Below are 57,671 nucleotides of genomic sequence, written 5' to 3' on the forward strand. Positions count from 1 at the left end.
CCGAATTACTACCACCAAGAACAAAAGCCTCATAAGGAGGTAAATCGCCTAATACCGTCCCTGCTTGAAGATTCAAAGCTAAAGCTTGAGGGCCTTCACTAAAACTAATAAAATCGATCGGAATATAATAACTGTAACTACCTCTAATTCGATTAAACAAAATACTACCTGAACCAATCGGAATAGTTTGGTCTACTCCTAATCGCAACAAAGAACCTTGAGTAGGTTGTAAATTATTATTACGGCGATCGCGTGTAGCTCCAAAACGCAGAGTAAAAAGATCGTCTTCTCCACTGTCACTGAAAGCTAAATTCTGACTTCCATCTTGTGGCCTAGACAGAGGTGCAATCTCACCATCGGCATTTTCAATCTGAACCCGTTGATATTGAAACCCAGTTGATAAAGTCCAATCTGCCTTTTTAAAAGGATCTCTCGAAAGAGGACGAGAAAAATTAATTCCTCCGCCAGTACGTACAACTCTAGGACTATCATCTTCGTTAGCAGTCCTAATATCATTCTCATCACCATCAAATACCAGAGAAATAGAACGACGACGAAAAGCATTTACTGTATAAGAAGTACGGAAAGGATCTCCTCCAATCCAAGGATCACTAAAACTAACATCAAATAATAATTCTCTTTGCCCTAGTTGTACCTCTGCACCAAGGGTTTGATTATTTCCGCCTAGATTTTTTTGTTGATAACTAACAGTACCAAATAAACCACTAGAAGAACTAAAACCCGCCCCTGCTGCTACTGAACCCGTATTACTTTCAACTACATCAACATTAACTACTACTTTACGGGGGTCTTCTCCTGGACTAAAAGAAAAACGAGCATCTTCAAAAATACCCAAGCCAAACACTCGTTGTAAATCTCTTTGCGCCGTATCCCGTTTGAAGACATCTCCAGGTTCTAATTCAATTTCGCGAGTAATAATAAAATCACGAGTTTTCCCATCGATTGGTTCGTCTTCTTCATCAAAATATCTTACTTGAATATCTTCGATAACCCCTTCAGCTACCACCAAAGTGACTGTACCATCAGGAGAAACTTGCGGTGCGCCAACCACCTGAGCTAGTTCATAACCATTTTGGGTATACCATTGATTTAATTGCTTAATTCCGTTTTGCAAATCTCTGAGATTCAGAATTCTACCGTAGTTATTAGCGAAAATTTTATCTACTTGTTCTGCTGGTAAAACTCGATTTCCTTCTGGGGGAACAGTTTCGATTACGACTTGGTTGAGAATGGGATTGGGTTGAACTGCAAAAGTAATTCTGACTCCCAAAGGTGTATCTTCTGGTGTGACTTGTACGTCTTGGAAGAATCCTGTTGCATAAACTGCATTAACATCTTCTTGTAGTTGAGAACGAGTAGTAGTTCTTCCTGGTTGAGTGTTAATCGTTTCGTAAACAATATCTTCTAGTTCATCATCAGCACCTACCACAGAAACTTCAGCTACTAACACACGAGGTTCTGGTGCTTGTGCTGGTGTTTGTTCGGTATCATTTGGTTGAGTTTGATTTGGAGGCGTTGGTTGATTTTCAGTCGGTGGTGTTTGATTCTCTATTTGGGGAGGTTGTTGTTCGGAATCAGGTACATTTGGAGGTTGACCATTATCAAGCGGAATTTCGAGTTGAGGAGATTGATTATCAGGAAAATCAGTCTGGGCAAGATAATTAGTCTTGTTTGTGGAGATGATAACTTGTGGCTTAAGTGGTTTGTTGAGAATAGGAATTTTTGCTTGATTTTCCCTTTGACTAATAACGGAATTTGGCACGACTTCCCCTCTAGCAGCTAAAGGCAAACTTAGGGAATAAGAGGTTGCCATGAGAATTGCTAAAGCAGGGGACAAACTAAAGTTTCTTGGTTTTTCTATCACTTCCACACACCCAATTGAGCGATCAATAATGTAGCAGTTTTTATCCTGAGTTAACTCAAGATCTTGGCTTGGTTTGGTTGTATCTGTAGCTAAACATTGAAAAATATTTTTGTTTGAGTGTGGTCTTCAACATAAACATATAGGTTTAGCATCATACTTAGTCCAAGATGTGAGATAACCAATTTTACCCAAATGACTCCACAGGAAATAATTAGTTTCCTTTTTGTTACCAGACTACATTTTTAGGTCATAAAAGAAAAAAAACAGTAAAAGATAAAAATCTCTACTAAAAGATCAGCTAAGATTAACTGCTTGTTTACTGCTGAGGGGTTGAGTTTCGGATTTGTTCGATCTGAGCTAAAACTCTTGCTTGTACTTGTTGATAAGCAGATTCTATTTGTCCCAAATCTTTCCGAAAACGATCTTTATCCATTACTCTGGCTTGGGGATCGCTTTCTTTTTGATCCCAAAGACGACAAGTATCAGGACTAATTTCGTCAGCTAAGAGAATTTTTTGTTCCGCATCGTGACCAAATTCTAATTTAAAATCAACCAAAGTAATTTCGCAACGATTAAAAAAATCTTGGAGATATTGATTAATTTTTAATGCTATCTCCTCAATTTCTTGTAGTTGTTCCTGAGTAACAATCTCTAATAAGAAAATGCGATCGCGTGTTAATAAAGGATCTCCTAATTGATCGTTTTTTAGATAATACTCTACTAAAGGAACAGGTAACACTTGACCTTCTGGTAATCCTGTTTGACGACAAAGGCTACCCGCAGCAATATTTCTCACTACTACCTCAAGGGGTATTATTTTGACCGCCTTGACTCGCATTTGATTGGGTGCTGGCGTGTCGATGTAATGAGTTGGAATCCCGAACGACTCTAACCACTCAAACAAGGCTGCTGCTATGTTACAGTTAATTGCTCCTTTACCGTAAATTTGTCCTTTTTTCTGTGCATTAAACGCAGTAGCATCATCTTTATAAACACTCAGTAGTATGAAAGGGTCTTTTGTCTGATAAAGAATTTTAGCTTTGCCTTCGTAAAGTTTTTCTGTCTGCAACATAGTTATCTAGTTTATTTGTCTGACTTTGTTTTAATCTTTGCTTAACCACAGGTTAAGAAAAAGTTAACATGACATTAGCTGGAGCAAATAATATACTCATTAAGGAAACTGATTTTTTCCCGATGCATTTTATGTCAGTAAGCATTATAAGTAAATGTAGAACGCTACAGTTTCGGTAGCCAACACTCATCTATCTAAATTAGGTAATCGTCATAATTAAAAAGTTAGCGTAGTACAAGTTAATAAAAACAAATTTACTTAATATAGGAAATTAACAATGGCAGATAATCACGATAAATATAATTTTCTTTATCCTCGCAACTCATATCACGGTCAAGTTCAACCCGAAAATCTTGTTTTTAACGCTAATTTGCAAGAGTTTGCTCATAAAGTCAGTTATATTTGTAATTTGGAAACTGGAGGTAAGCTACCTTCTGAAGAAGCTTACAAACAAATTAAATCTTTGTGGAAACAACTCAAACGCAGCAAAAAAGAATTAGGCATTGGCAAAAAACCGTTTGATCATGACCAAGAATTGGAGTAAAACTTAATTGTCATTAATTGATTGTTAATGGTTAATGGTGGATTGATAACTGGTAAATAGTCATTAATTATTGGTAATAAACACACCACCAATGACAAACGACAAAGGCATATAGTGAGTCTTTCGCCTTAAGCGATCGCTAGTGGTGCTGCGAAGTGACGAATAACCAACAACTAATCACAAAGGACAAAATTAATGTCTCGCTCGAAAGCTTTGCAATATTACATTATTGCTCGTTTGTTGTTAGCTCCTTTAATGCTGTGGACAATTACTACAGTAGTATTTTTACTTCTAAGGGCAACTCCAGGAGATCCTGCCGATGCTATTTTAGGCACTCGCGCTCCTGAAGCAGCTAAAGCAGCCTTAAGAGAACAATTAGGGTTAACTGCTCCTCTCCCAATTCAATACGTTCATTATTTAGGCGATTTATTTCAGTTTAATTTGGGAACTTCTCTTACCAGTCGAGGTTTGTTTGTCTGGGATGTGATTAAAGAGTATTTTCCTGCAACGGTAGAGCTTGCTTGTTTTAGTATGGCAGTAGCCTTAATTGTCGGAGTTGGTGTAGGAATAATCTCCGCTTCTTTTCCACGTACTGGTTGGGATGTGGGCGGAAGATTATTTGGCATTATTACTTATTCCCTTCCTTTGTTTTGGGTAGGGATGATTTTACAGTTGATTTTTTCGGTGCAATTAAATTGGTTTCCTTTAGGAACTCGTTTTCCCGTTAACGCGGTTACTCCACCTACTCTAACTGGTTTGTACACCATTGATAGTATTTTGACAGGTAATGTTGGGATGCTATTAACTGCTTTACATTATCTAGCATTACCCTGTGTTACATTAGGTATTCTTCTTAGTGGTATTTTTGAGCGAATTGTCAGAGTTAATTTGAAGCAAACTTTACAAGCAGATTATGTTGAAGCTGCCAGAGCGCGGGGAATTCCAGAAAAAACAATTTTATTCTCTCATGCCTTTAAAAATGCTTTGATTCCTGTTATTACCGTGTTGGGTTTAACTTTTGCAGCTTTATTAGGTGGTGCAGTTTTGACGGAGGTAACTTTTTCTTGGCCTGGACTTGGTAATCGCCTTTATGAAGCAATTTCTCTGAGAGATTATCCAACTGTTCAAGGAATTATGGTATTTTTCGGTGTAATTGTCACAATTGCTAGTATTTGCATTGATTTGATTAATGCTTATATCGATCCTCGCATTCGCTATTAAAATCAAGCAGGTTTTTTGTTAACAAATTTTTATAAAAAAAAGCACAATAGAGGATAATGATGTTTTACAGGTACATTGCCGACGAATTTAAAGTATACTATGCCCAAAACTGAGCGCAGAATATTTTTATTAGATTTTGAAAAGCCTCTTTGTGAATTAGAATCAAGAATCGATCAGATTCGCGAACTAGCAGCAGAAAACCAAGTTGATGTCTCAGAAGAAATTGCTCAACTAGAAGCTAGAGCAGAGCAACTGCGCAAAGAAATTTTTAGCACTCTCACCCCAGCACAGAGATTGCAATTAGCCCGTCATCCACGTCGTCCCAGTACTTTAGATTATATTCAGGCAATTACTGACGAATGGCTAGAGTTACATGGCGATCGCTCTGGTTCAGACGATCCAGCTTTAATCGGTGGTGTGGCTCGCCTCAATGGTAGACCAGTCGTGATGTTAGGTCATCAAAAAGGTAGAGATACTAAAGATAATATTGTCCGTAATTTTGGGATGGCTTCCCCTGGTGGTTATCGCAAAGCGATCCGTTTAATGGAACACGCCAATAAATTTAAAATGCCGGTCTTGACTTTTATTGATACTCCTGGTGCTAACCCTGGTGTCGAAGGAGAAAGACTAGGTCAAGGAGAAGCGATCGCCTATAATCTGAGAGAAATGTTTAGTTTCGATGTGCCAATTATTTGTACGGTAATTGGGGAAGGTGGTTCAGGAGGTGCTTTGGGTATTGGGGTCGCTGACCGCTTGTTGATGTTTGAACACTCAGTGTACACTGTAGCTAGTCCCGAAGCTTGTGCTGCCATTTTGTGGAAAGACGCCAAAAAAGCCGATCAAGCTGCCTCTGCTTTAAAAATTACTTCTTGGGATTTACAAGAATTGGGTTTAATCGATCAAATTTTGCCCGAACCTACTAGTGGGGCGCACGCCGAACCCTTAGAAGCAGCAGCAACCCTCAAACAAGCACTGTGGGTAAATTTGGAACAGTTATCAGAAATGACCACAGAACAAAGAAAACAATTGCGATATCAAAAATTTCGTCAAATGGGAAAATTTGAAGAACTTCATCATTAAAAGTTTGGCTGAGAGCGAAATTATAAAAACAGTATTAATTTAAAAATCTGAGAGTGTTATAATAACTGAGGCAACAATTTGTAACAATTCCTTTAAAAAAACTGGTTGCTCTAATTGGTTTTTACCAATTATCATTCAGCCTATTTTAATCAAAATAGCAGTCTTGGTGGAAGACAAAGTCAACCAATTTGAACACAGGTTTATATTGTCAACACGGCGATTTTGTATGCCGAGGTTGTTTCGGCACATTTCGTTGTCAAGTATTTCTCAGCGATGGCACTTCATTAGATGTCATCAAAAAATTAGTGATAGTCAAGGGAGAAACAGATCAGTTTCAATCTCTATGACAGTTTTTTTCTGAGAAACTATCCACCAAAAGTAACATTTATTAACCAAGATGAGTATCTCTGATGAATCCACCCCCAAATCAACTGCGAGCAATTTTAACAGGAGCTAGTAGTGGTATTGGTAAGGCAACTGCTCTTGCCTTTGCTAAAGCAGGAATTAATCTTGCTTTAGTTAGTCGTTCTCTAGATAAGCTGGAAGCAGTAGCTGAAGCTGTTAGAGCGGTGGGGGTAGAAGCTCAAGTTTATCCATTAGATCTCGCTCAAGTTGAGATTGTCCAAGCCAAGCTTAAAGCGATCGCAGAAGAATTTGGACCAATCGATTTTCTGGTTAACAATGCAGGAATTGGATATACCAATTTACTAAGCCAAACTTCTCTAGCTGATTGGCAACAAGTGATCAATTTAAATTTGACCAGTGTGTTCCAATGTATTCAAGGAGTTTTGCCTCAGATGCGCCAACGTCATCAAGGCACAATTATTAATGTTGCTTCCATTGCTGCTCATCAGGCTTTTCCCGAATGGGGAGTTTATAGTGTTAGCAAAGCAAGCATCATCGCCTTGAGCAAAACTTTAGCTGTAGAAGAAAGAACTAACGGCATTCGAGTTATGACAATTTCTCCTGGTGCTGTGAATACTCCAATCTGGGACACAGACACAGTACAAGCAGATTTTAATCGAGAAGCAATGTTAACACCAGAGCTTGTCGCTCGGTCTATTCTTCATGCTGCTTTACTACCACAACAGGCAACCATTGAGGAAATAACAATCATGCCCAGTGGTGGAGCTTTGTAAGCTTGGCAAAGTTATCGATCTATACCTATCAAGAGATACGAGTTTTACTTACATTTATTTAACTATGACAACAGTTTCTTCTAACGGTTCTAATCGCTCAAAATCTATCAATATTAATAGTTCTAATAATCTTCATTCCAGTTTGATAGAACAAGTTTCTAGTAGACCAGATCGTAACACTCACAATGGTCAACAAGCCCAAATTCATGCAGCATCCGAACAAGCTCAAGAAAAAATGATGGCTGCTGTCCGAGTTATGTTAGAGTCTGTGGGTGAAGATCCAGAGCGTGAAGGACTGCTGAAAACGCCTAAAAGAGTAGCAGAAGCCATGCAGTTTCTGACTCAAGGTTATAATCAATCCTTAGAAAAGATTGTTAACGATGCGATCTTTGATGAAGGTCATAATGAAATGGTTTTGGTTAGAGATATTAGTTTCTTTAGCCTTTGTGAACACCATATGTTGCCTTTTATGGGAAGAGCGCACGTTGCTTATATTCCCAATCAAAAAGTAGTTGGTTTAAGTAAACTAGCTCGGATTGTTGAAATGTATGCTCGTCGTTTGCAAGTTCAAGAACGTCTTACCCGTCAAATTGCTGAAGCAATTCAAGAGGTATTAGAACCTCAAGGAGTTGCTGTTGTCATGGAAGCAACCCATATGTGTATGGTAATGCGTGGTGTAGAAAAGCCTGGTTCTTGGACGGTTACCAGCGCGATGTTAGGTGCATTTCAAGACGAGCAAAAAACTCGCGATGAATTTTTGAATCTAATTCGTCATCAACCTAGTTTCATGTAATTTTAAATAAATAAAAATCTGTGCGGGGAGTCTGGAATTCAGTTTGAGTTAATGAATCCCCGCATATCGTTTATTCAATTAACAACCTTATTTACAACCAATGTTTAGGATAAACTCTACCGGGCGCTGCGCTACTAAAAAGAACTGTACATAAAACAATTACTACAGAACCAAGGAGAACAGGAGTAAATACATAACTCCAAGAAGCATGAGTAAGTACACCTAGTAAAGCAACTGCACCAGCAGGAGGATGTACAGTTCGAGTCAACTGAGTTACTTTAATTGTAGTCGCAACAGCCATTGCCATGACCCAAGGTGCTGTACCAAATAATTGAACTAAGATAACACAAATAATAGCTGCGATCGCATTCCCTCCAATTACATTACGCGGTTGAGCTAGAGGACTATCTGGAATACCAAAGACTAAAACTGCCGTTGCTCCCAATGGGGCTGCAATACAGGGATAAGATGTATGAGTTGTTAAATAACCTAAAATTGCAATTCCGATGAATGCGCCTAACCACGATAAAAGTATATGTTGAATCGAAAAACGTGGTTGATGATTACCATTAATATACGGAGAAGTTCTATTTTTTCTAAATAGTCTGCGACCTAATGCAATAGTTTTTTTTAAAGTAATTATTCTAGTGCGTTTAAATCTAAATCTGATCGGGTATTGCATAGTGCAGATTAATTAAATAAATTTTTTATTTTGAAAAATAAATATTAATCTCACAAACTTTTGATTACCTTCTAAAACATGATTAAATCGCGATTAGCTTGTGATTGAGAGCTATTATCTAATCACAAATGCCATTCGTGACTTGTTTACTTTTATGTTGGTAACTTAATAAGTTTGTTATTAAAGTCATAGTATCTTAACAAATCACTGAAATCAATAATATTAGTATTTTTAGATACAGAAAAATTTTTAAATACTTTTTTACTTGCTGCATTACGAACGTAATATTTTATATTTCTCCAACCTCTGATCTATAACTGTTCAAAATCAAACCAGATCAAATCTCTATGTACAAGCGTGTTAAACTGAAAAGGCTGTCTAAATTCGCACATTCAGGATTTCGGGTGTTTTCATAACCAGGAAATCCACCTGAATGGAGGATCAACCCGAAAGGAGAACAATAAAAATATGCCAGTTGTATCGCTCGCAGAATTACTAGAATCTGGGGTTCACTTCGGTCATCAAACCCGTCGTTGGAATCCCAAAATGTCCACCTACATTTATACTGCTCGTAACGGTGTTCATATTATTGATTTGGTGCAAACTGCCCAATTAATCGAAGAAGCTTACGACTATATGCGCTCTTCTTCTGAACAAGGTAAAAGAGTTTTATTTGTAGGCACTAAACGCCAAGCAGCAGGAATCATCGCTCAAGAAGCAAGCCGTTGTGGAGCTTATTATGTTAATCAACGGTGGTTGGGTGGAATGTTGACTAACTGGGAAACCATCAGAACCAGAGTAGAAAGACTCAAAGAATTAGAGAGGTTAGAAGAAACTGGCGCACTTGATAAAAGACCCAAAAAAGAAGCTTCTGTTTTGCGCCGTGAGTTAAGTAAACTCCAAAAATATCTCAGTGGAATCAAATTGATGCGTAAAGTTCCTGATATTGTGGTGATTATCGACCAAAAACGTGAACACAACGCGATTTCTGAATGTCAAAAATTAGGTATCCCGATTGTATCTATTCTCGATACTAACTGCGATCCCGAGTTAGTCGACATTCCTATCCCTGCTAACGATGATGCTATTCGTTCGATTAAACTAATTATTGGCAAACTAGCTGATGCCATTTACGAAGGTCGTCATGGTCAATTAGATACGGCTGAAGAAGATTACGAAGAGTTTGAAGAAGGAATGGATGGTGAAGATTATCCTGATGCCGAATACGACGAAGAGTACGAAGAAGAATACGAAGAAAACGAAGGCGAAGAAGAATAAATAGCTCTCGGCAAAATCATTTTAGGGCAACCCTTGAGTTGCCCCTCCTTAATAATAGAAAATTAACTTGTAACCATTGTTGAGAAATAGGTACTAAAAAAATGGCGCAAATATCGGCACAACTAGTCAAAGAACTCCGTGAAAAAACAGGCGCGGGGATGATGGACTGTAAAAAAGCCCTGGCTGAAACCGATGGCGATATGACTAAAGCAGTTGAATGGTTACGCCAAAAAGGAATCACTGCTGCCGGCAAAAAACAAGGTCGGGTAGCTGCTGAAGGTTTGGTAGACAGCTATATTCATACTGGCGGAAGAATTGGGGTTTTAGTAGAAGTCAATTGCGAAACTGATTTTGTCGCTCGTGGTGATGATTTTAAAGAATTAGTACGCAATATTGCTATGCAGATTGCTGCTTGCCCCAATGTTGATTACGTCAGGGTAGAAGATATTCCTGAAGAAGTAGCTGCCAAAGAAAAAGAAATTGAAATGGGTAGAGACGACCTGGCAGGTAAACCTGATAATATTAAAGAAAAAATCGTTCAAGGCAGAATTGAAAAACGCTTGAAAGAAATGTCTTTGCTGCCTCAACCCTATGTGAAAGACCAGAGTATTACTGTAGAAGAATTAGTTACTCAAAGTGTGGCTAAACTTGGTGAAAACATTCAAATACGTCGTTTTGTTCGATTTGTCTTAGGGGAAGGCATTGAAAAACAAGAATCCAACTTTGCTGAGGAAGTAGCTGCTCAAACCGGTCAAAAATAGATGTTTAATCAAAAGTAACAGGTTAAAAAAATAGCTTCAAGTTAACTTTTGCTTGACTAATTTTTCTAAAAGATGGGGCTTGGTAAGAGGCAGGAATTTGATCTTCAAAGAATTGTGAAAGTTTGCTTTGAGGTTGGCTTTTTACCATTACCCCTTCTCTATTAAAAGTTGACCAACAGTCGGTGCTGTCTCCGTCGTCTTACGGTGGAGTAATCTGTGACTTAACGAGTCTTTTTTTTGTTTCAAGCTATACTCAATTTTTATTCAGGAAAAATTTGTACAAGTGGTTTCCGCTTGCGTAGGGGCAATTCAAGAATTCTCCCTATAGTTCGGCACAATCCTCAACTGATAACTGCTAACTAATATGAGTTATATTAAGCAAATTAAACAAGATCTAGAGGCTTTGGAACAGATTGTAACTGAAGTATCGGAGGAAATTCAGCAATTATATGCTAATTATCTTAATATTTTAGGCAATTCTACCCAAAAACAACTAATATTAGCAAGTTATCAGATTTGCACGCAAATTTATCCCGAATCTTTTTTACAGCTATCTTTAAGTCAGCGTCAAACGTTACAACAAAATTTGAGAAAACTAGGTAAAGACATTAAATCGAAATTACTTAATCATCTGCAAGCTTCTGAATCGCCTCAAAAAGATAAAGAAGCAGAAAATTTAAATTTGGTTGAGGCAATGATTAAAAATTTACCTTTCGTTGAAATCTCAAAAGATGAAGAAAATGATGAAAATTTAGAGTTAAATTTAGATACCGCTACCAGCGAGACATGGCAAGAATCTTCAACAGAAACAGCAAATCAAAACCAAGAAGAAACTGATGTTTCATTACCTGAAGAAATATCAGAATTAAACGAACCTGCCAAGCTTGAACTTAATAATCCCTATAATTTGATTGTTTGGCAACAAAGAGTTGAGAAAGGAATTAAACAAAGTTTAGATGAGATTTCTAGAGAAGCTAATCAATGCTTGCAAGAAGCAAATATTATTCCTAGTCGTTTGCCTACTAAAATTATGGATGTAGCTATTGGTGCAGAAGAGGCTACTGGAGGCGGTAATAAAGTTCATCATCTTCCTAACGTACTTAATATAGTTGTGGAAACAGAAAAAGACAAAAAATCATCCCAAGCCAACATTACTCAAATTAGTTTATTACGTTTACGTTTATCAGAAATTGAATTTGCTGATTCTCTGCTGAATATGGAACGAAATAAGATTCGTAATTTACTGAAAAAAATTCAAAAATTAAAACAACAATATCAAGCTAAACAGCGAGAATATGCTAGTGCTGAAGCAGAAGCAGCCTGGCGTTCGAGTTGGTATGAAGAATAAATTGTGTGCGATGGGGACCAATGATAAATGCACTCGCCCAATTGGACTAGATTACAAAAAGCTCTTGCTGTAGAAGCAGAACGAGATTACCCTGATTTAATGGGAAATGAATATCGTTTTAGTGAGTTTCTTTGTCTGAGTTTCGGTAAACCTCCAAGTAATATACCGATTGGGGAACGTCGTCGTTGGCAAGAAATGGCAATGAGATTTGCTGTTTATCCTCAATTAGAGCGTAGTGAAAGACAGCATTTAGTTGCGGATGCGCGGAATTTTCTTTCTCAACAACAAAAACTCAGCGAAACGCCTACTGAACCACCAGAACCTAAACTACCGCGTACTAAAACTTTAGTTAGTAGTACAACTAAATCTTATGCTCGTTCGGCGACAAGTTTAGAACAGCCTTTGAGTCAGGTAATTGAAATTGGGCGTAACAGTCGTTATTTGGAACGGTTGGGATTAGCTACAGTTAGAGATTTATTGTTTTATTATCCCCGTAATCATCTTGATTATGCTCGTCAGGTAACCATTGCTCATCTCGTACCAGGGGAAACGGTTACTATCATTGGGACAGTGAAAAGTTGTAAATGTTTTACCAGTCCGAAAAAGAAACAGCTAACTATTTTTGAGTTAGTTATACAAGATTTAACAGGAAAGATTCGACTCAATCATTTTTTAACGGGTAATCGTTATAGTAGTCGTGCTTGGCAAGAAAGATATAAACGTCAATATCCGATTGGTTCAGTTGTCGCTGCTTCAGGTTTGGTTAAACAACAAAAATACGGTTTTACCTTAGAAAAACCAGAAATCGAAGTCTTAGATAGTCATGGTGATAGTATTGAATCAATTAAGATTGGAAGAATTTTACCAGTTTATGCCTTAACCGAAGGTGTGCCAGCCGATAGCGTTAGAAAAGCTGTCATTGCTACCTTACCCGTAGCAAAACAAATAAAAGATCCCCTGCCTGCAACTATACGCAAACAATATGGTTTAATAAAACTAAGAGATGCGATCGCAAATATTCATTTTCCCGATCACCAAGAAATTTTAGCTCATGCTAGGCGTAGATTGGTTTTTGATGAATTCTTTTATTTACAATTAGGTTTTCTCGAACGTCGTCAACAATTTAAACAAACTCAAACTAGTGCTACTTTTAATCCTCAAGGGGAGATTATTCAAAGATTTAGTGCGGAAATTTTACCTTTCCAGCTTACTAATGCCCAAAAGCGGGTAATTAATGAAATTCTGCAAGATTTAAGTTCCTCAACTCCAATGAATCGTCTCGTCCAAGGAGATGTAGGTTCGGGTAAAACAATTGTCGCTGTCTTTGCAGTTTTAGCTGCCATTCAGTCTGGTTATCAAGCAGCTTTGATGGCACCTACAGAAGTACTCGCAGAACAACATTATCGAAAGTTGGTTAGTTGGTTCAATCTTTTACATCTTCCTGTTGAATTACTGACTGGTTCGACTAAAACTGCTAAAAGAAGGGAAATCCATTCTCAACTAGAAACAGGAGAATTACCTTTATTAGTAGGAACTCATGCCTTAATTCAAGACCCCGTCAATTTTTATAAATTGGGTTTAGTTGTAATTGACGAACAACATCGTTTTGGAGTGCAACAGAGAGCTAGATTACTTGCCAAAGGACAATCACCTCACGTCTTAACCATGACAGCAACACCAATTCCCCGTACTCTGGCTTTAACTTTACACGGAGACTTAGATGTCAGTCAAATCGATGAATTACCGCCTGGAAGACAAGCAATTCAAACTAAAGCACTGACAGGCAAACAACGCAGTCAAGTTTACGATTTAATTCGGCGAGAAATTGCCCAAAGAAGACAAGCTTATGTAATTTTTCCTTTAATTGAAGAGTCCGAAAAATTAGATGTTCGCGCAGCAGTAGAAGAACACCAACGTTTATCAGAAGTAATTTTCCCTGAATTTAAAGTCGGATTACTCCACGGTAGAATGAGTTCGGCTGACAAAGATGCAGCGTTGAATGCTTTTCGAGATAATCAAACTCAAATTATTGTTTCAACTACTGTCATTGAAGTTGGGGTGGATGTTCCCAATGCTACTGTGATGTTAATTGAGAATGCGGAACGTTTTGGTTTATCCCAATTGCATCAATTACGAGGTCGTGTAGGTAGAGGTAGTCACAAATCTTTTTGTTTTTTGATGAGTAGTAGTACCAATCAAGATAGTCAGCAGCGTTTAGCAGTTTTGGAACAGTCTCAAGATGGCTTTTTTATTTCTGAGATGGATATGCGTTTTCGAGGCCCAGGAGAAGTGCTAGGTACTCGTCAATCGGGATTACCAGATTTCGCTTTAGCTAGCTTAGTTGAGGATCAAGAGGTGTTAAATTTGGCTAGAAATGCAGCAGAAAAAATTATGTTAGCTGATCAAAATCTATGTGGTTTTCCTTCTTTGAAAAAAGAACTAGCAGTACGTTATCAGAGAATGCTTGGTAGCGATATTTTAACCTAAGTAGGTGAACGTAATTAGTTTGAGGCACGAAACCCAACAAAATCTTATTAATGTTAGGTTTCACTATCGTTCTACCTAACCTACCAAGTCTCTTGTTACTAATAGCAGAAATAGGGTACAGTGTTCCAGATTGCATTGTGCTGTTGAGGTTTTGCTAATTTCTCTAATTTTCTCATTTCTCAAGCTAGACAACTCTCTTTTTTTACTCCACTATTTTACCATTCTGTCAATGCGTAAGTTCTATAGATTTACATCAAACTAATACCCTAAAATTCGATTATCTTGAGTAATGTTAGTTGTGATGAGTGGGACTTTACCAAAAGAATTAATTCGGGTTAAGGCATACGAATTCTGGGAAGAACGACAGTTTGAAGGAAGAGATGGGACTCCTGAAGGCGATTGGGAAGAAGCTAGACAGTATTTAGAAAAGCATCAATGGGAAGTTCGTTACTGGAAGTTTAAAAAAGTATTAAATAACCCAATAAGCTTTTTTTGGAAAACTTTACCTGCATCAGATTGGGTCAAACTTTTGGGAGTTCCTGTAGTTCTAGGTTTTGCTACTGCTTGGGTTACAAGTAGATATCAAGAAGAAAACAGACAAATCGAGACTATTAATAAATATTTTGAACAAATTGAAAAACTGGTTGTTAGTAAAAAAATTGATAAAAATATAGATTGGTCAAAACTAGATGATTCAGTGAAGGTTATAGTAAAAGCAAAAAGCCTAGCTACCTTAAGAAGTATAAATCTTCAGCGAAAAGAAATTATTATCAGTTTTTTATCAGAAACTGACTTACTTAACTCTAAAAATAATGGAATTAGCTTAAAGCACTTTAACTTATCACCAAACAATAAATTTGAGTCAGGTATCATCTTAAGTGGATTAAAATTAAAAAATATTAATTTGAGCAACGCTACTCTTTTAAGCTCAAATTTTGTAGGGGCTGACCTCGCAGAGGCTAACCTCATTCGTTCTGACCTCTCTTCTAGTAATCTCGAACAAGTTAATCTTAATCGGGCTTTACTCCAAGATTCTAAACTTTCTTCTACTCACCTCTATAATGCTAACTTGTCTGGTGTTAACCTCGTTCGTGCCGATCTTACTCGTGCTTTCCTTAAAGAAGCAAATCTCGAAAAGGCTGATCTCTGGAGTACTAATTTCAAAGAGGCTAACCTCGAAGGGGCTAACCTCAAAGGGGCTAAACTTGTTTATGCTAACCTCGAAGGGGCTAACCTCGAAGGGGCTAACCTTATAGAAGTGAAAAACTTGAAACCTAAGCAAATTAAATCAGCTTGTTTCTGGGAAGAAGCAATCTACAAAGGTGACTGGTATGAAGATAAGATAGCTGGCAAAGCTAAAGAACCAGATAACAGAAACTACATTGAAGAGTTAAGAAACGACAAAACACCATACCACAAACCAAATTGCAGTCGCTGGTCAAAATAAAGACTCCACAAAGTTACCAATTACGTAGAATTATTCTCAAAAGTCTCGTTCAATCGTGGTTGTCAGTTCAGTATATTTGTACGCTTTAGTAAAACTTATGATTGATTGAGCTTTGAAACTTCGATTATTATGTTAATTCGGACACTTCGCAGGTAGGTTAGCAGATTAAATAATATTTTCGACAGGCAGAACCAAAAAAGCGTAAAATCCACAAACGAAGTTATATTACATATAAATAAGTAAAGACGTAGCTTATCTACTACGCCTCTAAAAAGTTATTAATTTTTAAATTAACCAGCAGTTACAGGTTGATTAATTCCAACTAACTTTTCACTTAAATCCCATAATTTCTTTGCTTTATTTTCATCTAATGCTTCGTTAGAAACCTCTTGAACAAAAGATTGACGACCTTCTTTTTGTCGATTTCCCCAACTGAAATAAGCACCAGATTCTTTATAATTCTCATCAGCTACAACTTGCGCTACGCGATCGCCTGCGAGTTCTTGAGAAACATATCCTCCTGTAATATTTTTCTGGAAGAGAGGGAAAATTTTTCTAAATAAAGGATAATGATTGCGGAATAGAGGAGTATCGGCAACACAACCAGGATAGAGAGAGGTGAAAATAATTCCTGTTGAGTTGTGGTAGCGTCGGTGTAATTCACGCATGGTTAGCACGTTACAGAGTTTACTATCTTTGTAGGCTTTTCCTGATTTGAATTTTTTACCGTTAATCATGGTAATGGGTTCTTTAAATCCTGCTTCAAAGCCTTCTAAATTACCTAAATCTGGTGGTGCAGGAATTGGAATCTTACCGCCTAATTCTTTCGGGTTAGCGGTAACAGTTCCGAGGATAACTAATCTCTTGTCTGAGGAAGGAGATCTCATCAAGTCATCCAGCATCAATCTACATAATAAATAGTGTCCGAGATGATTAGTTGCTACGCTCAATTCATAACCGTCTTCGCTACGCATTGGTTCTTTTAACAATGGTAGATAAACGGCTGCATTACAAACTAAAGCGTCTAAATATCTACCAGTAGCGCGAAAATCTTCGACAAATTGACGCACACTAGCTAAAGAGGCTAAATCCAGTTTAATAATGCTGTAGTTTCCTTCAGGAATGCGTACTTCTTTGGCTGCTTGTTTAGCTTTTTCTAGGTTACGACAAGCCATAACTACGTGCCAACCTCGATTAGCTAAGGATTTAGCTGCGTATAAACCAACTCCTGAAGATGCACCAGTGACGATAACTGTTTTTTGATAACTCATTGCGCTCTTGTAAAGCCAGGCGAAGCCTGACCGATTTTGTTAAATTTCTCTATATTTTTTAGAATCGCATAGAAGGGCAAAAGCTGATTCAATCTTGGTCTGACTTGTCATATAAATCAAAATTTATGATTTTTTACAAAAGTAGTTATTGGGTTATTGATGTTTACTTATAAAGCTTAATTTAGGCTGTTTTAGAATTGGTAATAGTTAAGATAATTTAATTAAAACCTTTATTTATTAATACTTTTAGGTAATTTTGCCAGAAATAATTTTAATACAAGCGATCGCTTTTGGAGATCGGCAAAACAATCATATTGTTGCGAATTTATTTTTGTCTTTTGTTTTTATTTATATTATGTAAAAATTAATTTAGTTATAAACGCCAGTTTTCAATCGATAAGTTAGTTATTTTTGCAAATTCTTTAATATTGGCAGTAACTAAACCTAATTGATTACTTAATGCAGTTGCCCCAATCAGTAAATCGTATGCAAATCAGTGCATACCAGTCTTTTTCAAATAATTTCTGATTTCAACAGCAGTTGTTGCTTCTTTAGTTCCAAAGTCAATAATTGTGATCTGACTAAATAATTTTTCTGTAAGAGGTTCGATTTGTTTTGCTTTAGCAGGATTAAGTTGTAATCCATATTTAACTTCCATCACAGTTAGGGTCGGACTTACTACGGAAAAAATTAATTATTTTTTACAAATTTCATTTATATCAGCTTGACTTACTAAATAATCAATCTGTAGAACTAGACTGGGGCGAGATTGGGCTTATTTTGGAGAGAAATAAATCAATCCAAATGCTTGCTAGATAAAGTGTTTAGACTAGATGTTGAGGTAGAGCGATCGCGAAGCGACACTGTGCGATCCCATTTTTTAAAGTTATTTTTGTCTTTTGTTTTTATTTATAGTAAAAGCAAGCAAAAAGTTTTAAATATAAACTTTAATTCATATATATTGTTATTGAAAAGATATTTAATTCTATTAATTCTATCTAATACTTTTTAATATCTAATTACAGCCATTTTTATTTTTAATGCCTCTTTATTTTCGTTGTTAATTGGTCAATAATGCAGACAGATATTAAAAGAAGCTACATATCAAATTTAAAGACCAGACAACGACAACAACTTATTTCAATCGAGATTTCTAAGATTCAGAGGAGATTAATCACAGTGGGACAAATCAGATTAGCAGTTTACGGCAAAGGCGGAATCGGTAAATCAACCACTAGCTGCAACATTTCCGCAGCCTTAGCCAAAAGAGGTAAAAAAGTACTCCAAATCGGTTGCGATCCCAAACACGACAGTACTTTTACTCTGACAGGCTTTTTAATTCCCACCATTATCGATACACTACAAGAAAGAGACTTTCACTACGAAGATATTTGGCCCGAAGATGTCATTTATCAAGGATACGGTGGCGTTAGCTGTGTAGAAGCTGGTGGTCCTCCTGCTGGTGCTGGTTGTGGTGGTTATGTAGTAGGAGAGACTGTCAAACTCCTTAAAGAATTGAATGCTTTTGACGAATACGATGTCATTCTCTTCGACGTACTAGGTGACGTTGTTTGCGGTGGTTTTGCTGCGCCTCTCAACTATGCCGATTATTGCTTGATTGTGACTGATAATGGTTTTGATGCCTTGTTTGCAGCTAATCGCATTGCTGCTTCTGTCAGGGAAAAAGCACGCACTCATCCCTTACGCCTTGCTGGTTTGATTGGTAATCGTACTTCTAAACGAGACTTAATTGATAAATATATTTCTCATGTACCGATGCCTGTACTAGAAGTATTGCCTTTAATTGAAGACATTCGCGTATCGAGAGTGAAAGGAAAGACTTTGTTTGAGATGGCAGAAAGCGATCCTTCTCTCAAGTTCGTTTGCGATTATTATCTCAACATTGCCGACCAAATTTTAGCCCAACCAGAAGGTGTAGTACCTCAAGATGCACAGGATCGGGAATTATTCTCTTTGTTGTCTGACTTTTATCTCAATCCCCAACAACCTAAGAAAACTCAAGAAGAAGAATTGGATCTAATGATGGTTTAATTCCGTAGGGGCGAACTGCCGTTCACCTGTAGAGATAATTCATGAATTATCTCTACGTAAAAAATACAGTCAATTTTGGGGTCATATTCTGGGAAAAATAGATTTAATCAAAATTTATTTGGACTGGAAAAAATCATGGCAGACATTCTCGCACAACCAGAACAATTCAAAGCTGAATTAAAAGAAAAGTGGTTGAACTATTACCAAGAAAATCGTAGTTGGTTGCAACAATGCATGAATGAAAATAGCGGTTGGTGCGATTGCGTCGAGTATGAGGAAGAAGAACTAAAAAGCTTTGAAGTTGAAGAAGATTATTGTCCCCGTCGTCCTGAATGTTATTTTATCCTTGGTGTTGTAAGTGTTTTAGAACCATCAGTTAGAGGTTTATTCACTTTTATGGAATATTCAACAGGCAGTTCAGAACAACTTGTTAACGCTTTAGGATTAGATTTTGACCCCGAACTTGAATTAAAAAAACGTCCGCAACAAGAAAAAACCGCATCAGAATATCTCGACCAAATTAGAGAGGAGATCAAAACATGACACTGGCACAAGAACCCACAGCATTAACATTTGATTGTGAAACTGGGAATTATCATACCTTTTGTCCGATTAGTTGCGTTGCTTGGTTATATCAAAAAATAGAAGATAGCTTCTTCTTAGTTATTGGGACAAAAACCTGTGGTTACTTCCTCCAAAATGCAATGGGAGTAATGATCTTTGCCGAACCTCGTTACGCCATGGCAGAGTTAGAAGAAGGAGATATTTCCGCACAACTAAATGACTATGAAGAACTAAAGAGACTTTGTGTACAGATTAAGCGCGATCGCAATCCTTCTGTAATCGTCTGGATCGGTACTTGTACCACTGAAATTATTAAGATGGATTTGGAAGGTTTAGCACCGAAGTTAGAAGCAGAAATTGGTATTCCCATTGTTACTGCCCGTGCTAATGGTTTAGATTACGCCTTTACTCAAGGGGAAGATACTGTACTTGCTTCAATGGCACATAAATGTCCTTCTCAAGCACCTGTCGCCGAAGCAGAAAAAGAAGAACGTAACGCTATTTCTAAATTACTCAACTTTGGTAAGAAGAAAGAAGAAACCAAAGCGGAAGAATCGGAATATGTGGATCATCCTCCCTTAGTTTTATTTGGTTCTTTACCCGATCCTGTCGTTACGAATCTTACTTTAGAACTGAAAAAACAAGGCATTAAAGTATCTGGTTGGTTGCCTGCCAAGCGTTTTACCGAATTACCAGTGATTGAAGAAGGTTATTACGTTGCTGGTGTTAACCCCTTCCTATCTCGTACCGCTACCACTTTAATGCGTCGTCGCAAAACTAAACTGATTGGCGCACCCTTTCCTATTGGTCCCGATGGTACTCGCGCTTGGATTGAAAAAATCTGTTCTGTTTTTGGCATCGAACCTCAAGGTTTAGAAGAAAGAGAAGCCAAAATTTGGGAAAGTTTAGAAGATTATATTCAATTAATTCGCGGTAAGTCAGTTTTCTTCATGGGTGACAACTTACTTGAAATTTCTTTAGCGCGTTTCTTGATTCGTTGCGGTATGACTTGTCCAGAAATCGGTATTCCCTATATGGACAAGCGTTATCAAAAAGCTGAATTAGATTTGTTGGAAAAAACCTGTCAAGAAATGGGTGTTGCTCTGCCCAAAATTATTGAAAAACCCGATAACTACAATCAAATTCAACGTATTTATGAATTACAACCAGATTTAGTAATCACTGGTATGGCACACGCTAATCCTTTGGAAGCAAGAGGAATTAATACTAAATGGTCGGTTGAGTTTACTTTTGCCCAGATACACGGTTTTACTAATGCTAGAGATATTCTTGAATTAGCTACTCGTCCGTTGCGGAGAAATAATAATTTGAAAGAGTTGGGTTGGGAGAAGTTAGTTAAGGAAGAAGCAAAGGTTTAAAACAATCAACAAATATAGCAATAGATAAGAGGAATTTGATTAACTATAGATTCCTCTTTTTTTATGGTTTTACATTGACACCAAAATTAATATCAATAATTTTTAATAATCAAGTCTTTAAATCAAGCGATCGCGTTATTTTGTTAGAATAAAATATCTTTCCATTAACGATAACAATCATGGAAGAATTGTTAGACCTTAAAAAATTACTGCTGCAAGGAGATATTAAAGGTTCTCTTGCTTTAGTAGAAGAATTGGAAGAAATGGGACGCAAGGCAATCATTGATAAAATTCGTAGTTATGCAATTATTCTTCTTTTACATTTAATTAAACAACAAGCAGAAAAAAGAACTACTAAATCATGGGATGTTTCAATTCGTAATTCTATTCGAGAAATTATTAATACTAACAAAAGACGCAAAGCTGGTGGTAACTATGTTTCTTCAGAAGAATTAAAAGAAATTTTGATAATAGCTTATCCTTATGCCTTAGATTCGGCTTCTTTAGAAGTAGCAGAAGGACGTTACGAAGTAGAAGAATTAGAAGAGATGGTCAATCAAGAAGAAATTATTAATTCTGCTCTAAAAAAATTAGTACTTTAAAGCGATCGCTTTTTATAATATAAATATAATAGTGCTTATAAAATAATTAATAAAAACCACATTCTGCTAGCAAAGCTTTTTTAATTTCTGACCAATACTTATTTTCTAAAACTCCTAGTTTATTCTGAAGTCTTTTAAGTGAAACTGGTCTAATTTTACTCAGATTTAAACCTCTTTCTTTGTCTAAACCATTAGCTGCTGTTGGTTGAACATTGACAATAAAAGGATAATTTCCTGGAGTAAGAAAAGGAACAATCACTGTAGTATCACCAAATTGATTACCAATATCATTTTGCACAATTAAGCAGGGACGAATTTTAGCTGTTTCTGAACCGACTACGGGGTTTAAATTAACCCACCAAATTTCTCCTCGTTTAATCTTCATCGTCTATGCCGTCACCGATGACAATTTCCCATAATTTTTCCTCTTCTTGCATCTCTTTATTTTCAGATTGCGCAATATATCCTGCACGCATACTTGCTTCAAATTTACTTCTGCGGTCTTTTTCAATTAATTCATTAATGTATTTGCTACGATTTTTTACTTGAGAATCTAAGTACTGAAGATTTTTTTCACTGACAGTGATACTGATGTTCTTTGTCATATTATTAATTTATATTATTTTTTATATTATAAACTAATAATATTTATTGACAGCTTTAGTTATCTTGCTCAGATTTGAGGTGTACTTTTTTTTAATTCTTAAAAGCGATCGCTTGCTAATTTTTTTTTATTTGTATCCTAACAAACTAAGAATTTTCAGTTACTAAAATATTTAATTCTTGTTGCATTTTTTTAACTACTAAATTGTAACAATCATCAACATAATTACGATCTTTTGCTGCTTCTTTGCCATAGTTATCAAAGATTATTGGTGTACAAACACGAGTATGAATTTTTACTGGTAAAGGAATATTTGGAATCGGCCCAATTCCTATTCCCCAAGGTAATCCTAAGTAAATTGGAAAAATTTCTGGATCTACATTATTAATCCAAGGCATTCCCCATTCATGAAGTTGTTTAACGATCGGATACAAATCTCCTAAGACAAATAAAGTGTCATGGGCGCCGATAGAAATAACAGGAACAATTGGAACTTTTGTTCTTAATGCTAATTTGATAAAGCCTTTTCTACCGACAAAATTAATTTGATGACGTTGAGAATAAGGACGAAAAAGATCTTGCGCTCCACCAGGATAAACGAGTAAACTAGCTTTATTTTCTAAGGCAGCAAAAGCCATTTTGGGATGAGCAATGATTGCGCCTGTTTTAGCTGCTAATTGAGCTAATTCGGGATTAAATTGCCAAACACTGGGATGCATCAAACCATAAACAGGACGTTTTGTTCCAAAATGACGAAACCAATCATACATCGTCATAATCATATCTGGTGTAGCTAGACCACCATTATGGGAACCAACTAATAATACTTGTTCGTGAGCAGATATTTGATGCCAACCATCAGTTTTAACGCGGAAATAATAACGATAAAACCACTCCCAAATTGGCATAAATAATTCAATTGTTTGGGGATCGCGTTGGTCTAAAGACCAACCAGAATTATTTGGTTGTTGAGTCTGATTCACTGAAGGTTTTTGGTAAGGAGCAACTAATTTTTTATCATATCCCATTCAGCATAATTAGCTGCTTGTCCACAATAGTTTCCTGCCCGATCGCGTAAATTCCAGATAATAGTATTCTTGATTAAAAATCGTTTTCCTGTGCTAGAAATTCTAACTCCAGAATAATTGTCAACATAGCCTTTTTGTGCTACTTGTTCTAACATTTGTTGTCTTTCTAATTGATTAATTGGTTCGGCAGTTGAACGAGAAGGAGTCTGAATAAAATTTTGCCAATTAATTTCCCACAAATCTAAAGCAACTTGATTGCCATAATTAAAAATTGGCTCTGCTTGAGTGCCATGGGAAACTACTACAAAAGGAGCAAAAAATAGAGCTTCTGCTTGTGCTGCTGGTGTTCCTTTTCTGGCAAGTAATTCCTTACCAACTACTTCAGCAAAACTATCAAGAATGATTTGACTCCAACTAATAATTTCTGGCTGTTGCCACACTTGGGATGACATAAATATTATGCTTATCCTTGGCTGATTTCAAGAATATTGTGGTCTGGATCTTGAATAAAATAGGCTGCCCTTCCCGAGGCACTCATTTGCATAGGATAGCCTTTACTTTGTAATCGTGCGAGCGCTGCTGACAAATTATCTACTGCGATCGCAAAATGAGGATTTCTACCCCATTTAGTTTGATTAAAGATTTGGTTACGAAACTCAGGATGAACAATGAGATGGAGTTGACAATCACCAATTTGATACCACGTTCCTGGAAAGTTTGAAGTTCTTCCTTCTGCTTTAACTAAACCCAAAACCTCGCCATAAAAGTGTTCTGCTTTGGCTAAATCGGAGACTAATATGGCTGTATGAAGCAAGCGAGTAATCTGCATAGACCGAAATGATGAACTGAAGTTATTTTACAATTTCATGCTTAATTTTTTTTTGCCTGAGTTAGTAATACTTTTTCTAAATACTGCACAATTACAATTCCGATACTGACGCTAGCAGCAGCAAATAACCAGAAATTATGAGCAAAACTAACCGAACGATCTAATGCCCAACCACCAAGAGGAGGTCCAATTAAATAGCCAATTGCCCAACATTGAGAACTAATAGAAAGATAAACTGCCCGTAAAGATTGAGGAGCTAAATCAGCTACCAAAGCAGAAGCAGCAGGAGTATAAACTATCATTGCCACCGACATCACTCCTAAAGACAAAATGCCCCAAAACAAAGCATAACTAGAAGTAATTCCTGTCATCCAAACTAAAACAAAGCCCAATCCCCACAGCAACAAAGAAATGACTAAAGCTTGGGTACGACTAATCCGATTTAATGCACGAGCTACAGGTAACTGACATAAAGCAGCAAAAGCAATATGCCAACTAAACAAAGCACTAATAATTTTTTCTGAAAACCCTGCTTCCGTATCCCCTGCCGTGACAAAATTTTTAAAATAAAGAGGCATGGTACTTTGTACCTGAGCTAAATAAGTCGTAAACAAAATATTGACTACCGCATAAACCATCAAAGCTCTGTCTTGAAAAGCGATTGACCACTTGCGAGTTTGAGTTTCTTGATGAAGTGAAAATTGATAAGTTTCTGCGATCGCAACATAAATAATGCCAAAAAAAACGACAAAGGAAATTCCATCAATGATGAATAAAGAGCGATAGTTGCCTGAAGTAGCAATCAACGCACCACCTAAAACCACTCCCAAACCCAAACCCAGACTATCCGCCAATCGGGTAATTGCAAAAGCCTCATTTCTTTGTTGAACCGTAGTTAGATCTACAATAGCTGCCTCGGTTGCGGGCCAATATAAACCGATACCCAAACCCATTAACAAATTACCAATGATTAAGGTAAAAACATCATGAGTCATAGCTAAAAAAACATCCGCGATCGCAGAAATTACGGCTGAAATTAATAAAGTACGTCTACGTCCCCAACCAGGAGAATCAGCCCATTGTCCACCCAAAAATCTACCAATAACTCCTGATAAAGAACCACTACCGATAGCAATCCCCACTACAGTAGAAGATATTCCCACTTGGTTAACAAAAAAAATCGGGGCATAAAACATGGTAAAACCCGAACCAATCTGGGACAATAATCTACCTGCTGCCAAAATCCAAACTTGACCACTAAAGTTTGGTAAGTATTTAAACATGATTATTTACACTAAAATATTGTTCATCAAAATTCCTGGGTAGAAACCCCGTCCTTCTAGGACGGCTTTACATTAAACGTGTTAAAATGTGAGGCATGACTGAACGTGCCTACAAGTTTCGCTTTTACCCAACACTATCGCAAGAAAATCTCTTGCGACGGACAATGGGTTGTGTGCGTTTGGTCTACAACAAAGCTTTGGCTGCAAGAACAATCGCTTGGTATGAAAAACAAACAAGAATTGATTACAAACAAACTTCTAGTTTGTTGACCAGTTGGAAGAAAACCGAAGAACTTGATTTTCTCAATGAGGTTAGCTGCGTACCTTTGCAGCAATGCTTGAGGCATTTGCAAAAAGCCTTTTCTAACTTTTGGGGCAAAAGAGCTAAATATCCTCGTTTTAAGAAAAAACGTAATGGTGGTTCGGCAGAATTTACCAAGTCGGCTTTTAAGTACCGAGATGGTAAAGTTTGGCTGGCTAAGTGCAGCGAACCATTGAATATCGTTTGGTCGAGGTATCTTCCACAAGGATGCGAACCATCGACTGTTACTGTTAAACTCGAACCTTCTGGTAGATGGTTCGTTTCTTTGTTGGTTGATGATTATACCGTAGAAGTACTTCCACCAACTGAGCAAAAGATTGGATTGGATGTTGGTGTTTCTAGTCTGCTTAGTACCAGTGATGGTGACAAGATAGCTAATCCCAAGCATTTTAATCGGCTGTATCAGAAGCTTGCGTGCGCACAAAAGGAACTGAGTCGGAAAACCAAAGGCTCTAGTAACCGAGAGCGCGCGCGACTTAAAGTAGCCAGAATACACGCCAAAATTAAAGATGCTCGTACCGATTTTCTGCACAAATTGACTACTCGCTTGGTTCGCTTGTAAGCTTGATTGCTATTGAAGACTTGGCGGTGAGCAACATGGTTAAGAATCGCAAGCTGGCTCGTTCTCTTAGCGATGCTGCCATCTGTCAAATGTTTCGTCAACTTGAATATAAATGTGAGTGGTACGGGCGAAAATTGGTCAAGATTGACCGCTTTTTTCCTAGCTCTAAACGATGTCACCATTGCGGTTTTGTAATGGATAAGTTGCCTTTGAATATTCGCAGTTGGGATTGCCCTAGCTGTAAGACAACAGGCATTGATAGAGACATCAACGCTGGAAAAAATATACTCGCTGCGGGACTCGCAGTGATTGTCTGTGGAGCGGACATAAGACCCGATAACCATAGTGTTAAAGGAGCGAGTGCGGTCTTGGGGGTTTCCCCCATGAGCAACTCGCGTAGGCAGTTGCGAAAAACCGCGCACAGCGGAAGGAAACAGAAACCTAAGTCGTGAGTCTTAGGAATCACCGCCCTAGAAGTGCGGTGAGGATGTCAACCAAAATATCTCCCGCGTAATCATTAACCCAGCCTTGACCAAATCCTGTATAAACTTTAGAACCTAACCCAAGCGGAATAATAATCAACAGGGAGATAAAATTAAAAACTCTAAAATTTTTAATCACCAATAACCAGTGACAAATGACTAAAAACCATTAAAACTGATTTCGATAAGGTTTGGTGGGTTTTTTCTTTTTCTTTTTCTTTTTATTTTTTTCGTAGTCGATTTCTTTAAGTTTTTTCATAATCCGACTAAAGTATTCTTGTAAATAACCTTCTAAAGTCGTAGTGTCTTTCGGATCAATGCCAAAGGTTTGATATATAGTCATTTCAAATAAGAAAGAGACACTAAGTTGTACAATAATCGCGAATAATATCATCCAAAGATGTAGCTGAAGATGCATACATTCTTTTTCGTTTCAAAGCACTAAAATCGTGTTCAATATCGTTCAAATCAGGAGAATATTTGGGCAGAAATATTATTTGATGCACCGTCTCTTCTACTAGTTGTCTGATGGCACTTTTCCGATGAATTGGTGCATTATCCATAATTAACACTGATGGTCTGGTTAACGATGGCAATAAATATTTACTCAACCACCCTTCAAACCCTTCCGCATTGAGACTGCCTGTAAAAATCATCGGTACGATTAAATCTTTTTCCCCTTTTCTTCTAGCTGCTAACAAATTCTCCCGAACCCCTTTTTTACCTTGTCTTTCTCCGTAAATTTTTTGTCCTCTTACTGACCAGGCATAAATACAAGTTTGAATTGGTTCAAATCCTGACTCATCGATAAAAACCAGACTTTTACTACCGTAGACTCGGATTAGTTCTCTTAGTCTTCGATAATATTTGATTCTTTCTGGTCGGCTTCTTTCTCGATAACGTAGTTGTTTTTTTTTCTGGTAATCTTCATTTGACGCAGAGCATATAGTATAGCTGAAGGTTGAACTTCAAATTTGATTGCTCGATCTATTAATCGCTGCTGCGGATTCTCTCTAACATCTTGTTTTAATGCTTCCCAGTTCAATTTTCGTCTGCGACGTTTAACTTTAGTCGCTTCGAGATTTTTCCGATTTAACCAGCGGTAGATTGATGCTCTCGACACTTGAAAAATTTGGGACGCTTTGGTCACACCTCCTCCCCTTTCCACATAGTCAATTACCTTTTTTCTTAAATCTAGACTGTAAGGCATTAGTATAAGTTGGCTAAAATCCTATTTCAATTTACGTTATATTTGTCTCATCCTTAATTAAAATGACTATACTTCTTCCATTGGCGCATCTAAAGGTTGACCGCTAGCTAAAACTTCAGCAAAGGCAAGACGATCTGCTGTATTTTGTCCCCATTTGAAGAAACGAGTTATATTACGCATCAAACCCAAAACAGTCAGAGACACCCGAGAAATTCTCGCATCTTGTCCTGATAGTTTTTCACAAATATTAATTATTTCATAAGCTCCCCAAGCCCTTGTGCCTACCACAGGAAAAGTTTGTTTTTCTGTAGCAGGGACTTCTAGCGCACGAACAGCAAATTTAGCAATATCTTGAGTATTCATATAAGCAACAGGAGTGCTTTCTCCCGTTACCCACACTACTTGATTATCTAAAATTGGAATAGCATATTGACCAATTAATCCTTGCATAAAACCGCAAAGACGTAAGATAGTGTAATTTACACCAGATTCTCTTAGAAATAGCTCTGTACAACGTTTAACTTCCATCAATGGAACATTGGGATATTGTTCAGCATTGAGGATCGAAAAAAAGATATAGCGGTCAATACCAGCAGCTTTAACAGCTTGAATTAAATTAACTTTACCTTCCCAATCTACTTGTTTAATACTAAGGTTATCAGTTGGTCTGGCTGTAGCTGCATCAATTACAGCATCTATGTTTTCTAAGGCTGGAGGCAAAGTCTCTGGTTTACAAATGTCTCCTGGAACTAATTCTGCACCCCATTCTTTTAAAAAAGTTGCTCTGCTAAAACTTCTTACTAAACACCGTACTTCATGTCCTTGATCGAGAGCGTAACGCGCTACTTGTCTGCCTAAAGTACCTGTAGCACCAACTATTAATAATTTCATTTATTAATTTTGTAATATTTTTTAACGTTTCTCTAAGATTTTATCAAAAAGTTTTTTGGTTACAACTTTGAATTTGATACGAAGATCATTAATCCCTAATATATGGTGCGTAGTTCACCAAATAGAATGATGTTGATTATGGGTTTTAGTTAAGTTGATTGATAAGTATTTTTGCTGTAATAGGCGTGTCGGCTCATTCGCTCAGAATATTCACTCAATTTAGATGTTTTAGATTAAGTCTCAATCTATTGTCTTGATGGTCAATTAATATTTTTATAAGGTTTTCAAGACATCAATATTTTTGATCAACCATTTCTCTGCCTGACGAACAAGCTCATAACGAACTAGAAGGCTGTCATCGTAAGATTGAGAGGGGTCGATTTGTTGATTTTGATAATGTTGAGCAATTTCTCGAACTTCAGCTTCGATACTTCCTTGATTAGGATTTTTGGGATCGAATTTGACTGATTGAATTTTAACCGTATGTTGATAGGTACGATAAAAATTATCTTTTTGATAGATTGTAGCGCGATCGCGCCATTGGGATAATAGAGGATCAATGAGAATACTATTTAATTGATCAATTTTATGTTCTTTACCAAAAGCAGCAGATTTACTATTTAACCATTGTTGAACCACTTGTTGAGCAACTGTGTTTGTCAATCCTTTTTCTGGTTCTGGTTTGGGTTTTGGTGGTTGTTGGGCAACAGAAGGTAATTCTAGCAAAGATTTATTTAAACTAATTGCTAAGTATTCTGTTTCAACGTTACTTGCTTGCTTAACTGAGGGACTAAGTAAAATCTTGGTTAATAAAAAACCTAAACTACCTACACCAAAAACCAACCCAATTATTAAAATTCCGCCTTTTAAAATTGGTAAAAAAGCTCTTCGGTTTAATTTTTTAACCGAACGAGGTGGTGATTTTGGCAAACGACGACCAGAATGATCAGATTTTTTGCCTCTATAATCGGGTTTTGGCGGAGATTTTGCACCATTAGCAACTTTGGGTTTTAGAGAAGCTACCTGACTTTTGCCATGAGGTTCTAAAGTAGCGACTGAAGTATTGCTAGTTTTGGTGTTAATCGAGACTAAATTGTCATTGATCCCTGACTCTTGATAGTTAACAGTGGTTGATGCAGTGGATTTTTTGCCCAAGCCTAAAAAACCTTGGCGTTTTGTGCGATCGCCGATAGAATTTGTTTCTGGAATAGAATCGGTTACTTCAGCACTCATCGTCGGCAACTGTTCGAGATAAACTTGAACTTGAGGATCTGCAAAATATTCTCTGAGAGTGACACCGCGTGAAGCTAACTCAGAAAATTGAGATAAAACTTCTTTTTGTAACCATTGTTCTCCATAAGAACACAATCCTGGTAGTAAATCGGCAGCATTATGAGCGTGTTGCTTAACCAAGTCAATTTTTTCTTTCTCTTTACTTTTTAGTAAAGCTTCATTCGCAATTTGAACTTGACCCAAAAGCAAAGCACAAACAGCCTGTTCCCAATAAACATCATGGCTAATAATCAAAGATTGAATAAACTGTTGCGCACGATAAATTAAAGCTGGTTCTTTATCTGCAAATCCTCTTGCCATTAAAGCATAAATAGTAATATAAGCTGCTACAGCAGAAGGACGTTTGGCTTCTTCTTCAAATAATTCTTGTTGTTCTGCTGCGGTTAGATAATTTCTTAATTGTTGAATAAAACAAAGAAATTGATCGCACTTCAAACCAGAACGATCTCTACCATTTCCCTCAATGCCTCCTCGTTCTCGTAGCATCTCTTGAAGTAGCTGAAATCCTGTAGCTCTTTCAACTGAATTTGTTTGAGTGCGAGCCAATAATTCTAAAATACGGTAGGGTCTGAGTTTACATAAATCTGTTTCGATTTCTTCTCTAACACTGGGAAAAATATTTTCTTCGGCTAAGAGATCGAGTCCCATTTTTCCTGATAAAGCAGCGTTTTCATATTCCCCTTTTTGCCATTGTTCGCGACTTAGTTCGACATAAGCTAATGCCAAAGTTAAAAGTAAATCTTCTTTTAACGGCAAATTGTCTGATTCAGTATAATTTTTTGTAGAAGCTATGCTACTAATCTCGTTGAGATAAACTTCTCCTAATTGCAGTACTTGTTCATACTCACCCAAATCCTGCAAAATCAAAAGTGCGCCCATGATGTGTTCTGAGGCAATCTCGATGGTAGGAGTCGAAGCAACTTCTTCATAGACATGATGAGTTTCATCTCTAAGCGTAGCTTCTTGTTCTGCCTCATCAAGCGACAAATCTTCTAAGTCTGGAGGAGTAGAAGGATAACTAGACTCCAAAAATTTGAGGTCATATTCCGCCCGTTGTTGGTCAACAGACAGAATCTGGTAGGCTCGTTCAATTAAAGCTTGACGAGACGCTATTGCGCGATCGCTATACTGACGCAAGGGCATTTGCATCAAACGATCCTGATACGCTTGATTAATTTGCTCTGCTGTTGCCTTGATTGGCACTCCCAAAATTCTGTAATAGTCGAGCGGAATACGCACGGTCTGGTTCCTCAGAGGAGATTGATTCTAATAACGGGAATATAAATAATTCCGACGAGAGATGGCTTGAACATTTTGCCTGAATTTTAGCTTAAAGTTTTTATTCGGCAGAAAATGTTTATGATTAATTACGAAAATTGATATTCTGCTTTACTTTGATTCATTAAAGACAATTGCCTTCAGAAAAAAATTTCTGTCACCTTACTATTTGATAATAATTACTTGTTGCCATTAGTGCATAGTTGATAATACTGAAATTACTTAGTTAATCTCACTTAATTAGCAAAACTTTGGTTCAAATTAATATTTCTCTAAGCAATAATTCCTAATTGAAGATGACTATTACCAAACCTAAAATTATTGTTCTTGATGATGACCCAACAGGTTCTCAAACCGTTCATAGTTGTTTATTATTAATGCGCTGGGATATCGAAACTCTTGGTCAGGGATTAGCTGATCAAGCTCCAATTTGCTTTATTTTGACTAATACCAGAGCCATGAGTTCAGAACAAGCTAGAGCGGTTACTCAAGAAGTTTGTCAGAATTTAAAAATTGCGATCGCAACCGTTGGAATTAAGGATTTTTTAATAGTTAGTCGTTCTGATTCTACTCTAAGAGGACATTATCCAATTGAAACTGATGTTATTGCTGAAGAACTAGGCGATTTTGATGCTCATTTTCTTACACCAGCCTTTTTTGAAGGTGGTCGAATTACAATTGATAGCATTCACTATCTGCTAATTGATGGGATCAAAACTCCTGTAGCTCAAACTGAATTTGCTCGCGATTCTGTGTTTGGCTATCATCACAGTTATTTACCAGATTATGTAGCTGAAAAAACTCAAGGCAAAATTCCTGCTTCAGAGGTTACTAGATTAGTTTTGTCAGACCTTCGTGGTCATAATCTTGAAGATAAATTACAAAAATTAAATAACAATCAGTGTGTAGTGGTTGATGGAGAAACCCAAGCAGATTTTGACTTGTTTGCCACTGCCATTTTAAACACCGCAGCTACAGGCAAACGCTATTTATTTCGTTCGGCTGCCAGTTTATTAACTTCCTTAACTCAATTAGGTCAACAACCTATTTCTGCCGAGGCGATGGCACAATACAAACCAACTAACCAGCCCGGAGTGGTCTTGGTTGGCTCTCATGTAAGTAAAACTACTCGACAGTTAGAAAAATTACTTGCCCAGCCAAACATTAAAGCCATAGAAATCGATGTAATACGCTTACGAGACGAGCCAAGCCAACATAACGTTTTGTTAAGAGAAACTCTCCATTTAATTGAACAAGCTTTTAAACTGGGTCAGACTCCTGTAGTTTACACTAGCCGACAAGAACTCAGCTTCGATAATATTCAGGCTCGCCTGGACTTTGGCGTTTTAGTATCATCCTTTTTGATGGATGTAGTTCAAAGACTGCCAAAAGCTCTTAGTTTTTTAATTAGTAAAGGAGGAATTACGTCTAACGATGTACTAAGTACGGGTTTAAACTTACAAGCAGCCAGATTGTTGGGTCAAATTCTCCCCGGATGTTCTCTCGTCCGAACTCCTGCAACTCATCCTCGATTTCCTAATTTACCGGTAGTTTTATTTCCAGGTAATGTCGGTGATGATGAAGGTTTAGTTACAGTGTGGCATCGCTTAAGAAATTCCTAATCATTAAAACTATTTAATTTACGCTAGGATTAGCTTGAGTAATTAGACCTGCTGGGTCATGTTAGATTTTTACATGACATTTGATCCGATTTCCTTAGAATTTTCCGAGCCGACTTCTTCCCCTCCTTTGGTAAATCAGTATGCTCAGGTTTCCCTTAAAAGTGAGGACAACAAACTATTACTGGTTTTGCTCTCAGAAGCACAACTGAGTTCAGAAATACCATGGTCTGAAGTCTGGCAAGAATTGAAACACAGCTTACAAGCTAGAGAACAGTCATGGCAACCTGGAACTAAGGTGACTTTAGTTGCTCATGACCGCTTGCTAGATGCTAGACAATTGCAAACTATTGTAGAAATATTAAACGAGGCTCAACTCGGCATAGACAGAGTTTGTACCAGTCGTCGTCAAACTGCTATAGCTGCTGCCACCGCAGGATATTCTGTAGAACAAACTACGGTAGAACAATCTTTGAGTCCAAGCTCTGACAATCAAGACCAACTCTTAGCAGAGCCTCTTTATCTCCAAAATACTGTTCGTTCTGGTATTGAAATTCGTCATCCCGGCACTGTGGTGGTGTTGGGAGATTTAAACCCAGGAGGAAAAATAATTGCAGCAGGAGATATTTTTATCTGGGGCAGGCTGAGAGGTGTTGCTCATGCAGGAGCTTTGGGAAATCGACAATGCCGAATTTTGGCATTAAAAATGGAACCTACCCAACTACGAATTGCTGATGCAGTCGCTAGATCTCCTAAATTATCTCCCAAGCAGTTAGAACCTGAAGTGGCATATGTCACCGCAACAGGAATTCGTTTAGCTAAAGCAATAGATTTTGCCAAGAATTATTCATTGTCTACTCTATCAAGTTAAAGTATTGGCTGAGTCTCATTATTATTAATCTGAATTACATTAAGAAAAAATCTATGAGTCGCACAATTGTAGTTACCTCTGGAAAAGGGGGAGTGGGTAAAACCACTGTTACTTCCAATTTAGGAGCAGCAATAGCTCAATTAGGGCGTAAGGTAGCTTTAATCGATGCTGACTTTGGTCTAAGAAATTTAGATCTTTTGCTTGGTTTAGAAGAAAGAGTGGTTTATACTGCCTTAGATGTGTTGGCAGGAGAATGTCGTCTCGCTCAAGCGTTGGTTAAAGATAAACGTCTCAAAGATTTAGTTTTACTACCGGCTGCACAAAACCGTAATAAAGAGTCAGTGCAACCAGAACAAATGCAAAAGATCGCAAGCTCCCTGGCTAAAGGTTACGATTATATTATCGTTGATTGTCCAGCAGGAATTGAACTGGGCTTTCGTAATGCGATCGCTGCTGCTGAGGAGGCTTTAATTGTCACAACTCCAGAAGTGGCTGCTGTTCGTGATGCTGACCGTGTAATTGGTTTATTGGAGGCTGAAGGAATTCACAATATCAATCTCATTGTCAATCGAGTTAGACCTGCAATGGTTCAAACAAATAAGATGATGAGTGTTGAAGATGTGCTAGAACTTCTTGGTATTCCTTTAATTGGGGTAGTTCCCGATGACGAACGAGTGATCGTGGCTACTAATAAAGGAGAACCTCTAGTGTTAGGCGATGTTTCTGCTTTACCTGCTTTGGCTTTTAATAATATTGCCCGTCGTTTAGAAGGGGAAAAAGTACCTTTTCTCGATCTAATGGCGGTTAATGACAACTTAATCAATCGTCTACGCAAGATGTTTGGTGGCTAACAGTTTTCGCCTATTTTATAGCGGTCGTGTAAGCGAAGGAAGGGCAACAGGAGTCTAAACATTGTCTCTTTCAATCAACTTAACCTGGATTTTATTATGAGCGAACTATTAGAAATGTTGTTTTCTTGGAATAATAATGGCAATAGTAGAGCGCAAGCTAAACGTCGTTTACAGTTGGTTATCGCCCACGACAGGGCAACTCTTAGCCCAGAAATGATGGAAGAGATGCGCAGGGAAATTTTAGAAGTAGTAGCTCGCTACGTTGAAGTAGACCAAGGAGAAATGCGATTTTCTTTGGAAAATAATCAACGGATTACTGCTTTGATTGCTAATTTACCAATTCGTCAAATTAAAAGAGGTAGAAAAACACCAACAACGCCTGTACTTGAGGAAAATGAAATAGCATTAGAGGAAGAAAATTAAATTAGAATTGAGATCTAATTGAAATTTTTTGAACGAAACAATCTTCTCAACCATGAAAACAACTAATCTTTTCCCTTTTACTCTTAATCTTGGTCTGAGTTTGGCTACTTGTCCTTTTGTCTTGGGTTGTCTAATTTTACAGTCTCTGACTCAGAACGCGGTCGAATTTGGTCAAATAAGTGAAGAAATTTTAAGAGGAATTCGTCTACCCGTATTAAAATTTACCGAAAACTCCATTGAAGTAGATGAGATGATCAATTATTAGTTTAATAATTTCCAAAATTGTTAGTAGTTATCATAATCTCTAATATTATTAACATTATACTCTCCAATATATAATTTAAGCCTAGAAGGCTTTTCATGGGTCTGTGTTCGACAAGACATTTTTTGGTAGTCCTGTTGACCTAGAGTCATATGTTTAAAACGTTAATAATTGCCAGAGGTTAATATGAGCTCGCTTCTCCAATCTTCTTCGTCAGAAGTTACTAACATTTCAGCCGCTCATCTACTACTCCATGGTCGACTTAAGCTAGTAGAAGATTTGTGGGAGTCAGTCTTGCGCTCCGAATGTGGACAGGAGATGGTCGAACTACTCAAAAAAATGCGCGGTCTGTCTTCTCCTGAAGGACAAGCGACTGAGTTACCTGAATCGTCCGTACTTGAGCTAGTAGAAAAACTTAATTTGAATGATGCAATTCAAGCTTCTCGTGCTTTAGCTCTTTATTTTCAATTAATCAATATTGTTGAACAGCATTACGAACAAAAGGGACAAAAAGTTGCCAGAAGAGTCACAATTGAACAGTTAAAGCAAAATCAAAATGGCAATGGTGAGAGTAAAGCAAACGGCAATGGCAATGGCAATGGCAATGGTACTCTTTCTCAAGTTACTGCTTCTCCCATTCCTGGTGTAAATCTACTTGAAGATAGTTGGTCTCAACCAGAGCATCATTCAAATAAAGCAGGGACATTTCACTGGTTGTTTCCCTATTTGCAAAAACTTAATATGCCTCCTCGGGTCATACAAAGACTATTAGATCAATTAGATATTCGTTTAGTTTTTACTGCTCACCCTACTGAAATAGTTCGTCATACCATTCGTAAAAAACAACGACGCATCTCTCGAATTCTAGAAAAATTGGATTTAGCTGAAGAAGCTTTGCGCGAAATTAGTTTGACTAATTCTTGGGAAGCTGAAGAAGCAACTAATCAATTAATGGAAGAAATTCGATTGTGGTGGCGTACTGATGAATTGCATCAATTCAAACCGAAAGTAATTGACGAAGTAGATTATGCTCTTCATTATTTCCAAGAAGTTTTATTTGATGTTGTCCCACAGCTTTCTGTTCGCCTAAAACAAGCTCTTCGTAGTACTTTTCCTTGGCTGAGTCCACCACGCAATAATTTTTGTTATTTTGGTTCTTGGGTAGGAGCTGATCGCGATGGCAATCCTTTTGTAACACCACAAGTTACTTGGGAAACAGCTTGTTATCAAAGAAGTTTAGTTTTAGATCGTTATATTCATTCGGTAGAACAACTGCGAGAATTATTAAGTTTGTCTCTTCACTGGAGTAACGTATTACCAGATTTACTCGATTCTTTAGAAAAAGACCGACTGCAAATTCCTGAAATTTATGAACAATTAGCTATTCGTTATCGTCAAGAACCCTATCGTCTCAAATTAACTTATATCGAACAGCGATTAAAAAATACTCGCGATCGCAACTTAGCATTATCTCGTGCCGATGTTACTCAAAATATTACAGAATTAGCTAACAATATTTATAGATCGGGAGAAGAGTTTCTCGCAGAATTACAACTAATTCAAAAGAGTTTGGCAGAAACAAAATTACACTGTCGCGAACTGGATAATTTAATTTGTCAGGTAGAAGTTTATGGCTTTTATTTAGCTCAGTTAGATTTTCGCCAAGAATCTTCTCGTCATGCCGAAGCGATTGAAGAAATTGCCGAATATCTCAATATTTTACCTAAACCTTACAGTCAACTCTCAGAAACAGAAAAAACGACTTGGTTAATTGAGGAATTAAAAACTCGTCGTCCTCTAATTCCAGCAGAAATGCCTTTTTCGGAAACAACTTGCGAAACAATCAAAACTCTGCGGATGTTACGACAATTACAGCAAGAGTTTGGTGTAGGCATTTGTCAAACTTATATTATCAGCATGACTAATCATGTTAGTGATGTGTTGGAAGTCATGTTGTTAGCACAAGAAGCAGGATTATACGACCCTGCTACAAGTCAGATTACCCTAAGAATTGTGCCTTTATTTGAAACTGTAGATGACCTCAAACGTGCGCCAGAGGTAATGAGAGCTTTATTTGAACTGCCTTTATATCGAGCAGCTTTAGCAGGAGGATACCACTGCTTAACCAACTCTGAAGGCAAACTCGTTGAAGCAAAATTATGCCGACCTACTCTTGAACCGACTAATTTACAAGAGGTAATGTTGGGTTACTCCGATAGTAATAAAGATTCGGGGTTTTTGAGTAGTAATTGGGAAATTCATAAAGCACAAAAAAGTTTACAAAAAGTTGCTTCTGAATATGGGGTTTCTTTACGACTTTTCCATGGTCGTGGTGGTTCTGTAGGTCGTGGCGGTGGTCCTGCTTATGCTGCAATCTTGGCACAACCAACTGATACGATCAAAGGCAGAATCAAAATTACTGAACAAGGAGAGGTTTTAGCTTCTAAGTATTCTTTACCAGAATTAGCTCTATATAATTTAGAAACTATTACTACTGCGGTAATTCAATCTAGCTTGCTTGGAAGTGGTTTTGATCGGGTTGAACCTTGGAATGAAATCATGGAAGAGTTGGCAACTCGTTCTCGGAGTGCTTATCGTTCGCTAGTTTACGAACAGCCAGATTTTGTTGATTTCTTTATGTCTGTCACGCCAATTGAGGTCATTAGTCAATTACAGATTGGTTCACGTCCTTCTAAACGTCCTCCTGGTAATCTTAAGACAGATAATCAGGAACAAGCTAAGAAAAGAAATATAAGTAGTTTGAGAGCAATTCCTTGGGTATTTAGTTGGACGCAAAGTCGTTTTCTCCTGCCTGCTTGGTATGGAGTTGGTACAGCACTACAAGAATTTCTCGAACAAGAACCTGAGAAGAATTTGAATCTGTTGCGCTATTTTTACTTTAAGTGGCCTTTCTTTAAAATGGTTATTTCTAAAGTAGAAATGACTTTAGCAAAAGTTGACTTACAAATCGCTGAACATTATGTAAGAGAACTTTCTAAACCAGAAGATTTAGATCGTTTTGAACGATTGTTTGAGCAAATTGCCCAAGAATATTATTTGACGAAACAATTGGTTTTGACAGTTAATGGTCAAACTAAACTGTTGGATAATGATCCAGAATTACAACGTTCAGTTCAATTGCGAAATGGTACAATTGTTCCTCTTGGTTTCTTACAGGTTTCTTTAATCAAAAGACTACGGCAATATGAAGAATCCAATGTAGTTCACTTCCGCTTTAGTAAGGAAGAGTTACTCAGAGGTGCAATGTTGACGATCAATGGAATTGCTGCGGGAATGCGTAATACCGGTTGATGATTGTCTAGGGCGGACTGTGGTTCGCCCCGATCAAGATTATTCGTTTTAAGCCTATGCTATGATTTTGGTGAATCAGGTTGAGTGGTGACACTATTGCCTCGATATTTAAGCTCGCTTTTGGGTTTAGCAGGAGAATTAGCGGGTACACTTTTGATCCAAGTAATTCCGCGATACTTTCTGACGGTAGTATTATCTACATTTTGTGCTTCTGAAGTTGTTTTTTGATAGCTAACTCCACGATATTTGCGCTGGCTATTATTCTCTTGAGAAGACTGTTGAGTTTGCTCTAGTTCAGATATTTCTAAGTTAAATTTATTTTCGTTTCTTTGCCAGAGTTGTTTAGCACCTACCATCACAATTAACAAAATTAATAGTTGAATTTGCCAAGGAGCTATGATGATACTGGCAAATAAGCTAACAATACTGATTGTGGTTGTAAGGTAAGCTATCTCTGTATCGGCAGATTGGGAAATATAACCAGCTACTAAACCTAGAAGCAAAGGAATTAAAAATAGCAAATGCATTATAGTTACCTCATTTAACTATTAACTTTTAATTTATGCTTAGTGGGGAGGAAAATAAACTACTGAAAGCAATAATTTACTTAAACCGCGATCGCTCTTACGGTCGAAAATGCAAATAAAGATTAAAAAATTAGCACGACTCATCAGAGTATCAGCATAGGGTGATGAGCAAGATTGAAATGTAGCAAGTTTTACTAGTTGGTTGTTCTATAGTATTACAAAGAAACGTTAAGACATTATATTGACAGCCCTTACAAAGTTTTGGTTTCCTAACTCTATACTTTTGTACAGACGTAAAATGTTGCGGTGAGACTCTGCGACACGCCAGTCGCTCCACTTGGGGATACCCCAAGACCGCGCTGGCTCACCTGCGGGCGCAAAGGAACGCTCACCAAGACACATCTCTACCAATAACTGGTAACTGATAACTGTTTACAATTGCCACACTCTGGGTTTGATAGCAGGAAGTTGCCATATTTCGCTTCTGAGTATTTGCCAAACTTGACTCAACCATTCTTTTGCTTCAGTAGTAGAATAACCGCGATAGCGACATAACAAACCTGACATCAACTCTGTGACTCCAAACTCTCCCTTATTTTCCCTTGTTTTTCTTAAATTATTAATTTTCTCCAGAATTTCTTTGTCAACTGGTTTGCCCAAATAACTAAAAGTCCCGATGACGGGTTTTCCTGCTAAACCATTAATACTATTAATTAATTCTGCTTCTCCTGGTAACCATTGTCTGTCAATCCAAAGGAGTCGATTGTTTTGCCATACTTCTGTATAGGAACGCCATTCGCCTGCTATAAACTGTTCACCTCTGGCAGAACGTCCAAAACGGTTAATTTCCCAACCAATCCAATTTGCTCCTGGAGCTAATTGTATCCGTAAATCTTGCCGATAAATTGCACCAGAAAAAACAATATTTTCTTGAGGTAAATATTCTAAAGTAGCACCAGGTTCGATCTCAATTGTTAAGATTTGTTTGGCTTCTCGTCCATTACTACGATAAATCTTACTAGCTGCTGCAGTAGTAATTAAGCTATGGGCATTGGGTTGAACCTGAATTTTTTGACTCAAGCGATCGCCTCCAACTATACCTCCAGCAGTATGTAAAATTACGCTATGGCAGATTTGTTGTCCTTCTGGATAAAAGGGACTTTGCAATTTTAGAGGTGCTTGGTGAAAAGAATGAAGAATTTTGGTTTTTCCTTCATAATGAGCATAAACTAATTCAAGACTACCGTACCATCCTGCATCTGGTTGTGTTGTTGTTGTTTCTGGCACTAAAAATCCTCAAATTTATGATTTATTTAAATAAAAGATCGGTAAAATCACGGCAATAACCTTTCTTTTTGGTAAATTTTCTGAAAAATAGTTGATTGATTCAGTAGCATTCTCACCAATAGAGATTTATAGTAGAAGTTATCAAATTTAATTTCACTCACGCGAGACACTGTGGTTAAATGTACGGGGCGTGCGCGTGAGTCTGATACAAATCAAAACAGGTTAGTCGATTCTTACTGGGCATAACTTAAAAAATGTTTTTAATTGCTGAATAATTTTGGCGATTGTTATTAGTTGTGGTTGAGGAGTTGTGCTGTAGATTAGTTAGGCAAAAACTGTTATGAGCTATTATGATTTTGAACATTTTTGGTCATCTCATGAATTATGTCAAAGTCAACAAAATTTAAACCCTAAAGAGAGTTTATTGGATACTATTGTTGGTTTATTTAATCAAATTTATAGAGAATTGTTTCCTCGTCAAACTGTTCAATCAGATAAACAAAATAAAGACTGAGTGTACAGACGTAACATGTTACCTCTCTACCGATAACTGCTCACTAATCATGGTGTAACTTCTGAGTTCGAGAATTACTACTATTATTAGTAGTCTTAGTTTAATTATTCTAGACTGAAGCAAGGCGTATTTGTTCTAATTCTTGAATACGTTTTTTCAAGCTCTGAATTTTTTGATAGTAGGTTTCTATTGAGTCTAAATCTGTAGTAGGGTTTAGTTTATTTAGTTCCTGAGTATATTCAATTTGTTGTTTAACACAAGCAACTTGTTCTAAAGTAGCGGTCGCATTGTCTATTCTTGTCGCAGCACGGAAAATATCTTCTTGACCATTTTGATCGAGATAAAATAATTTAGTTACCGATTGCATTTGATCGGTGAAAGTTAAGCTGAGATTTTGTAATTCTGTTAATAGATAATTATCTTCGGTTGGTAAATTTTGTTGTTCTTTATTTTCCACTTGGATGATTTGTTGCCATAAAAATCGATGATGAGGCAATCTAAAAACAAAATCTTGTTCTTCTAATCTATCAATAATTTCTGCTCGATAACGAGGACAATGAAGATATATTTTTAATAATAAAGATTCGGCTCTTTCTAATAATTCTTGTTCGGGATTAGTAGCAAGATTCAGTGAATTTGATTGATTTGATTGCTGTTTTTTAAAGTATGGTTTCAATGAAGTCTTAGTTAATTGCGATCGCAGATTGGCTAGATTTTGAGGGATTAATCTACCATCTCCTTGACTAAGTAATTCAGCACAATAACTTAAATAATAATTACGCAGATTAGCATCTTGGATTTGATTGAGTAACTTAATCATACCTTGGGCTATTTTTTGTAACCCAGAAGGTGTATGAATATTTTGAGTAAGTAGTAGTTGTTGAATTTGCCAATCTAACCATAAAGGCGCATCATTTAAAGACTTTCGATATATTTCAACCGCATTTTGATTGGTATGAAGAAATTCATCGGCATCTTTCCCTTCAGGAAGATTCAGTATTCGCAAAGAAACTACTCCAGCATAAACTAAATCTTCAATTTCTGCGATCGCTCTTTGAGTAGCTTGTGTACCTGCTTGATCCGCATCAAAGTTGAGAATAACTTGTTTAGAGGGAGTGTAACGTAATAATTGCTTGAGTTGATAAGAAGTTAGTGCTGTACCCAAAGAAGCAACCACATTAGTAATTCCTACCGCATGAAGAGCGATCGCATCTAAATAACCTTCCACTACTACCGCTCGATCTTCTTTAGTAATACTACTACGTGCCTTATCGAGAGCAAAAAGAGTTTTACTTTTATCAAATAAAGGTGTTTCAGGAGAATTAAGATACTTAGGTTGATCATCTTTGAGGGTACGACCACCAAAAGCGATAATTCTACCTTGAGCATCTAAAATAGGAATAATAGCGCGATCGCGAAAGACATCATAATAACCATTACCTGAACTACGCGGTTTAATTAATCCTGCCTGTTCAACTAAATTAACTGGATAACGTTTTTGCTCTACTAAATAACGATACAAGGTTTCCCACCCAGCAGGCGCATAACCTAGTTGAAATTGAGTTAGAGTAGATTCACTAAACTTTCTAGTATCTGTTAGATATTCTAAAGCAACTTGTCCTTGAGTTTCGTAAAGAGCGTGTTGATAAAAATTAGCTGCTGTTGCTACTATTTCATAAAGCTGTTCTTTAACTGAGATTTGATGTGCAATTGCTTGTCTTTGTTCTGGTTCTAAGGTTTTAATTGGAACTTGATAACGTTTAGCTAGATCGAACACAACCTCACTAAAAGATTGTTTACCAATTTCCATCAAAAACTTAAAAACATTACCTCCTGCTGCACAACCAAAGCAATAATATAATTGTTTATCAGGACTAACGCTAAAACTCGGAGTTTTTTCGTTATGGAAAGGACATAAACCAAGGTAGCCTTTTCCTCGCTTGTGTAAAACAACGTATTCAGAGACAATATCTACAATATCTACTCTCTGTTGTACTTCGTCAATCGTGTCTTGATGTAAACGCGGTACTGCCACAAGGTCATCTTTTCGTTTCACTACAAAGTATATTTTGACACTAATGATAAAATAATGCGTTAAATAACAGAGAAGACATCCAAGATACTAACGGACAAAAGCCTCGCTTTACGGGAAAAATTACTCGCTCAAGTAAATTACAAGAAATAAGGGTTAAAAAATTTTTAGCTCATAGGAAATAATGGACTAGAAAGATTTATATAGGCAGTAGTAATGAATGCGATTAGAGGATTTAACTAAAGGAGCAACGGTAAAAGGAGTATTACCCAATCAATTAATTACGGTTATTGATACTCAATGGCATAGTTCTGATGTTGTTACCCTTACCTACAGAGATACCAACGGTATTACAGGTGACGAACTCATTTTTCGAGAGCGAGAAGCAGAATTAGAAATTGTTACTTCCTCTTTACCCTGGAGTTTTAATGGAAATAGCGGACTGTTTCGTTTAGTAAGTGAAGCCCATCGCATTCAGTTAGCCCATTTATTCGATCCGATGCTGGCAGTGCATACTTCCTTAGTCGAACCGCTTCCCCACCAGATTACTGCTGTCTACGGGGATATGTTACCCCGTCAACCCTTGCGCTTCCTCCTAGCAGACGATCCTGGTGCAGGAAAAACTATTATGACAGGACTGTTAATCTCAGAACTGCGGATCAGAGGAGATTTACATCGCTGTCTGATTGTCTGTCCAGGCTCACTTGCTGCCCAATGGCAAGATGAACTCGATCGCCGATTTCATTTACCTTTTGAAATTCTCACAAGCGATCACCTTGAAGCTGCTCGAAGTGGCAATGCTTTTACTGAAATGCCTTTAAGTATAGTTCGGTTGGATAAATTAAGTCGCAATGACGATCTACAAGCAAAACTAGAACAGACCGATTGGGATTTAATTGTCTGCGATGAAGCCCACAAAATGTCTGCTGCTTTTTTTAATGGTGAAATTAGAGAAACCAAACGCTATAAGTTAGGCAAGCTCTTATCCAGTTTGACTCGTCATTTTCTGTTACTAAGTGCTACTCCTCACAATGGTAAAGAAGCTGACTTTCAATTATTTATGGCATTGCTCGATGGCGATCGCTTTGAGGGTAAATTCCGTGACGGAGTACATACGGTAGATACCTCCGATTTGATGCGGAGATTGGTCAAAGAAGATTTGCTCAAGTTTGATGGTAAACCTTTATTTCCCGAACGTAGAGCCTATACCGTTGAATATCACCTGTCAGATTTAGAAGCGAAATTATATTCAGAAGTTACAGGATACGTGCGAGAAGAATTTAACCGCGCCGATGCTTTGAGTAATAATGGCAGAAAAGGAACGGTAGGATTTGCTTTAACTATTCTCCAACGCCGATTAGCCTCTTCTCCCGAAGCTATTTATCAATCTTTGACCAGAAGAAGAGAAAGATTACAGAAACGCCTTAAAGAAGAGGGGCTGTCTTTTGAGGAAACCTCAAAAGCTTGTACGCCCCGTGAAGAATTACTCAAAAGAGGACGGGAAGTAGAGTTTAATCTCCCTCTTTCTGTGGGAGAGGGCTGGGGTGAGGGTAGAGATTGGGAAGAATTTGAAGATGACTTACTTAATGACGAACGAGAAGACACTGAAGAAGAATTAGTTGATCGCGCTACGGCTGCTAGTACCATAGCAGAACTCAAGGTAGAAATTGCCCTGCTGCAAAAACTAGAGCATTTAGCCCTACAGGTTAAACTCGGTGGTACGGATAGAAAATGGGAAGAACTAAGCCAAATTCTCCAAAATAAAGCCGAATTATTCGATATAAGAGGGCATCGGCGTAAATTCGTCATTTTTACCGAACATCGAGATACTCTTAACTACTTAGCCGATAAAATTCGTACCTTAATTGGCAGACAAGAAGCAGTAGTTACTATTAGTGGTGGTTCGGGTAGAGAAGAACGACGTAAGGCACAGGAAGCTTTTACCCAAGACCCAGATGTACAAGTATTAATCGCTACTGATGCTGCGGGAGAAGGAATTAACCTACAACGGGCGCATTTGATGGTTAATTATGACCTTCCTTGGAATCCCAACCGTTTAGAACAACGATTTGGAAGAATTCATCGTATCGGGCAAACTGAAGTTTGTCACCTCTGGAATCTTTTAGCAGCCGAAACTAGAGAAGGGGATGTTTATCTCAAGCTACTGAGGAAATTAGAAATAGAACAAAAAGCATTAGGAGGCAAGGTTTTTGATGTTCTAGGTAAAGCAATTGATGGAGTTGAGTTACGGGAGTTATTAATTGAAGCGATCCGCTATGGAGATTTACCAGAAACTAGAGCCAAACTAGATCGGGTGGTTGCTAGCCGTCTTAATCGAGAACGTTTACAGGAACTTCTCTCAGAAAAGGTTTTAGCGAGAGATGCAATGGATATTACAAAAGTCCAGCGCATTCGCGAAGAAATGGAAAGAGCGGAAGCGAGAAAACTCCAACCTCATTTCATTGCCTCCTTTTTTATTGAAGCTTTCCAACATTTAGGTGGAGTCATTCGTCAAAGAGAACCACTACGCTATCAGATTACTAACGTTCCTGCCATAATTCGCAATCGCGGTCGTCAAGTTGGTACGAGAGAGCCAATTTTAACTCGCTACGAACGAATCTGCTTTGATAAGGAATTAATTAGTGTTCCAAGTAAGCCGTTAGCAGCCTTTATATGTCCTGGTCATCCCCTCTTAGATGCCACTATCGATCTGGTTTTAGAGCGTCATCGGGATGTACTCAAGCAGGGAAGTATCTTGATAGATGAAAACGATCCAGGTGAAGAAGTAAGAATTTTAGTTACTCTCCAGCATTCGATTCAGGATGCCAAAACCGATAACTCAGGGAAGAGAAGAATTGTTTCTCGTCGAATGCAGTATGTTGACCTCTCCCCTTCCCCTCTCCTGATAGGACAGGGGTGTCTGCTAGGACGGGGTGAGGTAGAGGTCAGAAATGCTGGTTATGCTCCTTACCTCGATTATCGACCTCTACGAAAAGAGGAGCAATCTGTTATAGAAACTTTTTTAGAAAAGTCTAATTTAACTACAGATATAGAAGCAGAAGCAACTAAATATGCGATCGCTCAGATCGTTCCCCAACACCTGCAAGAGGTCAAGCAGCATAAAGAAGAACTCATCGATAAAACCCTGGTAGCGGTTAAAGATAGACTTACCAAAGAAATTAACTACTGGGATTATCGAGCGGTAGCACTCAAACAACAGGAAGAAGCAGGTAAAACTAATGCTAAAATCAACTCTGCTAAAGCTAGAGCTAGAGCAGATGAGCTACAAGCCAGATTAGCCAGACGAATTGACGAATTACAACAAGAGAGACGCTTATCACCCTTACCTCCCGTAGTAGTCGGAGGGGCATTAGTCGTACCAATAGGGTTACTACAGAGATTACAGGGGAAAAGACAGCCAGAAGCCCAGATGTTTGCTAGAGAAACTAAACGAGTAGAAAAGTGGGCAATGGATGCAGTAATGGCAGCAGAAAGAAAACTGGGATACGAACCGCGAGAGGTTAGCAGTCTTAAATGCGGTTATGATATTGAGTCGCGTGTCCCCGAAACAGGTACTTTAAGATTTATCGAAGTCAAGGGCAGAATTAAAGGCGCAGATACAGTTACCGTTACCAAGAACGAAATTATTACCGCTTTGAATAAGCCCGATAATTATATTCTGGCAATTGTAGAAGTTCCACCATCTGAGGAATTTAGCGCAGGTGATGCTTGGAAAGTTAAGGAGCAATCTAGCAGTTACAAAGTTGGTGATGATGATTGTATAGTCCATTATGTCAGACAACCTTTTCAGAAAGAGCCTGACTTTGGGGTGACGAGTGTTAATTACAATTTAAGAGAATTGAAACAACGAGGTCAAAAACCAACTTGATTTTACCGACAGATAAAGTAAGCTCAATCATAAATCCAATTAGATAATAAAGGTTTTACTTTAGTCAACAGCACTCGCAAGTTTTGATATGGAACTAAACTTTCGTGCTGAAGACGACCGAGAATAATACCTGGATGTCTATTTTGAGCTTGAGCAAAATTAACTATTGCTTTCTTAGAAAATCTTGGTTGGGTTTGACATACGAAAGAATTCAAAGCTTGTTCATCAATTAACCAATTACGAGCAAGTTTATTTGCTTCCTCTTCTTCTGAATTGTTTTCTAGATCGTCTAAGTTATCTAGATACACACCTCGATGTCCAGCAACTATATGAGCGAGTTCATGCATCAAACTAAACCAAAAACAATCGATTCTATTGTGTCTAAGAGTAAGAACGACTACTGGATGATTTCCCAAATAAAAAGCAGCACCATCTAAATATGTTTTATTCAAATGAGGAACAATCGCAAAATGAACGCCCAAATCGATTAACATTTGAGGAACATGAGCAACATCTTCTTCTTTTTTTGCATAGCGAAGAAGATCGGGAATTGCTCCCCTTAGCCTGTCTAGCCGAAACTCTCCAACTGCTTGCTTACTGACTACTTGTTCGACTCTTTTACACCAAGCCATTTTGGAACTATATTCTGGTTCTAAAACTTGACTATGGCGGAAATTAACCAAGAATTGAGGAGTTTCTTGAGGTGATTTAATACCTAAAAATTCACATACAGATTGCTCAAGCTCATCCAAGGATTCTGTAGATTTTATCCATTGGCGTTTAATCAATTCAGAAATTGGTGCAAGAGTATATAAACGACTCCGACGCTCAATTTCTGACTCTTTATGCTTTTTTTTTGCCAGATTTAAACGATAATTAGTTTCCAAATTAATCCAAAACTCCGCAGTAGTTCCCAAGGCTGCTGATAATTCTCTAGCTGTCTCTGGAGTAATTTGTTTTGTCCCTTTGATGATTTCGTTGATTGTTTGGGGTGGGCGTTTGGTAATTTCGGCTAAATCCTTTTGAGTCCAACCCCGTGCATCTAATTCTCTTTGTAAAATGCGTCCTGGTGATATTGCTCTCGCTGGTGTTAAAGTGTTGCTCATCTTTGCTTCCCTCTCCCTTCCCTTAGTGATAATCCTCAATATCGATGATTAGAATATATTTACCTTCTTCATCTTTTTCGAGTATCACAATTAAACGCCATTGTTTATTCAGACGTAACGATCTTTGATTTTCTTTACCTCGTTTACCTGAAAGCTTTTCAAATCTCAGACATTTATTGGCGTATAAATCTTGTTCGCTTTCGGCTGCTGCAATAATTGCCATAACTTCAAAGAAGTCATCTACAACCCCAGGATATTTGTGAGCATCTTTTTCCTCTGTATAAAGTAGTTTTATTTTCTTTTTTTTAAATTTAAACCTCACATTTCACCCTCCAAGATACAGAAGAGTCTTCCGCATTATAAACTTATTAATTCAGTCTTGGAGTGAATCAGTGAATTTATATTTATTATATACTTATTTATACCTGACAACTATGAAAATTTGGTATTGTTTTTTGGTAATACGGTATTACGATATAACTAAAGTAAATACTTAATAAACCAAAACTGGTCATGGCGATCGCGAAAAACAAATTAACTTCTAAAGTCACTCAAAAGTATCAAGCGACCATTCCCCAAGTAGTGAGAGAAAAACTAGCTATCGAAAAAGGCGATCGCGTTATCTTTGAGATACAAGATGAAAAAGTAGTGTTAAAAAAACTTTCCCCTGTAGATTGGGAATACCTAGAGTCTGTGTCCGCCACTCTCAGCGAATGGTCTTCGGAAGCTGATGAAGAAGCTTACGGTGACTTATAAACAATTTGATGTAGTAGTCGTACCTTTTCCTTTTACTGACAGTTCCGCTACTAAAAAACGTCCTGCTTTAATTATTTCAGATGCTACAACTTTTAATAGATCGATAAAGAAAAGCGTCATGGCAATGATTACTACTGTTTCTCATTCTCCCTGGGCTTTAGATGTGCCTATTACAGATTTATCAAGTGCGGGATTAAAAGCCAAATCAATTATCAGAATGAAATTATTCACCCTAGATGATGCTTTAGTAATTAAAAAGATTGGTAAGTTAGCAACAAGCGATCGCGATAAGATCCAAAAATCCCTTCAGCAATTGTTTAATTTATAAATAAGAAAAAAAATACTTAGTCTCAACGGTAGTTTTAATACGATGGTTCAAGAATTAATCGATCTCAGACAAAGTATAGTTGAGGGACGCTATCAGGATGCATTAGATATTGTTGATGAACTTGAAGGAATGGGCAAACAAGCAATTCTACGTAATCTTGAATCTTTTCTAATTTGCTTGTTAATTCATTTAATTAAAAATTAAGTAGAAAAACGTCTAACTAATTCTTGGTCTGCTTTGATTAGTGATTTTATCAGACAGATTAAAAAACTAAATTTTAAATCTAACAAGAAATCTTACTATATTCAACAAAATGAATGGTCAGAATATTTAGAAGAAGCTTTTGAAGTGGCAATTCTCGAAGCTAGTATAGAAGTTAGTGGAGGTACTTATACGCCTATCCAATTGGAAGAAATTGTTAATAAAGAGCAAATTTTAAAAATATCTTCATCTTTAATTCCTATAACTTATGAACATTCTGCTAAAGATTTGTTGACTACCGTGAGAGAATATTTTATTAATCTACCAGGCGGAAAAGAGTGGTTAGAAAGAAGAATATAATCTGGTATTTTTACAAGCAAAACAATTAAATTGAGGAAAATATTTAAGTAAATACTATGTAAGTATTTATAGGTTCATTTTGCCTGATTTTATTGTATTTACAGAGGCATTTTGATTAACTTTAATGTTAGGACAGTTGGTTGTTTTATGTGCCAACTTTATGTCCGATCGAGAAGATAAAAAGCCTCGCAAAAAGCTAATTGAAGTTTCCATGCCTCTTGAGGCGATAAACCAAGAGTCAGCTAGGGAAAAATCGATTCGGCACGGGCATCCTTCTACGCTACATTTATGGTGGGCAAGACGACCTTTAGCAGCTTGTCGGGCGGTATTGTTCGCTTCATTGGTTGATGATCCTTCGGCTCATCCCGATAAGTTTCTCACAGAAGAAGAACAACAGATAGAAAGACAGCGATTACACGATCTTATCGGCAAAATTGAAACTGTTGGAAATAAGCAGATAGTAAAGGGTTTGGTGTCTTGGGACGATATTAAAACTGATGAAAGTGGCACTTCTCCCATCATTGAAGCAGCCCAAAAGGAAATAGCTCGTTGTTTGGCTTGGGATAGAGGAGACGAACCGCCTACTAAACCTGAAGCAGTCAGCAAATATCTGCAAGAATACGCTCCACCAGTTTACGATCCTTTCTGTGGAGGGGGTTCGATACCATTGGAAGCGACTTGAATCCTGTAGCGGTATTAATTACTAAAGCATTGATAGAGATTCCGCCTAAGTTTAAAAATCGACCGCCAGTCAATCCAGAAGCGCGAAAAACCAAAGATATCAACCAATGGCGAGGAGCGCAGGGATTAGCGGAAGATGTGCGCTACTACGGTAAGTGGATGCGTGATGAGGCTGAGAAAAGGATTGGGCATTTGTATCCGAAGGTTTACCTCACCCCCCAGCCCTTACAAGGGTAGGTTTTTTACAATCTACGAAGAATCAGAAAAAGCCAAATCGCTGAAGTGATTGAAAGAGAAAGGAAGCAAACGACCAAGAGCGACAGACTGACCATTGAGCAGTCGCGCTACTATAGTTAACAAACCATTAAGAAAACAAGAGATTTGACGAGTAGGAGTGGGTTCAAAAGCTAAAGAGCGATCGCCAATTAATTCATCCTTAGAGGAAATTTCCTGTTCTCCACCCAGAGTAACCATCCACAGCATAGCCACTGCCATTGCTAACCAATGACGTTCGGCTCTCTCGGCTTTCAAAAGACGAGTTTTATGCCATTGCCAACCATCACTTTTGACATCTCTATAGGAACATTCAATCCAAGAGCGAAATCCATACCAACCAATATCAGCATCAGTTGATTTTAAATCCGTGAGAATTAACCAAGGGTCAGTATAACCCTCATCCCATCGAGCTAGAAGAGTACAATCAATCTGATTGCTTTTAAAGCAAGTCACTCGTCCAGACCAACTCTCGCCAGCATCAGTTACAACTGTTGATAGAGAATACCATAAAGATGAATTTTGTCGTCGATATTGACCTTGGTGATTAATTCGTAAAAACGGATGCCAACCTAATTTCACAATCTGTTCGTATAGCCAAGGAGCATACAATCCTCTATCAGCACTAACGATTACCTTCCAATCTGTCGGCACAACATTGTTGAGAGATTGAAACAGTTCTTTCCAGTACGGTTTCCAACTACCTTTGTCTGTCCCTTTAACCACTTTCCAAGCTATAGGAATGGCACTACCTCGATATAAAACATTGATTGAAAGAACTACAAAATTTTGACCGATACTGGTGGCATCTAATGCCATTGGTAACTCTTGATTACTTTGAGGTAGTAAATCGACAATCCATTTTAGTAATGAGGCAAAACAGCCTTTTACTTCCAGAGATACTCTTTTATTCCCTGTTTTGGCTTTGGCTGTTTCTTCTTTGTACCATTCTTTCAATCTTTGGCGTACCGTATTGTCTTTCTCCTGATTGATTTTGGCAATTAACGTGGAAACTTTAGTCAGACTGCTTGATTGTGTCATTACCATTCCAAAACTCCAGGTTGCTAATCCAGAAACTTGAGGTAGACTCAGGTCTGGAAATTTTTGACTGACAATCTGTTTCCAATCTTTGAGATGTTGATTTAATTTCATCTCATGATAACTATACTATTTACTTCTCTTAATACTTTTACCTTATTTCTGAGCTTTTACTCCTCCCTTTGTAAAAAACCTACCCTTGTAAGACCCCCCAGCCCCCTCTCCTATTAGGAGAGGGGGAGAAAGAACGATGGGAGGTTTCGCCTGAGTTGCAGAAGAAAATGACGGAGATTGCTCGCAAGTTGCGCAGAGAACAAACTGCAAGTGAAGCTATTCTTTGGGAAGCTTTAAGGAATCGGAAGTTGGAAGGTAGAAAGTTTCGTCGTCAGCATCCTATCGGTAAGTTTGTGGTTGATTTTTATTGTGACGCAGAGCGTTTGATTGTAGAAGTTGATGGTAGTATTCACGAATTGCCCGAACAGCAAGTGTTACATAAGCAGCGTCAGGCTTTACTAGAATCTTTGGGTTTGCGTTTTGTTCGTTTAAAAGCTAAACAGGTAGAAACAGATTTAGCATCATGTTTGGATACTATACGAGGTGCTTTTCCCTCATCCCCTGACCCCTTCTCCCAAAGGGAGAAAGGGAAAAGTTCCCTCTCCTGAGAGGAGAGGGCTAGGGTGAGGTCAGAAGAAGCTACTGTAATTGCTTGGTTGTGGGCGCGAACGGTTAAATGTCCCAATCCTGCTTGTGGTTGTCAGATGCCTTTAATCAGTATGTTTCAGTTATCTACAAAGAAAGGCAAAGAAGCCTGGATAGAACCAATCATAGATCGCAGCCAGCAGCCACCCATTGTAAATTTTGAAGTAAAAACAGGAACAGGAACACCACCTGAACCACCAAAAATTGGACGAGGTGCAAAGTTTTGCTGTTTAGTATGCAATCAGGTTGCTATTGACATCCTCACCGCACTTCTAGGGCGGTGATTCCTAAGACTCACGACTTAGGTTTCTGTTTCCTTCCGCTGTGCGCGGTTTTTCGCAACTGCCTACGCGAGTTGCTCATGGGGGAAACCCCCAAGACCGCACTCGCTCCTTTAACACTATGGTTATCGGGTCTTATGTCCGCTCCACAGACAATCACTGCGAGTCCCGCAGCGAGTATATTTTTTCCAGCGTTGATGTCTCTATCAATGCCTGTTGTCTTACAGCTAGGGCAATCCCAACTGCGAATATTCAAAGGCAACTTATCCATTACAAAACCGCAATGGTGACATCGTTTAGAGCTAGGAAAAAAGCGGTCAATCTTGACCAATTTTCGCCCGTACCACTCACATTTATATTCAAGTTGACGAAACATTTGACAGATGGCAGCATCGCTAAGAGAACGAGCCAGCTTGCGATTCTTAACCATGTTGCTCACCGCCAAGTCTTCAATAGCAATCAAGCTTACAAGCGAACCAAGCGAGTAGTCAATTTGTGCAGAAAATCGGTACGAGCATCTTTAATTTTGGCGTGTATTCTGGCTACTTTAAGTCGCGCGCGCTCTCGGTTACTAGAGCCTTTGGTTTTCCGACTCAGTTCCTTTTGTGCGCACGCAAGCTTCTGATACAGCCGATTAAAATGCTTGGGATTAGCTATCTTGTCACCATCACTGGTACTAAGCAGACTAGAAACACCAACATCCAATCCAATCTTTTGCTCAGTTGGTGGAAGTACTTCTACGGTATAATCATCAACCAACAAAGAAACGAACCATCTACCAGAAGGTTCGAGTTTAACAGTAACAGTCGATGGTTCGCATCCTTGTGGAAGATACCTCGACCAAACGATATTCAATGGTTCGCTGCACTTAGCCAGCCAAACTTTACCATCTCGGTACTTAAAAGCCGACTTGGTAAATTCTGCCGAACCACCATTACGTTTTTTCTTAAAACGAGGATATTTAGCTCTTTTGCCCCAAAAGTTAGAAAAGGCTTTTTGCAAATGCCTCAAGCATTGCTGCAAAGGTACGCAGCTAACCTCATTGAGAAAATCAAGTTCTTCGGTTTTCTTCCAACTGGTCAACAAACTAGAAGTTTGTTTGTAATCAATTCTTGTTTGTTTTTCATACCAAGCGATTGTTCTTGCAGCCAAAGCTTTGTTGTAGACCAAACGCACACAACCCATTGTCCGTCGCAAGAGATTTTCTTGCGATAGTGTTGGGTAAAAGCGAAACTTGTAGGCACGTTCAGTCATGCCTCACATTTTAACACGTTTAATGTAAAGCCGTCCTAGAAGGACGGGGTTTCTACCCAGGAATTTTGATGATGGCAAGTGAAAAATATCCGTTAACCATTTATTACGCTTTTAAACAAACAGAAACAGAAAATAATGAGACAAATGGTAACTTTGCTATTTCTTCAACTGGCTGGGAAACTATGCTTGAAGGATTAATTCAAGCTGGTTTTAGCATTACTGGTACTCTTCCAATGCGTAGTGAACAGCATCATCGCATGATTGCTAATAATACAAATGCACTTGCTTCATCGATCGCTCTTGTTTGTCGTCCTCGCCCAGATAATGCCCCATCCGCTACCCGTCGCCAATTCCTCAAACAACTGCAAACAGAATTTCCTACCGACTTAAAAAACCTACAACAAGGCAATATCGCCCCTGTAGATTTAGCTCAAGCCAGTATCGGGTTAGGAATGTCAGTTTTCTCACGCTACAGCAAAGTATTAGAAGCAGATGGTAATCCCATGCGCGTTCGTACCGCCTTACAAATCATTAACTCCTATATCGATGAATTCTTGAACGAACAGGAAGGAGAATTCGACCCCGATACTCGTTGGCGTTGGGCTTTGACTTGGTTTGAGCAGTACCAATTTGAAGAGGGACAATACGGCGATGCGGAAACTCTTTCTAAAGCTAAAAATACCAGTATTAAAGGATTAGAAGAAGCAGGTATTCTTAAAGCCAAGAATGGGAAAGTAAGACTGCTTAAAAGGGAAGAGATGTTTACCTCACCCCCGACCCCTCTCCTATTAGGAGAGGGGAGCAAAACGAGGAGAGGGAGTAATAGTAATGACTGGGAAGCTAGCCAACACCTCATTCAAACTCTCGATAAACAAGGGGAAACTGGCGCAGCTAAATTACTGGCTCAATTAGGAGACAAAGGGGAAGTATGTCGAGATTTAGCTTATCGCTTGTATGTAATTTGCGACAGACAAGGCTGGACACAAGAGGCAATTTCGTATAACAGTCTGGTTACTTCCTGGTCGGAAATATCTCGTCTGGCTGCGATGGAACAACAGTTAGAAACAATAGTACAGGGAGAATTAGTAGTTTAGATAAAGCTATCAATGGTTGCTTTTTTAGTTTTTTGTATATACAATGTGTGGTATAACCAGGAGCATAATTATGGCAACGATAGAAAAACAAAAAGTAGTCAACCTGAGAATTGACGAAGTTAGGCGCAATTTAATCGATGAAGCAGCAAAGCTTCAAGGTAAATCCCGTACTGAGTTTATGGTAGAAGCTGCTTACAAAGAAGCCGAACAAACTATCTTAGACCAGAAGATTTTCATTTTAGATGAAGCAGATTGTGAATATCTTTCTCGTACAAACCATAAACCAGACCCCAAATTAGTCAAATTGTTTAAGAGCAAAAGCCCTTGGGAAGAGTAAAATATTCACAACCGCAACGTATTTCAAGAGAGCATATTGTAGAAAACTTTGATTGTGGTGAAATTTCTCTCAACGATTGGCTGAAAAAACGCGCTCTTAAAAATGATCTGGGAGATGCTAGTAGAACTTACGTTGTCTGCTGCAATAATACAGTAATAGCTTATTACTCACTTCATTTAGGCTGTATTCAACATTCCGAAGCCATAAGAAAAATTAAGCACAATATGCCCGATCCGATTCCAGCTATAGTTTTAGGTAGGCTAGCTGTTGATAAACTTCATCAAGGAAAAGGATTAGCCAGAGCTTTGATTAAAGATATGTTCCTGAGAGCTATTCAAGTTTCTGATTTGGCTGGTACTAAAGCAGTTTTAGTTAAAGCTCTTAATGAGAAGGTGACTGTTTTTTATCAATCCTTTGGTTTTGTTCAGTCAAAAACCGACCCTCTTTTGTTAATGAAAGCGATCGCTGAAGTAAGAGCTAGTTTGAATCAGAAAAGTAAAAAAAATTAGCTAGCAGAAGTCATTACTATGCTTTTAGTTGTAAATATGGGTCTAATATCAGGTGCTTTACACAATATTTTATCTATTACACCTGGTACTTGTTCGCTAATAGAGTGACCAGTTTTACACCAACTAGCAAAATGTTCGCAATTATTACAAAAAAGACTGTAAGCTGTTTCTCCTAACCTACTATAAGCACGAATGACAACAAATTCTTTAGGAAAACATTCATCGTCTGAGTAGTGTTTTACTTTTATGTCTCGTTCCTGAGAAAATTCTTGTTTTGATACAAGAGCTATTCTTTTTTTCTTGCTATATTCAATTACTAAATTACCACCACAATCAATACCATGATGTTCATAAACAAGATGATTTACGTAAATGTGATCGCCACGTGCCATACAATAAAAAACTTCAAATTAAAAAATGTTATGATATTTCTTTGATACTTTTTGGCAATTAATAACAATTTGATCCAAATCACAATTAAGAATTAATAATTAAATTAATTTTTTCTTAATATTTGGGAACTCTAGGGTACAGCACCAATACCGTTAAGGTTTCCCACATGGGTATTAACAATAAAGAAAGAGTAGGCAGAGCATTAGATATCTTGCGAGAAGGCTTGTATCCCTTCGTAGAAAGAGAAATCCGTTCTGTTTACAATGAACATTGGGAAAACCATGCTCTCTCCCATTTATATGAAGACCGCAATCTCAAGCGAACTACTGCCGAAAGATTACAACAGGATGTAGCCGACCTAATCAACGTTATTTTCGGTGAATGGCACAATGTCTTCAAAAAAACTCTGGGACACGCTGAAAAAAATCTCCTTGGAGAACTCAAAACAATTCGCAACGATTGGGCGCATGGCAATAATTTCACTACAGATGATGCCTACCGCGCTTTAGATAGTACAGCTAGACTACTTTCTTCCATCTCCGCACCTCAAGCCGATACGGTTGAAAAACAGAAATAAGAATTATTACGTCTACGTTTTGAAGAACAAGCTCGATGGGAAAAACGCAAAGCTACAAATGTCGCCATTGAAAGTAATCCCCAAAATGGTTTAAAACCCTGGCGAGAAATTGTCACTCCCCATGATGATGTGGCTTTAGGACGCTTTCAACAAGCAGAATTCGCAGCCGATTTGTGGCAAGTATATCTAGATGATAAAAACTGTGCCGATGAATATCGCGACCCCAAAGAGTTTTTTCATCGTACTTATCTTACGGAAGGTCTTAAAGACTTACTCACCAATGCCTTAATTCGTCTCAGTGGCAAAGGAGGCGACCCCGTAATTGAACTACAAACTAACTTTGGTGGTGGTAAAACTCACGCTATGTTAGCCCTTTATCATTTATGTTTTGGTGTCTCTGCCAAAGACTTGCCTGGATGCGAAACTATTTTCACCGAAACTGGAATCGATAATCCTCCTAAAGATGTTAAAACTGCTGTTTTAGTAGGCAATAAAATCGATCCTGGGACTCCCGAACTGAAAAAAGACGGCACAGTAGTTAAAACTCTTTGGGGAGAAATTGCTTGGCAGCTTGGAGGCAAAGAAGGCTATGCAATGCTAGCAGAGGCAGATGAAAACTCTACCAATCCTGGGGACAAGCTCAAAGAATTATTTAATCGTTATTCACCCTGCTTAATTCTGATCGATGAATGGGTGGCTTATGCCCGTCAACTACACTACGAAAAAGACCTACCTGGGGGAGACTTTGATACTCACTTTACCTTTGCTCAAACCCTTAGTGAATCAGCTAAAAATGCCGACAACACTTTA

At 37.8% G+C, this 57,671-nt stretch carries 46 protein-coding genes and 10 pseudogenes (2 of these 56 cut by a window edge); 33 read left to right on the forward strand and 23 right to left on the reverse strand.

Annotated elements, in window-relative coordinates; translation table 11 throughout:
* Together STA7437_RS18390 and purC are read right to left on the reverse strand one after the other, a co-directional pair.
* Positions 1 to 1,834: the 5' portion of a BamA/TamA family outer membrane protein gene (locus STA7437_RS18390; RefSeq protein ID WP_015194898.1), read on the reverse strand. The gene continues 302 nt to the left of window position 1, outside the view; 1,834 of the gene's 2,136 nt are visible here — the first part of the coding sequence; the start codon lies at positions 1,832 to 1,834; its stop codon lies off the left edge, out of view.
* A gap of 367 nt (positions 1,835 to 2,201) precedes the next feature.
* The gene (purC, locus tag STA7437_RS18395) at positions 2,202 to 2,957 is read right to left on the reverse strand and encodes a phosphoribosylaminoimidazolesuccinocarboxamide synthase (protein WP_015194899.1); all 756 of its coding nucleotides are present in this window, start codon (positions 2,955 to 2,957) and stop codon (positions 2,202 to 2,204) included.
* Positions 2,958 to 3,234: 277 nt separating this feature from the next.
* Between purC and STA7437_RS18400 the strand changes: the two genes are divergently transcribed.
* The 5 genes from STA7437_RS18400 (at position 3,235) to folE (ending at position 7,734) form a co-directional block, all read left to right on the forward strand.
* A complete protein-coding gene (locus STA7437_RS18400; RefSeq protein WP_015194900.1) occupies positions 3,235 to 3,501 on the forward strand; it encodes a DUF7219 family protein in 267 nt (88 codons plus the stop codon).
* 195 nt (positions 3,502 to 3,696) lie between these two features.
* Complete coding sequence (locus tag STA7437_RS18405; protein WP_015194901.1) at positions 3,697 to 4,722, forward strand: ABC transporter permease; 1,026 nt, start codon at positions 3,697 to 3,699, stop codon at positions 4,720 to 4,722.
* Positions 4,723 to 4,821: 99 nt separating this feature from the next.
* Positions 4,822 to 5,802, forward strand: coding sequence for an acetyl-CoA carboxylase carboxyltransferase subunit alpha (locus tag STA7437_RS18410; RefSeq protein ID WP_015194902.1), 981 nt, complete (start codon positions 4,822 to 4,824; stop codon positions 5,800 to 5,802).
* Between the two features lie 410 nt (positions 5,803 to 6,212).
* On the forward strand, positions 6,213 to 6,941 hold the full coding sequence (locus STA7437_RS18415) for an SDR family oxidoreductase (protein WP_015194903.1): 729 nt from the start codon (positions 6,213 to 6,215) through the stop codon (positions 6,939 to 6,941).
* A 64-nt stretch (positions 6,942 to 7,005) separates the two neighbouring features.
* The gene (gene folE / locus STA7437_RS18420) at positions 7,006 to 7,734 is read left to right on the forward strand and encodes a GTP cyclohydrolase I FolE (protein WP_015194904.1); all 729 of its coding nucleotides are present in this window, start codon (positions 7,006 to 7,008) and stop codon (positions 7,732 to 7,734) included.
* Positions 7,735 to 7,825: 91 nt separating this feature from the next.
* Here folE and STA7437_RS18425 read toward each other — a convergent pair whose 3' ends face one another.
* A complete protein-coding gene (locus tag STA7437_RS18425; protein ID WP_015194905.1) occupies positions 7,826 to 8,416 on the reverse strand; it encodes an HPP family protein in 591 nt (196 codons plus the stop codon).
* Positions 8,417 to 8,884: 468 nt separating this feature from the next.
* On the opposite strand from STA7437_RS18425, the gene rpsB reads away from it, so the two are divergent.
* The 5 genes from rpsB to STA7437_RS25045 all read left to right on the forward strand — a co-directional run bounded on the left by rpsB (position 8,885) and on the right by STA7437_RS25045 (position 15,737).
* Positions 8,885 to 9,694, forward strand: coding sequence for a 30S ribosomal protein S2 (rpsB, locus tag STA7437_RS18430; RefSeq protein WP_015194906.1), 810 nt, complete (start codon positions 8,885 to 8,887; stop codon positions 9,692 to 9,694).
* Positions 9,695 to 9,795: 101 nt separating this feature from the next.
* On the forward strand, positions 9,796 to 10,455 hold the full coding sequence (gene tsf, locus STA7437_RS18435; RefSeq protein ID WP_015194907.1) for a translation elongation factor Ts: 660 nt from the start codon (positions 9,796 to 9,798) through the stop codon (positions 10,453 to 10,455).
* 364 nt (positions 10,456 to 10,819) lie between these two features.
* The gene (locus tag STA7437_RS18440) at positions 10,820 to 11,803 is read left to right on the forward strand and encodes a hypothetical protein (protein WP_015194908.1); all 984 of its coding nucleotides are present in this window, start codon (positions 10,820 to 10,822) and stop codon (positions 11,801 to 11,803) included.
* 27 nt (positions 11,804 to 11,830) lie between these two features.
* Complete coding sequence (recG, locus tag STA7437_RS18445; RefSeq protein ID WP_015194909.1) at positions 11,831 to 14,290, forward strand: ATP-dependent DNA helicase RecG; 2,460 nt, start codon at positions 11,831 to 11,833, stop codon at positions 14,288 to 14,290.
* Positions 14,291 to 14,579: 289 nt separating this feature from the next.
* Positions 14,580 to 15,737, forward strand: a complete 1,158-nt coding sequence (locus tag STA7437_RS25045) for a pentapeptide repeat-containing protein (protein WP_015194910.1) — start codon at positions 14,580 to 14,582, stop codon at positions 15,735 to 15,737.
* Positions 15,738 to 16,027: 290 nt separating this feature from the next.
* Here the strand turns inward: STA7437_RS25045 and STA7437_RS18455 are convergent, their stop codons facing one another.
* Positions 16,028 to 17,008 carry a protochlorophyllide reductase gene (locus STA7437_RS18455; RefSeq protein ID WP_015194911.1) on the reverse strand — a complete coding sequence of 327 codons (981 nt, stop codon included), beginning with the start codon at positions 17,006 to 17,008 and terminating at the stop codon, positions 16,028 to 16,030.
* 493 nt (positions 17,009 to 17,501) lie between these two features.
* Positions 17,502 to 17,666, reverse strand: coding sequence for a PIN domain-containing protein (locus STA7437_RS26255; RefSeq protein WP_150109091.1), 165 nt, complete (start codon positions 17,664 to 17,666; stop codon positions 17,502 to 17,504).
* 530 nt (positions 17,667 to 18,196) lie between these two features.
* Here STA7437_RS26255 and bchL point away from each other — a divergent pair.
* The 4 genes from bchL (at position 18,197) to STA7437_RS18480 (ending at position 21,605) form a co-directional block, all read left to right on the forward strand.
* A complete protein-coding gene (gene bchL / locus STA7437_RS18465) occupies positions 18,197 to 19,060 on the forward strand; it encodes a ferredoxin:protochlorophyllide reductase (ATP-dependent) iron-sulfur ATP-binding protein (RefSeq protein ID WP_041620182.1) in 864 nt (287 codons plus the stop codon).
* A 135-nt stretch (positions 19,061 to 19,195) separates the two neighbouring features.
* On the forward strand, positions 19,196 to 19,603 hold the full coding sequence (locus tag STA7437_RS18470) for a DUF5331 domain-containing protein (protein WP_015194913.1): 408 nt from the start codon (positions 19,196 to 19,198) through the stop codon (positions 19,601 to 19,603).
* Positions 19,600 to 21,003 (forward strand): ferredoxin:protochlorophyllide reductase (ATP-dependent) subunit N, encoded by a 1,404-nt coding sequence (locus STA7437_RS18475; RefSeq protein ID WP_015194914.1) that lies wholly within the window; start codon positions 19,600 to 19,602, stop codon positions 21,001 to 21,003. Before STA7437_RS18470 ends, STA7437_RS18475 begins: the two co-directional genes overlap by 4 nt.
* A gap of 179 nt (positions 21,004 to 21,182) precedes the next feature.
* A complete protein-coding gene (locus STA7437_RS18480) occupies positions 21,183 to 21,605 on the forward strand; it encodes a DUF29 family protein (protein ID WP_015194915.1) in 423 nt (140 codons plus the stop codon).
* A 46-nt stretch (positions 21,606 to 21,651) separates the two neighbouring features.
* On the opposite strand, the gene STA7437_RS18485 is transcribed toward STA7437_RS18480, so the two are convergent.
* The 6 genes from STA7437_RS18485 to STA7437_RS18510 form a co-directional block, all read right to left on the reverse strand.
* Positions 21,652 to 21,990, reverse strand: a complete 339-nt coding sequence (locus STA7437_RS18485; protein WP_015194916.1) for a type II toxin-antitoxin system PemK/MazF family toxin — start codon at positions 21,988 to 21,990, stop codon at positions 21,652 to 21,654.
* Entirely contained in the window at positions 21,980 to 22,210 is a 231-nt protein-coding gene (gene mazE / locus STA7437_RS18490; protein WP_015194917.1) for a type II toxin-antitoxin system MazE family antitoxin, read from the reverse strand. The genes STA7437_RS18485 and mazE overlap by 11 nt, the downstream gene beginning before the upstream one ends.
* A 145-nt stretch (positions 22,211 to 22,355) precedes the next feature.
* Positions 22,356 to 23,237 carry a lysophospholipid acyltransferase family protein gene (locus STA7437_RS18495; protein WP_015194918.1) on the reverse strand — a complete coding sequence of 294 codons (882 nt, stop codon included), beginning with the start codon at positions 23,235 to 23,237 and terminating at the stop codon, positions 22,356 to 22,358.
* Complete coding sequence (locus STA7437_RS18500; RefSeq protein ID WP_015194919.1) at positions 23,216 to 23,689, reverse strand: MEKHLA domain-containing protein; 474 nt, start codon at positions 23,687 to 23,689, stop codon at positions 23,216 to 23,218. The genes STA7437_RS18495 and STA7437_RS18500 overlap by 22 nt, the downstream gene beginning before the upstream one ends.
* A gap of 11 nt (positions 23,690 to 23,700) precedes the next feature.
* The gene (locus STA7437_RS18505; RefSeq protein WP_015194920.1) at positions 23,701 to 24,066 is read right to left on the reverse strand and encodes a VOC family protein; all 366 of its coding nucleotides are present in this window, start codon (positions 24,064 to 24,066) and stop codon (positions 23,701 to 23,703) included.
* 41 nt (positions 24,067 to 24,107) lie between these two features.
* The gene (locus tag STA7437_RS18510; RefSeq protein ID WP_015194921.1) at positions 24,108 to 25,349 is read right to left on the reverse strand and encodes an MFS transporter; all 1,242 of its coding nucleotides are present in this window, start codon (positions 25,347 to 25,349) and stop codon (positions 24,108 to 24,110) included.
* Between the two features lie 95 nt (positions 25,350 to 25,444).
* Between STA7437_RS18510 and STA7437_RS27735 the strand changes: the two are divergent.
* Positions 25,445 to 26,685: pseudogene (locus tag STA7437_RS27735) on the forward strand (RNA-guided endonuclease InsQ/TnpB family protein).
* A gap of 199 nt (positions 26,686 to 26,884) precedes the next feature.
* Here the strand turns inward: STA7437_RS27735 and STA7437_RS26260 are convergent.
* The 4 genes and pseudogenes from STA7437_RS26260 to STA7437_RS18535 form a co-directional block, all read right to left on the reverse strand.
* Positions 26,885 to 27,052, reverse strand: a pseudogene (locus STA7437_RS26260) (3-beta hydroxysteroid dehydrogenase); the annotation flags it as partial.
* 25 nt (positions 27,053 to 27,077) lie between these two features.
* Positions 27,078 to 27,925: pseudogene (locus STA7437_RS25930) on the reverse strand (IS630 family transposase).
* Positions 27,926 to 27,994: 69 nt separating this feature from the next.
* Positions 27,995 to 28,816, reverse strand: a pseudogene (locus STA7437_RS18530) (NAD(P)H-binding protein); the annotation flags it as partial.
* Positions 28,817 to 29,089: 273 nt separating this feature from the next.
* A complete protein-coding gene (locus tag STA7437_RS18535; RefSeq protein ID WP_015194922.1) occupies positions 29,090 to 31,348 on the reverse strand; it encodes an IMS domain-containing protein in 2,259 nt (752 codons plus the stop codon).
* A gap of 335 nt (positions 31,349 to 31,683) precedes the next feature.
* On the opposite strand from STA7437_RS18535, the gene STA7437_RS18540 reads away from it, so the two are divergent.
* The 6 genes from STA7437_RS18540 (at position 31,684) to ppc (ending at position 38,725) form a co-directional block, all read left to right on the forward strand.
* Positions 31,684 to 33,009 (forward strand): four-carbon acid sugar kinase family protein, encoded by a 1,326-nt coding sequence (locus STA7437_RS18540; protein ID WP_015194923.1) that lies wholly within the window; start codon positions 31,684 to 31,686, stop codon positions 33,007 to 33,009.
* A 73-nt stretch (positions 33,010 to 33,082) separates the two neighbouring features.
* Positions 33,083 to 33,877: a septum site-determining protein MinC gene (gene minC / locus STA7437_RS18545; protein ID WP_071882341.1), complete on the forward strand. Its 795-nt coding sequence runs from the start codon at positions 33,083 to 33,085 to the stop codon at positions 33,875 to 33,877.
* A gap of 53 nt (positions 33,878 to 33,930) precedes the next feature.
* The gene (gene minD / locus STA7437_RS18550; RefSeq protein WP_015194925.1) at positions 33,931 to 34,728 is read left to right on the forward strand and encodes a septum site-determining protein MinD; all 798 of its coding nucleotides are present in this window, start codon (positions 33,931 to 33,933) and stop codon (positions 34,726 to 34,728) included.
* Between the two features lie 93 nt (positions 34,729 to 34,821).
* A complete protein-coding gene (gene minE / locus STA7437_RS18555; protein WP_041619559.1) occupies positions 34,822 to 35,151 on the forward strand; it encodes a cell division topological specificity factor MinE in 330 nt (109 codons plus the stop codon).
* A gap of 52 nt (positions 35,152 to 35,203) precedes the next feature.
* Entirely contained in the window at positions 35,204 to 35,416 is a 213-nt protein-coding gene (locus STA7437_RS18560) for a hypothetical protein (protein ID WP_015194927.1), read from the forward strand.
* Between the two features lie 183 nt (positions 35,417 to 35,599).
* Entirely contained in the window at positions 35,600 to 38,725 is a 3,126-nt protein-coding gene (gene ppc, locus STA7437_RS18565; RefSeq protein WP_015194928.1) for a phosphoenolpyruvate carboxylase, read from the forward strand.
* 59 nt (positions 38,726 to 38,784) lie between these two features.
* On the opposite strand, the gene STA7437_RS25050 is transcribed toward ppc, so the two are convergent.
* Complete coding sequence (locus STA7437_RS25050; protein ID WP_015194929.1) at positions 38,785 to 39,252, reverse strand: DUF4278 domain-containing protein; 468 nt, start codon at positions 39,250 to 39,252, stop codon at positions 38,785 to 38,787.
* A gap of 432 nt (positions 39,253 to 39,684) precedes the next feature.
* On the reverse strand, positions 39,685 to 40,539 hold the full coding sequence (locus STA7437_RS18575) for an urease accessory protein UreD (RefSeq protein ID WP_015194930.1): 855 nt from the start codon (positions 40,537 to 40,539) through the stop codon (positions 39,685 to 39,687).
* 340 nt (positions 40,540 to 40,879) lie between these two features.
* On the opposite strand from STA7437_RS18575, the gene STA7437_RS26645 reads away from it, so the two are divergent.
* Positions 40,880 to 41,053 carry a hypothetical protein gene (locus STA7437_RS26645; protein ID WP_015194931.1) on the forward strand — a complete coding sequence of 58 codons (174 nt, stop codon included), beginning with the start codon at positions 40,880 to 40,882 and terminating at the stop codon, positions 41,051 to 41,053.
* Between the two features lie 109 nt (positions 41,054 to 41,162).
* Here STA7437_RS26645 and dnaG read toward each other — a convergent pair whose 3' ends face one another.
* A complete protein-coding gene (gene dnaG, locus STA7437_RS18580) occupies positions 41,163 to 43,109 on the reverse strand; it encodes a DNA primase (protein WP_015194932.1) in 1,947 nt (648 codons plus the stop codon).
* Between the two features lie 196 nt (positions 43,110 to 43,305).
* Between dnaG and STA7437_RS18585 the strand changes: the two genes are divergently transcribed.
* A complete protein-coding gene (locus STA7437_RS18585; protein WP_015194933.1) occupies positions 43,306 to 46,974 on the forward strand; it encodes a protein NO VEIN domain-containing protein in 3,669 nt (1,222 codons plus the stop codon).
* Positions 46,975 to 46,997: 23 nt separating this feature from the next.
* On the opposite strand, the gene STA7437_RS18590 is transcribed toward STA7437_RS18585, so the two are convergent.
* The gene (locus STA7437_RS18590) at positions 46,998 to 48,080 is read right to left on the reverse strand and encodes a HigA family addiction module antitoxin (protein ID WP_015194934.1); all 1,083 of its coding nucleotides are present in this window, start codon (positions 48,078 to 48,080) and stop codon (positions 46,998 to 47,000) included.
* Positions 48,081 to 48,102: 22 nt separating this feature from the next.
* Positions 48,103 to 48,402 carry a type II toxin-antitoxin system RelE/ParE family toxin gene (locus STA7437_RS18595; RefSeq protein ID WP_015194935.1) on the reverse strand — a complete coding sequence of 100 codons (300 nt, stop codon included), beginning with the start codon at positions 48,400 to 48,402 and terminating at the stop codon, positions 48,103 to 48,105.
* Positions 48,403 to 48,593: 191 nt separating this feature from the next.
* On the opposite strand from STA7437_RS18595, the gene STA7437_RS18600 reads away from it, so the two are divergent.
* The 4 genes and pseudogenes from STA7437_RS18600 to STA7437_RS18615 all read left to right on the forward strand — a co-directional run.
* A complete protein-coding gene (locus STA7437_RS18600; RefSeq protein WP_015194936.1) occupies positions 48,594 to 48,836 on the forward strand; it encodes an AbrB/MazE/SpoVT family DNA-binding domain-containing protein in 243 nt (80 codons plus the stop codon).
* Positions 48,826 to 49,164: a type II toxin-antitoxin system PemK/MazF family toxin gene (locus tag STA7437_RS18605; RefSeq protein WP_216087059.1), complete on the forward strand. Its 339-nt coding sequence runs from the start codon at positions 48,826 to 48,828 to the stop codon at positions 49,162 to 49,164. The genes STA7437_RS18600 and STA7437_RS18605 overlap by 11 nt, the downstream gene beginning before the upstream one ends.
* 42 nt (positions 49,165 to 49,206) lie before the next feature.
* Positions 49,207 to 49,725, forward strand: a pseudogene (locus STA7437_RS27740) (DUF29 family protein).
* A 160-nt stretch (positions 49,726 to 49,885) separates the two neighbouring features.
* Positions 49,886 to 50,619, forward strand: a pseudogene (locus STA7437_RS18615) (DUF1156 domain-containing protein); the annotation flags it as partial.
* A 36-nt stretch (positions 50,620 to 50,655) separates the two neighbouring features.
* On the opposite strand, the gene STA7437_RS18625 reads toward STA7437_RS18615, so the two are convergent.
* Positions 50,656 to 51,831 carry a transposase gene (locus STA7437_RS18625; RefSeq protein ID WP_015191547.1) on the reverse strand — a complete coding sequence of 392 codons (1,176 nt, stop codon included), beginning with the start codon at positions 51,829 to 51,831 and terminating at the stop codon, positions 50,656 to 50,658.
* Between the two features lie 167 nt (positions 51,832 to 51,998).
* On the opposite strand from STA7437_RS18625, the gene STA7437_RS18630 reads away from it, so the two are divergent.
* Complete coding sequence (locus tag STA7437_RS18630) at positions 51,999 to 52,379, forward strand: endonuclease domain-containing protein (protein WP_041619568.1); 381 nt, start codon at positions 51,999 to 52,001, stop codon at positions 52,377 to 52,379.
* A 24-nt stretch (positions 52,380 to 52,403) separates the two neighbouring features.
* Positions 52,404 to 52,658 (forward strand): annotated as a pseudogene (locus tag STA7437_RS18635) (hypothetical protein); the annotation flags it as partial.
* A 52-nt stretch (positions 52,659 to 52,710) separates the two neighbouring features.
* Here the strand turns inward: STA7437_RS18635 and STA7437_RS27745 are convergent.
* A pseudogene (locus STA7437_RS27745) lies at positions 52,711 to 53,951 on the reverse strand (RNA-guided endonuclease InsQ/TnpB family protein).
* Between the two features lie 83 nt (positions 53,952 to 54,034).
* Here STA7437_RS27745 and STA7437_RS18645 point away from each other — a divergent pair.
* The 3 genes and pseudogenes from STA7437_RS18645 to STA7437_RS18655 form a co-directional block, all read left to right on the forward strand.
* Positions 54,035 to 55,045, forward strand: a pseudogene (locus STA7437_RS18645) (hypothetical protein); the annotation flags it as partial.
* Between the two features lie 70 nt (positions 55,046 to 55,115).
* The gene (locus STA7437_RS18650; RefSeq protein ID WP_015194938.1) at positions 55,116 to 55,382 is read left to right on the forward strand and encodes a type II toxin-antitoxin system TacA family antitoxin; all 267 of its coding nucleotides are present in this window, start codon (positions 55,116 to 55,118) and stop codon (positions 55,380 to 55,382) included.
* Positions 55,370 to 55,891, forward strand: a complete 522-nt coding sequence (locus STA7437_RS18655; protein ID WP_015194939.1) for a GNAT family N-acetyltransferase — start codon at positions 55,370 to 55,372, stop codon at positions 55,889 to 55,891. Before STA7437_RS18650 ends, STA7437_RS18655 begins: the two co-directional genes overlap by 13 nt.
* Here the strand turns inward: STA7437_RS18655 and STA7437_RS18660 are convergent.
* Positions 55,888 to 56,283: a lecithin retinol acyltransferase family protein gene (locus STA7437_RS18660; RefSeq protein WP_015194940.1), complete on the reverse strand. Its 396-nt coding sequence runs from the start codon at positions 56,281 to 56,283 to the stop codon at positions 55,888 to 55,890. The genes STA7437_RS18655 and STA7437_RS18660 overlap by 4 nt on opposite strands.
* 167 nt (positions 56,284 to 56,450) lie before the next feature.
* Here STA7437_RS18660 and STA7437_RS18665 point away from each other — a divergent pair.
* Positions 56,451 to 57,671, forward strand: a pseudogene (locus tag STA7437_RS18665) (Swt1 family HEPN domain-containing protein) (it continues 2,175 nt past the right edge of the window).

The organism is Stanieria cyanosphaera PCC 7437, from assembly GCF_000317575.1.
Lineage (GTDB): Bacteria > Cyanobacteriota > Cyanobacteriia > Cyanobacteriales > Xenococcaceae > Stanieria > Stanieria cyanosphaera.

Bases quoted from the DNA above. Each gene is read 5' to 3' on its own strand.
- purC (WP_015194899.1), bottom strand. From the start codon at position 2,957: ATGTTGCAGACAGAAAAACTTTACGAAGGCAAAGCTAAAATTCTTTAT.
- STA7437_RS18400 (WP_015194900.1), top strand. From the start codon at position 3,235: ATGGCAGATAATCACGATAAATATAATTTTCTTTATCCTCGCAACTCA.
- STA7437_RS18405 (WP_015194901.1), top strand. From the start codon at position 3,697: ATGTCTCGCTCGAAAGCTTTGCAATATTACATTATTGCTCGTTTGTTG.
- STA7437_RS18410 (WP_015194902.1), top strand. From the start codon at position 4,822: ATGCCCAAAACTGAGCGCAGAATATTTTTATTAGATTTTGAAAAGCCT.
- STA7437_RS18415 (WP_015194903.1), top strand. From the start codon at position 6,213: ATGAATCCACCCCCAAATCAACTGCGAGCAATTTTAACAGGAGCTAGT.
- folE (WP_015194904.1), top strand. From the start codon at position 7,006: ATGACAACAGTTTCTTCTAACGGTTCTAATCGCTCAAAATCTATCAAT.
- STA7437_RS18425 (WP_015194905.1), bottom strand. From the start codon at position 8,416: ATGCAATACCCGATCAGATTTAGATTTAAACGCACTAGAATAATTACT.
- rpsB (WP_015194906.1), top strand. From the start codon at position 8,885: ATGCCAGTTGTATCGCTCGCAGAATTACTAGAATCTGGGGTTCACTTC.
- tsf (WP_015194907.1), top strand. From the start codon at position 9,796: ATGGCGCAAATATCGGCACAACTAGTCAAAGAACTCCGTGAAAAAACA.
- STA7437_RS18440 (WP_015194908.1), top strand. From the start codon at position 10,820: ATGAGTTATATTAAGCAAATTAAACAAGATCTAGAGGCTTTGGAACAG.
- recG (WP_015194909.1), top strand. From the start codon at position 11,831: ATGCACTCGCCCAATTGGACTAGATTACAAAAAGCTCTTGCTGTAGAA.
- STA7437_RS25045 (WP_015194910.1), top strand. From the start codon at position 14,580: ATGTTAGTTGTGATGAGTGGGACTTTACCAAAAGAATTAATTCGGGTT.
- STA7437_RS18455 (WP_015194911.1), bottom strand. From the start codon at position 17,008: ATGAGTTATCAAAAAACAGTTATCGTCACTGGTGCATCTTCAGGAGTT.
- STA7437_RS26255 (WP_150109091.1), bottom strand. From the start codon at position 17,666: ATGGAAGTTAAATATGGATTACAACTTAATCCTGCTAAAGCAAAACAA.
- STA7437_RS18470 (WP_015194913.1), top strand. From the start codon at position 19,196: ATGGCAGACATTCTCGCACAACCAGAACAATTCAAAGCTGAATTAAAA.
- STA7437_RS18475 (WP_015194914.1), top strand. From the start codon at position 19,600: ATGACACTGGCACAAGAACCCACAGCATTAACATTTGATTGTGAAACT.
- STA7437_RS18480 (WP_015194915.1), top strand. From the start codon at position 21,183: ATGGAAGAATTGTTAGACCTTAAAAAATTACTGCTGCAAGGAGATATT.
- STA7437_RS18485 (WP_015194916.1), bottom strand. From the start codon at position 21,990: ATGAAGATTAAACGAGGAGAAATTTGGTGGGTTAATTTAAACCCCGTA.
- mazE (WP_015194917.1), bottom strand. From the start codon at position 22,210: ATGACAAAGAACATCAGTATCACTGTCAGTGAAAAAAATCTTCAGTAC.
- STA7437_RS18495 (WP_015194918.1), bottom strand. From the start codon at position 23,237: ATGGGATATGATAAAAAATTAGTTGCTCCTTACCAAAAACCTTCAGTG.
- STA7437_RS18500 (WP_015194919.1), bottom strand. From the start codon at position 23,689: ATGTCATCCCAAGTGTGGCAACAGCCAGAAATTATTAGTTGGAGTCAA.
- STA7437_RS18505 (WP_015194920.1), bottom strand. From the start codon at position 24,066: ATGCAGATTACTCGCTTGCTTCATACAGCCATATTAGTCTCCGATTTA.
- STA7437_RS18510 (WP_015194921.1), bottom strand. From the start codon at position 25,349: ATGTTTAAATACTTACCAAACTTTAGTGGTCAAGTTTGGATTTTGGCA.
- STA7437_RS18540 (WP_015194923.1), top strand. From the start codon at position 31,684: ATGACTATTACCAAACCTAAAATTATTGTTCTTGATGATGACCCAACA.
- minC (WP_071882341.1), top strand. From the start codon at position 33,083: ATGACATTTGATCCGATTTCCTTAGAATTTTCCGAGCCGACTTCTTCC.
- minD (WP_015194925.1), top strand. From the start codon at position 33,931: ATGAGTCGCACAATTGTAGTTACCTCTGGAAAAGGGGGAGTGGGTAAA.
- STA7437_RS18560 (WP_015194927.1), top strand. From the start codon at position 35,204: ATGAAAACAACTAATCTTTTCCCTTTTACTCTTAATCTTGGTCTGAGT.
- ppc (WP_015194928.1), top strand. From the start codon at position 35,600: ATGAGCTCGCTTCTCCAATCTTCTTCGTCAGAAGTTACTAACATTTCA.
- STA7437_RS25050 (WP_015194929.1), bottom strand. From the start codon at position 39,252: ATGCATTTGCTATTTTTAATTCCTTTGCTTCTAGGTTTAGTAGCTGGT.
- STA7437_RS26645 (WP_015194931.1), top strand. From the start codon at position 40,880: ATGAGCTATTATGATTTTGAACATTTTTGGTCATCTCATGAATTATGT.
- STA7437_RS18585 (WP_015194933.1), top strand. From the start codon at position 43,306: ATGCGATTAGAGGATTTAACTAAAGGAGCAACGGTAAAAGGAGTATTA.
- STA7437_RS18590 (WP_015194934.1), bottom strand. From the start codon at position 48,080: ATGAGCAACACTTTAACACCAGCGAGAGCAATATCACCAGGACGCATT.
- STA7437_RS18600 (WP_015194936.1), top strand. From the start codon at position 48,594: ATGGCGATCGCGAAAAACAAATTAACTTCTAAAGTCACTCAAAAGTAT.
- STA7437_RS18625 (WP_015191547.1), bottom strand. From the start codon at position 51,831: ATGAAATTAAATCAACATCTCAAAGATTGGAAACAGATTGTCAGTCAA.
- STA7437_RS18630 (WP_041619568.1), top strand. From the start codon at position 51,999: ATGACGGAGATTGCTCGCAAGTTGCGCAGAGAACAAACTGCAAGTGAA.
- STA7437_RS18650 (WP_015194938.1), top strand. From the start codon at position 55,116: ATGGCAACGATAGAAAAACAAAAAGTAGTCAACCTGAGAATTGACGAA.
- STA7437_RS18660 (WP_015194940.1), bottom strand. From the start codon at position 56,283: ATGGCACGTGGCGATCACATTTACGTAAATCATCTTGTTTATGAACAT.